The sequence below is a fragment of the Streptomyces sp. NPDC040622 genome, from assembly GCF_055593965.1.
This window is the reverse complement of sequence record NZ_JBVIXD010000002.1, coordinates 607,698-665,368: the sequence shown is the minus strand read 5'-3', so window position 1 is coordinate 665,368 and position 57,671 is coordinate 607,698. Positions and strand designations below refer to the sequence as shown.

The 57,671-nt window shown below is 71.0% G+C and carries 44 protein-coding genes and 2 pseudogenes (2 of these 46 cut by a window edge); 19 read left to right on the top strand and 27 right to left on the bottom strand.

Annotation, left to right across the window (positions count from 1 at the left end; all coding sequences use genetic code 11):
- A protein-coding gene (locus tag ACZ592_RS07440) for an ATP-grasp domain-containing protein (protein WP_471580534.1) crosses the window boundary here: on the bottom strand, positions 1-1,218 show its 5' portion. Its footprint begins 162 nt before the window's first position; only the first 1,218 of its 1,380 coding nucleotides appear in the window; it begins with the start codon at positions 1,216-1,218; its stop codon lies beyond the left edge, outside the window.
- A 194-nt stretch (positions 1,219-1,412) separates the two neighbouring features.
- A complete protein-coding gene (locus ACZ592_RS07435; protein WP_471580533.1) occupies positions 1,413-2,756 on the bottom strand; it encodes a hypothetical protein in 1,344 nt (447 codons plus the stop codon).
- Between the two features lie 787 nt (positions 2,757-3,543).
- Between ACZ592_RS07435 and ACZ592_RS07430 the strand changes: the two genes are divergently transcribed.
- Positions 3,544-4,122 (top strand): GNAT family N-acetyltransferase, encoded by a 579-nt coding sequence (locus ACZ592_RS07430; RefSeq protein ID WP_471580532.1) that lies wholly within the window; start codon positions 3,544-3,546, stop codon positions 4,120-4,122.
- A 35-nt stretch (positions 4,123-4,157) separates the two neighbouring features.
- Here ACZ592_RS07430 and ACZ592_RS07425 read toward each other — a convergent pair whose 3' ends face one another.
- The 8 genes from ACZ592_RS07425 to ACZ592_RS07390 form a co-directional block, all read right to left on the bottom strand.
- Entirely contained in the window at positions 4,158-4,706 is a 549-nt protein-coding gene (locus tag ACZ592_RS07425) for a GNAT family N-acetyltransferase (RefSeq protein ID WP_471580531.1), read from the bottom strand.
- Between the two features lie 110 nt (positions 4,707-4,816).
- Positions 4,817-5,974: an ABC transporter ATP-binding protein gene (locus ACZ592_RS07420; protein WP_471580530.1), complete on the bottom strand. Its 1,158-nt coding sequence runs from the start codon at positions 5,972-5,974 to the stop codon at positions 4,817-4,819.
- The gene (locus ACZ592_RS07415; RefSeq protein WP_471580529.1) at positions 5,967-7,025 is read right to left on the bottom strand and encodes an ABC transporter ATP-binding protein; all 1,059 of its coding nucleotides are present in this window, start codon (positions 7,023-7,025) and stop codon (positions 5,967-5,969) included. The genes ACZ592_RS07420 and ACZ592_RS07415 overlap by 8 nt, the downstream gene beginning before the upstream one ends.
- Positions 7,026-7,036: 11 nt before the next feature.
- Entirely contained in the window at positions 7,037-7,999 is a 963-nt protein-coding gene (locus tag ACZ592_RS07410) for an ABC transporter permease (RefSeq protein ID WP_471580528.1), read from the bottom strand.
- Positions 7,992-8,921, bottom strand: coding sequence for an ABC transporter permease (locus ACZ592_RS07405; protein WP_471580527.1), 930 nt, complete (start codon positions 8,919-8,921; stop codon positions 7,992-7,994). Before ACZ592_RS07405 ends, ACZ592_RS07410 begins: the two co-directional genes overlap by 8 nt.
- 87 nt (positions 8,922-9,008) lie before the next feature.
- A complete protein-coding gene (locus tag ACZ592_RS07400; protein WP_471580526.1) occupies positions 9,009-10,634 on the bottom strand; it encodes a peptide ABC transporter substrate-binding protein in 1,626 nt (541 codons plus the stop codon).
- A gap of 479 nt (positions 10,635-11,113) precedes the next feature.
- The gene (typA, locus tag ACZ592_RS07395) at positions 11,114-13,021 is read right to left on the bottom strand and encodes a translational GTPase TypA (RefSeq protein ID WP_471580525.1); all 1,908 of its coding nucleotides are present in this window, start codon (positions 13,019-13,021) and stop codon (positions 11,114-11,116) included.
- A gap of 251 nt (positions 13,022-13,272) precedes the next feature.
- The gene (locus ACZ592_RS07390; RefSeq protein WP_471580524.1) at positions 13,273-15,600 is read right to left on the bottom strand and encodes an ABC transporter family substrate-binding protein; all 2,328 of its coding nucleotides are present in this window, start codon (positions 15,598-15,600) and stop codon (positions 13,273-13,275) included.
- Between the two features lie 473 nt (positions 15,601-16,073).
- On the opposite strand from ACZ592_RS07390, the gene ACZ592_RS07385 reads away from it, so the two are divergent.
- The 5 genes from ACZ592_RS07385 (at position 16,074) to ACZ592_RS07365 (ending at position 21,193) form a co-directional block, all read left to right on the top strand.
- On the top strand, positions 16,074-16,388 hold the full coding sequence (locus tag ACZ592_RS07385) for a hypothetical protein (protein WP_471580523.1): 315 nt from the start codon (positions 16,074-16,076) through the stop codon (positions 16,386-16,388).
- Between the two features lie 87 nt (positions 16,389-16,475).
- The gene (locus tag ACZ592_RS07380) at positions 16,476-17,312 is read left to right on the top strand and encodes a hypothetical protein (RefSeq protein ID WP_471580522.1); all 837 of its coding nucleotides are present in this window, start codon (positions 16,476-16,478) and stop codon (positions 17,310-17,312) included.
- Positions 17,313-17,328: 16 nt separating this feature from the next.
- Positions 17,329-19,278: a fumarate reductase/succinate dehydrogenase flavoprotein subunit gene (locus tag ACZ592_RS07375; RefSeq protein WP_471580521.1), complete on the top strand. Its 1,950-nt coding sequence runs from the start codon at positions 17,329-17,331 to the stop codon at positions 19,276-19,278.
- A complete protein-coding gene (locus ACZ592_RS07370; RefSeq protein WP_471580520.1) occupies positions 19,275-20,045 on the top strand; it encodes a succinate dehydrogenase/fumarate reductase iron-sulfur subunit in 771 nt (256 codons plus the stop codon). Before ACZ592_RS07375 ends, ACZ592_RS07370 begins: the two co-directional genes overlap by 4 nt.
- Before the next feature lie 224 nt (positions 20,046-20,269).
- The gene (locus ACZ592_RS07365) at positions 20,270-21,193 is read left to right on the top strand and encodes a hypothetical protein (RefSeq protein WP_471580519.1); all 924 of its coding nucleotides are present in this window, start codon (positions 20,270-20,272) and stop codon (positions 21,191-21,193) included.
- A gap of 69 nt (positions 21,194-21,262) precedes the next feature.
- Here the strand turns inward: ACZ592_RS07365 and ACZ592_RS07360 are convergent, their stop codons facing one another.
- Positions 21,263-21,976, bottom strand: coding sequence for an SMI1/KNR4 family protein (locus ACZ592_RS07360; protein ID WP_471580518.1), 714 nt, complete (start codon positions 21,974-21,976; stop codon positions 21,263-21,265).
- Positions 21,977-22,185: 209 nt separating this feature from the next.
- Here ACZ592_RS07360 and ACZ592_RS07355 point away from each other — a divergent pair.
- A pseudogene (locus ACZ592_RS07355) lies at positions 22,186-23,298 on the top strand (LacI family DNA-binding transcriptional regulator); the annotation flags it as partial.
- 209 nt (positions 23,299-23,507) lie between these two features.
- Here the strand turns inward: ACZ592_RS07355 and ACZ592_RS07350 are convergent.
- A complete protein-coding gene (locus tag ACZ592_RS07350) occupies positions 23,508-24,539 on the bottom strand; it encodes an acetylxylan esterase (protein WP_471580517.1) in 1,032 nt (343 codons plus the stop codon).
- A gap of 1,219 nt (positions 24,540-25,758) precedes the next feature.
- On the opposite strand from ACZ592_RS07350, the gene ACZ592_RS07345 reads away from it, so the two are divergent.
- The 7 genes from ACZ592_RS07345 to ACZ592_RS07315 all read left to right on the top strand — a co-directional run bounded on the left by ACZ592_RS07345 (position 25,759) and on the right by ACZ592_RS07315 (position 34,709).
- Positions 25,759-27,003 carry a sugar ABC transporter substrate-binding protein gene (locus tag ACZ592_RS07345; RefSeq protein ID WP_471580516.1) on the top strand — a complete coding sequence of 415 codons (1,245 nt, stop codon included), beginning with the start codon at positions 25,759-25,761 and terminating at the stop codon, positions 27,001-27,003.
- A gap of 9 nt (positions 27,004-27,012) precedes the next feature.
- The gene (locus ACZ592_RS07340; protein ID WP_471580515.1) at positions 27,013-27,996 is read left to right on the top strand and encodes a carbohydrate ABC transporter permease; all 984 of its coding nucleotides are present in this window, start codon (positions 27,013-27,015) and stop codon (positions 27,994-27,996) included.
- Positions 27,993-28,829: a carbohydrate ABC transporter permease gene (locus ACZ592_RS07335; protein ID WP_471580514.1), complete on the top strand. Its 837-nt coding sequence runs from the start codon at positions 27,993-27,995 to the stop codon at positions 28,827-28,829. The genes ACZ592_RS07340 and ACZ592_RS07335 overlap by 4 nt, the downstream gene beginning before the upstream one ends.
- Before the next feature lie 45 nt (positions 28,830-28,874).
- Positions 28,875-30,098 carry a glycoside hydrolase family 1 protein gene (locus tag ACZ592_RS07330; protein WP_471580513.1) on the top strand — a complete coding sequence of 408 codons (1,224 nt, stop codon included), beginning with the start codon at positions 28,875-28,877 and terminating at the stop codon, positions 30,096-30,098.
- Between the two features lie 93 nt (positions 30,099-30,191).
- Positions 30,192-31,610, top strand: a complete 1,419-nt coding sequence (locus ACZ592_RS07325) for a glucoamylase family protein (RefSeq protein WP_471580512.1) — start codon at positions 30,192-30,194, stop codon at positions 31,608-31,610.
- A gap of 141 nt (positions 31,611-31,751) precedes the next feature.
- On the top strand, positions 31,752-33,839 hold the full coding sequence (locus ACZ592_RS07320; RefSeq protein WP_471580737.1) for a TPM domain-containing protein: 2,088 nt from the start codon (positions 31,752-31,754) through the stop codon (positions 33,837-33,839).
- Positions 33,840-33,995: 156 nt separating this feature from the next.
- The gene (locus ACZ592_RS07315) at positions 33,996-34,709 is read left to right on the top strand and encodes a PspA/IM30 family protein (RefSeq protein WP_471580511.1); all 714 of its coding nucleotides are present in this window, start codon (positions 33,996-33,998) and stop codon (positions 34,707-34,709) included.
- A 121-nt stretch (positions 34,710-34,830) separates the two neighbouring features.
- Here the strand turns inward: ACZ592_RS07315 and ACZ592_RS07310 are convergent, their stop codons facing one another.
- From ACZ592_RS07310 to ACZ592_RS07275, 8 genes are all read right to left on the bottom strand, one after another.
- On the bottom strand, positions 34,831-37,578 hold the full coding sequence (locus ACZ592_RS07310; protein ID WP_471580510.1) for a SpoIIE family protein phosphatase: 2,748 nt from the start codon (positions 37,576-37,578) through the stop codon (positions 34,831-34,833).
- Between the two features lie 173 nt (positions 37,579-37,751).
- Positions 37,752-38,168 (bottom strand): ATP-binding protein, encoded by a 417-nt coding sequence (locus ACZ592_RS07305; protein ID WP_471580509.1) that lies wholly within the window; start codon positions 38,166-38,168, stop codon positions 37,752-37,754.
- Between the two features lie 116 nt (positions 38,169-38,284).
- Positions 38,285-38,716 (bottom strand): (deoxy)nucleoside triphosphate pyrophosphohydrolase, encoded by a 432-nt coding sequence (locus ACZ592_RS07300; RefSeq protein ID WP_471580508.1) that lies wholly within the window; start codon positions 38,714-38,716, stop codon positions 38,285-38,287.
- A gap of 44 nt (positions 38,717-38,760) precedes the next feature.
- Complete coding sequence (locus tag ACZ592_RS07295) at positions 38,761-38,946, bottom strand: SPOR domain-containing protein (protein WP_471580507.1); 186 nt, start codon at positions 38,944-38,946, stop codon at positions 38,761-38,763.
- 229 nt (positions 38,947-39,175) lie between these two features.
- Complete coding sequence (locus tag ACZ592_RS07290; protein WP_471580736.1) at positions 39,176-40,879, bottom strand: purine-cytosine permease family protein; 1,704 nt, start codon at positions 40,877-40,879, stop codon at positions 39,176-39,178.
- Between the two features lie 192 nt (positions 40,880-41,071).
- Entirely contained in the window at positions 41,072-41,827 is a 756-nt protein-coding gene (locus ACZ592_RS07285) for a GntR family transcriptional regulator (RefSeq protein ID WP_471580506.1), read from the bottom strand.
- 112 nt (positions 41,828-41,939) lie between these two features.
- Positions 41,940-43,166: an alpha/beta hydrolase fold domain-containing protein gene (locus tag ACZ592_RS07280; protein WP_471580505.1), complete on the bottom strand. Its 1,227-nt coding sequence runs from the start codon at positions 43,164-43,166 to the stop codon at positions 41,940-41,942.
- A gap of 95 nt (positions 43,167-43,261) precedes the next feature.
- On the bottom strand, positions 43,262-44,326 hold the full coding sequence (locus tag ACZ592_RS07275; protein ID WP_471580504.1) for a DUF4190 domain-containing protein: 1,065 nt from the start codon (positions 44,324-44,326) through the stop codon (positions 43,262-43,264).
- A gap of 286 nt (positions 44,327-44,612) precedes the next feature.
- Between ACZ592_RS07275 and ACZ592_RS07270 the strand changes: the two genes are divergently transcribed.
- The gene (locus tag ACZ592_RS07270; protein ID WP_471580503.1) at positions 44,613-45,860 is read left to right on the top strand and encodes a serpin family protein; all 1,248 of its coding nucleotides are present in this window, start codon (positions 44,613-44,615) and stop codon (positions 45,858-45,860) included.
- 96 nt (positions 45,861-45,956) lie between these two features.
- Here ACZ592_RS07270 and ACZ592_RS07265 read toward each other — a convergent pair whose 3' ends face one another.
- A complete protein-coding gene (locus ACZ592_RS07265) occupies positions 45,957-47,531 on the bottom strand; it encodes a S8 family peptidase (protein ID WP_471580502.1) in 1,575 nt (524 codons plus the stop codon).
- A gap of 269 nt (positions 47,532-47,800) precedes the next feature.
- On the opposite strand from ACZ592_RS07265, the gene ACZ592_RS07260 reads away from it, so the two are divergent.
- The gene (locus ACZ592_RS07260; RefSeq protein ID WP_471580501.1) at positions 47,801-48,928 is read left to right on the top strand and encodes a threonine synthase; all 1,128 of its coding nucleotides are present in this window, start codon (positions 47,801-47,803) and stop codon (positions 48,926-48,928) included.
- A 60-nt stretch (positions 48,929-48,988) separates the two neighbouring features.
- Here ACZ592_RS07260 and ACZ592_RS07255 read toward each other — a convergent pair whose 3' ends face one another.
- Entirely contained in the window at positions 48,989-49,714 is a 726-nt protein-coding gene (locus ACZ592_RS07255) for a GbsR/MarR family transcriptional regulator (RefSeq protein ID WP_471580500.1), read from the bottom strand.
- 301 nt (positions 49,715-50,015) lie between these two features.
- Between ACZ592_RS07255 and ACZ592_RS07250 the strand changes: the two genes are divergently transcribed.
- Positions 50,016-50,687 carry a DUF4097 family beta strand repeat-containing protein gene (locus ACZ592_RS07250; RefSeq protein ID WP_471580499.1) on the top strand — a complete coding sequence of 224 codons (672 nt, stop codon included), beginning with the start codon at positions 50,016-50,018 and terminating at the stop codon, positions 50,685-50,687.
- A gap of 91 nt (positions 50,688-50,778) precedes the next feature.
- Here the strand turns inward: ACZ592_RS07250 and ACZ592_RS07245 are convergent, their stop codons facing one another.
- The 3 genes and pseudogenes from ACZ592_RS07245 to ychF form a co-directional block, all read right to left on the bottom strand.
- Entirely contained in the window at positions 50,779-52,236 is a 1,458-nt protein-coding gene (locus tag ACZ592_RS07245) for an amidase (RefSeq protein WP_471580498.1), read from the bottom strand.
- A 64-nt stretch (positions 52,237-52,300) separates the two neighbouring features.
- Positions 52,301-52,622 (bottom strand): annotated as a pseudogene (locus ACZ592_RS07240) (alpha-hydroxy-acid oxidizing protein).
- Between the two features lie 46 nt (positions 52,623-52,668).
- A complete protein-coding gene (gene ychF / locus ACZ592_RS07235; RefSeq protein ID WP_471580497.1) occupies positions 52,669-53,757 on the bottom strand; it encodes a redox-regulated ATPase YchF in 1,089 nt (362 codons plus the stop codon).
- A 197-nt stretch (positions 53,758-53,954) separates the two neighbouring features.
- Between ychF and ACZ592_RS07230 the strand changes: the two genes are divergently transcribed.
- Positions 53,955-54,626, top strand: a complete 672-nt coding sequence (locus tag ACZ592_RS07230) for a DUF6542 domain-containing protein (protein ID WP_471580496.1) — start codon at positions 53,955-53,957, stop codon at positions 54,624-54,626.
- A gap of 22 nt (positions 54,627-54,648) precedes the next feature.
- On the opposite strand, the gene ppgK is transcribed toward ACZ592_RS07230, so the two are convergent.
- Together ppgK and ACZ592_RS07220 are read right to left on the bottom strand one after the other, a co-directional pair.
- Positions 54,649-55,389 (bottom strand): polyphosphate--glucose phosphotransferase, encoded by a 741-nt coding sequence (ppgK, locus tag ACZ592_RS07225; RefSeq protein ID WP_471580495.1) that lies wholly within the window; start codon positions 55,387-55,389, stop codon positions 54,649-54,651.
- 21 nt (positions 55,390-55,410) lie between these two features.
- Complete coding sequence (locus ACZ592_RS07220) at positions 55,411-56,394, bottom strand: 4-hydroxy-3-methylbut-2-enyl diphosphate reductase (protein ID WP_471580494.1); 984 nt, start codon at positions 56,392-56,394, stop codon at positions 55,411-55,413.
- A gap of 85 nt (positions 56,395-56,479) precedes the next feature.
- Between ACZ592_RS07220 and ACZ592_RS07215 the strand changes: the two genes are divergently transcribed.
- Positions 56,480-57,671 carry the 5' portion of an APC family permease gene (locus ACZ592_RS07215; protein ID WP_471580493.1) on the top strand. The gene runs 200 nt beyond the window's last position, so only the first 1,192 of its 1,392 coding nucleotides appear in the window; the start codon lies at positions 56,480-56,482; the stop codon falls past the right edge of the window.

Below are 57,671 nucleotides of genomic sequence, written 5' to 3'. Positions count from 1 at the left end.
CCGGAAGCGGAACCGCCCGCCGACGTGCTCGTAGTAGGCGTCGGCCTCCGGCAGGATGCCGCCGGGGCTGAGCACGACTTCGGCGTACGGGCCCGGGGTCAGGCCGGTCATCGAGGTGACGTCGGTGATCAGGCAGGGCCGGGCGGCCGGGGCGGGGATCAGCAGCCAGCCGCCGACCTCGCCGGTGGGCGGGGTGCCCGCGTCGGCCGGGGTGCGGCCGAGCTGGATGTCGAAGGCGGCCCGCATCAGGTCGTAGCCGTGCAGATCGCGCCAGATGAACGGGATCTCAGCGCCGCCCACCCGGGCGCCGACCTCGAGGAAGGCGCAGCGGGGGCCTTCGGGGCCGGGGCCCACGAACAGTTCCAGGTGGAAGGGGGTGGGGGCGTCGGTGAGCGCCGCGAGGTACGCGGTCGCCGCGGCCTCCACCGCCCGCACCACCGCCGCGTCGTCCACCTCGACGGAGCCGAGGAACGTGCCCTCGTCACGGAAGCCCAGGCAGGTGTTGAGGTAGCGGGAGACGCGAAGCCGTGTGGTGCGGGTGCCGTCGAAGATCCCGTCGACGTGGTGGATGGGGCGCGCGTCGAAGCTCTGCGCGAGCATCGGCTCGGCGAACTCGCCCTCCCCGTCCAGGTCCTGGGGCCTGTCGAGGACCCGGACGCCGGCGCTGGAGCTGCCGACGCGGGGCTTGAGCACGACCGGCCAGCCCTCGCGGCGGGCGAAGGCACGCACGTCGTCGGGGCCGTCGGCCGCGGCGAAGGCGGGCACCGGCAGTCCGGCCGCGGCGACCGCGCGGCACATCAGGTACTTGTCGCGAAACCTCAGCAGGTCCTCGGGGCGCGGTCCCGGCAGATTCCAGTCGACGCGCAGGTGGGCGCCGACCAGCAGGTCGTCCTCCTTGAGCGCGACGAGGGTGCGCGGGGCGCCGTGCCGCTCGGCGAGCCGGGCGACGGCGGCCCGGACGGCCGGCAGGTCGTCGGTCGCCTCGACCAGTTCGACCCCGGCCGCCTCGGCCGGTACCGAACCGAGGCCCACGTCGGTCGAGACGTAGGTGACGCGGTGGGTGGTGTGGTCGAGGTAGGCGGCGTAGTCGGCGTAGTGCTCCCGCCATCGGTTGATGACGACGGTGTGGGGTCGATCGTCCCCGGGGTCGGTGTCGGTGTGGGGGCGGTCTTCCCCTATGTGGGGGCGGTCTTCCCCGTCGGCGGCGTACTCGGGCATCAGCGGTCCCTTCACGGCGGCCCGCCCGCGCCTGCGGGGGCGCGGACCGGGCGGCTGGGTGCGTGAGGAAGCAGGGCGTTGCCGCCCTGGGGTGCGAATGAACAGGAAGTGAGCAGGCAGAGCGAACGGAAGAACGGGCGGGCTGAGCTGGCGTCAGGAGCGGGCGGAGTGGGTGGCGGGAGTCTTTGCCCGGGTCAGCCTGCGGTGAAGACGCAGCTGCTGCGCGTCCCCGGGTTGGAGAAGGAGATGACCGCGCCCTGGGCCGGCCGCAGTGCGCGGACGAAGCCACCGGCGTAGCCGTCACCGTCGACGAAGACGCCCCAGTTGGCGGCCCAGTCCTCGGTGCGCCCGGTGGCGGCGTCCACCACCGGCTCGGGGGCGGGGCGGACCCGCCGCTGCACGACGGTGTCCTGTCCTGCCGCCTCCAGCGCCTCGGCCCAGGCCGCGTCGTCCGCCTCGTGGCCGACCACGGTGCCGACGCCGCCGTAGCCGACGCCCGGCTTGACGACCAGTTCCTCTCGTTCCTCACGACAGCGCTCCAGGAGGTCGGCGCGGTCCCCCGCGTACTGCCGGCCTCGGTCGAGGAGCCTGGTCCAGGGCACGGCCCGGTCGACGGCGGCGCGCTCCGCCTCGGTCAACTCGGCCCGCACTGCGGGGTCGTGGAGCAGGGCGAGGCTGCCCTTGCTGGCGTAGATGCCGCTGTCCAGCGGCAGGAAGAGCGCGGTCCGCCGTTCGCGGTCGGCGCGGATGAGCGTGTCCAGGACGTCCTGGCCCGCGGGGTCCTCGAGCAGTTCGCCGGCGACGAAGTAGCGGAGGATGACGTCCAGCGGGGTGCCCCGGAGGGTGATCTTGCCGTTGCGGTCGGCGAGTTCGTGGATCTCGCCGAGGAGCAGGTTGATGCCCTGGTCGGCCATCGCCTCGCGGACCGCGGTGAACACGTGCTCGTGGGCGGCGAGTCCGCCGGTGCTCTCGATGAGTGCGACGACCGGTTCGCCGTCCGTGACGGGCTCGGCGGCGCGGCGCAGCGCGGCGGCCACCCGGGGCACGGTGTCGAGGTGCCGCAGGCCCTGCTCCTCGGCGAAGGCCGCGAACTCGGGCACGCGGAGCCAGGCGCGGTTCTGCTGGGCGGTGTCGGTGCCGCCCAGTTCGCTGCCGACGTTGAGTTCGAGGAGCTGGAAGCGGGTGCCGTCGTGGTAGGCGTCGGCCCGGGCGTGCAGTACGGGGCGCGGTGCGGCGCCCCGGCACATGAGCTCGGCGAGCCGGTCGTCCATGCCGATGGCGGTGCAGTAGGCGCGCAGGTCACCGCCGTACAGGCGCTCGGGGAGCGAGGTCATGATGCCGAAGAGGGACCGGAGGTCGTCGGCGAATCCCTCGATCTCGACCCGGTCGGCGATGAGCGGTCGGTCCAGGAGCACCTGGCCGAACGACTGGGCGTACACGGCGGGGAGTTCGAGTTTTCGCGCGGCATTCCGCAGCGGCGAATCCGCTTCGGCGCATCTGTCGGCATACAGCCTGGTGACGGTGTTGATCACGAGCATCCCCCTGAGCACGCTGCGACTTGCCGCCCACGGGGGTTCCCCGAGTGGCGTGCAGGTCCTTTGCACAAATCACCGTTCCGGAGCGGGTGTCTTTAGCAGGCCGCCCTGAACCACCCGGAAGCTATAGCGCACCTCAGCCAAGCGTCAACTCCGCATATGCCCGGTGAAACAACCCGAGCAAGGGCGGGGTGCACCACATCCACGCAGGTCAGAGGCTTGCCGTCGACAGAAGGCGGAGTGGCGTGAATGTATTCCGGCTATGGCCGTTTTCGAGTTCGGCACAGTTTTCAGCCGTCCCGGCCGTGACGGTCTGCGATCCTTCACGGCCCGGCGAATGATCGATACGGAGCGAAGATTCCGCATTTGCCGAGGTCAGTGCGCGCACACGAATGGAATGGATCATTCCCTTAACGTCACTCCCGGGAGTGTCAACGCTCGTCAACCGGTCAGTCTGAGCGGGTTCGGTTGCGCAACCGGTCAAGCAAGGGTCTACACCCGCTCTTTGATCATCAAAGTACGCAATGTCGGCATGCGGCGGGGAGCCTCGAAACGGCCGCAAGAATGGCGTGTTGTCGACGCTGCGGTCCGGCATCCTGCCAGCAGGCGGGGCTGTCCGCACGGCACGGGACGGGATGTTCCGGACAGACCGGAGGCACCGGGAACCGGGCGGACGCTGCCGGCTGCCTCACCCTGTCGGTGGATCCGCCCCTCGACGAGAGGTCCGGTCGCCCTCCGTGAGCGTCCAGCGGTCCTCGTGGAACGGGCAGACCTGGCGCATCATGCGGGGATGAGCACACACATCACGGCCGGCCCGCCGAGCGCGGTCCGCCTCACCACGTACACGCAGGACGACGTGCGGGAGATCCTGGGCGACGGCGACGACCCCTTCGGCGTCGCGGACACGCGTCTGTCCTGGCTGCCCAAGGAAGAGCACTTCGGCATACGGCTCGACGGCCGTCTCGTCGCCCACGCCGGGCTCCGCCGCCTGCCCGTGTCGACGGACGGGTCCGGCACCGGATCCGACGACGGGTCCGCCGAGGTCTCCCCCACGGACGTCGTCGGAGTCGGCGGCGTGGCGGTCGCCCCTGACGTACGCGGGCAGGGCCTGGCCCGCCGCGTCCTGGCCGCCGCCCTGGACCACGCCCGCACGCTGGGCCCGCGCCACGCGCTCCTGTTCTGCCGCCCGCCCCTTCTGCCCCTGTACGAGCGGCTCGGCTGGCACGCGCTCGCCCCCGACACCCCGGTCCTGGTCGAACAGCCCGGCGACCGCGTGGTCACCATGCCGCTGCGGACGATGGTGACGCCGCTGCGCGAGGGCGCCCCGTGGCCTCCCGGAGCGGTACGGGTGCGGTCGCTTCCCATGTGAGGTGCGACGGCTGAGGCGTGACGGCCGCACGGGTGTCACACGGCGTCGGTCGCCAGCCGGGCGTGGAGTTCGACGTCGTGGCGGACCCTGTCGTACGACAGCTTCTGCCGCTGCAGCCCCTCCACCGCGAAGCCGGCCGCGCGGGCCACCCGGCACGAGGCGGGGTTGTTGGTGCGGTGGCCCAACTCCAGGCGGAAGAGGCCCAGTTCGCCGAAGGCCCAGCGGGCCAGGGCCGCGCACGCGTACGAGGCGACGCCCTTGCCGCGCGCGCCGGGCGTCGTCCAGTACGACACCCAGCCGGTGCGGTGGACGTGGTTCACCGCACCCACCGAGGCGTTGCCGAGCGGCACGCCGTCCCCGTCCACCACGGCGAACGCGTACGCGGAACCGGCCGCGCGCTCCGCCGCGCGCCGGGTGACCCACCGGACGGCACCCGCCCCGTCGGTGACCTCCTGGTCCGCCTGGCGGCCCATCTCCGGCGCGGCGAAGGCGGCGAGGACCGCGGAGGCGTCCGTCTCGCGCCAGGGGCGCAGGGACAGTCCAGCGCCGTTCTCGTCGACCGTGCCGCCGTCCCGCAGGGACACTCCGCACCACACCCTTCCGACAGAACCCCGCTCGCACGCCCTCCTCAGGTCCGGCATGCCTGTGCCCCGCCGTACGACGCGTACGGCGGGGCACAGGCACACTCAGGAGGTCACGCGACGCCGACGACGTCCTTCTCCTCGGCGAAGTGGCACGCCGACTCGTGCGCGGCCGGGGTGTCCTGGCCCTTGAAGCGCTCGGGGATCGCGAGCAGCGGGATCTCCTTGGAGCACTTCTCCTCCGCCTTCCAGCACCGGGTGCGGAAGCGGCAGCCCGAGGGCGGGTTGGCGGGCGAGGGCACGTCACCGGTGAGGATGATGCGCTCGCGGCCCTCGCGGGCCTCCGGGTCGGGCACCGGCACCGCGGAGAGCAGTGCCTGCGTGTACGGGTGCGTCGGGTGCTCGTAGATCTGCTCGTCCGAGCCGATCTCCGCCATCTTCCCGAGGTACATGACGCCCACGCGGTCCGAGATGTGCCGGACGATCGACAGGTCGTGCGCGATGAAGAGGTAGGAGAGGTTGAACTCGTCCTGCAGCTTCTCCATCAGGTTGATGACCTGGGCCTGGACGGAGACGTCCAGGGCCGAGACCGGCTCGTCGCAGATGATGATCTCGGGGTTGAGGGCCAGACCGCGCGCGATGCCGATGCGCTGACGCTGGCCGCCCGAGAACTGGTGCGGGTAGCGGTTGATGTACTCCGGGTTCAGGCCCACCACGTCCAGGAGCTCCTGGACCTTCTGCCGGCGCGAGCCCTTGGGAGCCACCTCGGGGTGGATCTCGAAGGGCTCCCCGATGATGTCGCCCACCGTCATACGGGGGTTGAGCGACGTGTACGGGTCCTGGAACACCATCTGGATGTTGCGGCGCACCGCCTTCAGCGCGCGGCCGGTCAGCTTGGTGATGTCCTGGCCCTTGTAGAAGACCTCGCCCGCGGTGGCGCGCTCCAGGGTCATCAGGAGCTTGGCGACCGTGGACTTGCCGCAGCCGGACTCCCCCACGATGCCCAGGGTCTCGCCCTGGTAGAGGTCGAAGGAGATGCCGTCGACCGCCTTGACCGCACCGATCTGCTTCTTGATCAGGATTCCCTGGGTGAGAGGGAAGTGCTTGACCAGGTTGCGGACCTGGAGGATCGGCTCGCCGCGCTCGGCCGGCGCCTCGATCGCCGCGACGGCCTCCTCGGGCGTCGCCACGTCCACGGTCTCCACCTCGGAGACGTTCGGCGTCGCGTCCTGCGGCTCGTCGGCCTTCGAAGCCTTCGTCGGCTCAGCCATGGATCGTCTCCTTCCAGAAGTGGCACGCGCTGCCGCGGCCCGGCAGCTCCGCGCCGTCCTGCTCGGTGACCTGCACCAGCGGCGGGACCTCCGTGCGGCAGATGTCCTGCGCCTTGGGGCAGCGCGGGTTGAACGCACAACCGCTGGGGATCTTGAGCAGGTTGGGCGGCAGACCCTTGATCGCGTAGAGCTCCTGGCCCTTCTGGTCCAGGCGCGGGATCGAGTCCAGCAGGCCGCGGGTGTACGGGTGGGCCGGGCGCTTGTACAGCTCGTGCACCGGCGCGGTCTCCACGATCCGGCCCGCGTACATGACCGCGATCTTGTCCGCGACGTCGGCGACGACGCCGAGGTCGTGGGTGATCAGGATCAGGCCCATGTTGTACTCGCGCTGCAGCTCCGCGAGGAGATCCATGACCTGGGCCTGGACCGTCACGTCGAGCGCCGTGGTGGGCTCGTCCGCGATGATCAGGTCCGGCTCCAGGGCGAGCGCCATCGCGATCATGATGCGCTGGCGCATACCGCCGGAGAACTGGTGCGGGTAGTCGTTCACCCGCTCCCTGGCGGCCGGGATCTTGACCTTCTCCATCAGTTCGATGGCCTTGGCCTTGGCTTCCTTGCGGCTCACGCCGTCGTGCACCCGGAACATCTCGCCGAGCTGGTAGCCCACCGAGAGAACGGGGTTGAGCGAGGACAGCGCGTCCTGGAAGATCATCGCGATCTTGCGGCCGCGGATCTTCCTGCGCTCCTCGTTGGACATCTTGAGCATGTCCTGGCCGCGGAAGACGATCTCGCCCTGCGGGATCTTTCCCGGCGGCATGTCGAGGATGCCCATGATGGCCTGCGCCGTGACGGACTTGCCGGAGCCCGACTCACCGAGCACGGCGAGCGTCTCGCCCGCGTCCACGCTGTAGTTGACGCCGTTGACGGCCTTGACCACGCCGTCCCGGGTGTGGAACTCGACGTGCAGGTCCTTCACGTCCAGGAGCCTGCCGCCCGTTTCCCCGCCCGAGCGGGGTGCGGGGAAGGTGTCTGACTTGATGTCGATGCTCATGTACGCCTCCCTCAGCGCAGCTTCGGGTCGAGGGCTTCGCGTACGGCGTCACCCATCATGATGAACGCCAGCACCGTGAGACTCAGCATGCCTGCCGGGAAGATCAGCGTGTGCGGGTTGTTCCGGATGTCGCTCAGGGCGTCGGAGATGTCGCCGCCCCAGGAGAGCGTGTCCCCGCCGAAGCCCAGGCCCAGGAAGGACAGCGTCGACTCGGCGACGATGTACGTGCCCAGGGAGATGGACGCGATGACGATGACCGGAGCGATGGCGTTCGGCAGGATGTGCCGGAACAGGATCCGCTTGGTGCCCGCGCCCAGTGCCTTCGCCGCCACGACGTAGTCCGCGTGCCGGGTGGTGATCACCGCGCCGCGCATGACACGGGCGATCTGCGTCCAGCCCAGGAAGGCGAGGGCGCCGGTGATGACCCAGACGTTCTTCTCGGAGAAGGCGTTCAGGACGACCATCGCACCGAGCAGGAACGGGATGCCGAAGAACACGTCGGTGAGGCGCGACAGCAGGCTGTCCCAGAAGCCACCGAAGTAGCCCGCCAGCATGCCGACCAGGCTGCCGAAGACGGTGACGAGGATCGTCACGCCGAAGCCGACCATGATCGAGTTGCGGGCGCCGAACACGACACGCGCGTAGATGCTGCGGCCCTGCCGGTCGTACCCGAACCAGTCGGCCTGGAAGAAGTGACCGAGGTTCGGCTTCTCCAGGAAGTGGTTGGTCAGGTCGCCGGTCTGCGGGTCGGCGTTCGTGAACATGCCCGGGAAGGCCGCGACGAGCAGCACCACGAGGATGAGCAGCGCGGAGATCACGAACAGCGGCCGGCGGCGCAGGTCGCGCCAGGCGTCGCCCCACAGGCTGCGCGGCTTGCCCGTGGCCTCGACGGCGTCCACGGCATGGGCGTCGGCGTCGGCGATCGCCACGGCGTGCGCCTCGTCGGTGGCCGGGGTCTTGGTGAGGTCAGGCATAACGGATCCTCGGGTCCAGAACGGCGTAGAGGAGGTCGACGACCAGGCTCGCGAGGAGATACACGAGCACCAGGACCGTGACGATGCCGACGATGACGGCGCCCTCTCGGTTGCTCAGCGCGTCGAACAGCAGGTTGCCGACACCGGTCACGTTGAAGATGCCCTCGGTGATGACGGCGCCGCCCATGAGGGTGCCGATGTCCGTTCCGAGGTAGGTGACCACCGGGATCAGGGAGTTGCGCAGCAGGTGCCGGGTGATGATCCGGTGCCGCGGCAGGCCCTTGGCGACGGCGGTGCGCATGTAGTCCGCCTGCCGGTTCTCCGCGATGGAGGTCCGGCTCAGACGGGCCACGTAGGCGAGGCCGACGAGGCCGAGGACGAGGGCCGGCAGGATCAGCTGCTGGAAGTTCTCCGAGTCCTGGACCGTGGGTGTCACCCAGCCGAGTTCGTTGCCGAAGATCAGCTGGAGGAACAGGCCGAACACGAAGATCGGGACGGAGATCACGAGGAGCGTGAAGAGCGTCACGGTGTTGTCGACGATCCGGCTGCGCTTCACGCCCGCCAGGACGCCCAGGGCGATTCCGACGACGAGCTCGAAGGACCACGCCATGGCGGCGAGTCTCATCGAAACCGGGAAAGCCTGCTTGATCTCGTCAAGAATGGGCCTGTTGCCTGCGATGGTCTTGCCGAAGTCGCCCTGCAGCAGTCCGCCCATGTAGTGCAGGTACTGCTGCCAGAGCGGCAGGTCGAGCCCTCGGTCGTGCCTGATCTGCGCGACCTGTGCCGGGTCCGGCGGCTTGTCTCCCCAGAGCGCCCGTACGGGGTCGCCGGGGAGCACATTGACCATCAGGAAGATCAGCAGGGTTGTCCCGATGAAGACCGGGATCATCTGGAGCAGTCGCCTCGCGACGTAGCGCCCCATTGGTGCCTCCGTCCATTGCGGAGCCGCCCGAAAGCGACGCCCGGGATCACCGGGCGTCGCTGCACGGGAGCGGTACTCCGACGACTACTACTTCTCGAAGACCTCGACCTCGGAGAGGATCGGGTCACCGGCCTGGTCGAACACGACGTTCTTCACGTTGTTCGAGTACGCGGAGAGCGTCTTGTTGTACCAGAGCGGGATGCCCGGGAAGCTGTTCTGCAGTTCCTTCTCGGCCTGCTGGTACAGCTTCGCCGACTCCTCGATGGTCTTCGCCTCGTCGGCCTTCTTGGTCAGCCCGTCGAACTTCTTGTCCGAGAAGCCGCCCTTGTTGCCGTCGACGCCGGTGCCGTAGAGGTCGGCGAGGAAGTTGCCGTTGAACGGGTAGTCGAGCACCCAGCCGGAGCGGTACATCGACTTGACCTTCTTCTGGTCACGGATCTCCGTGTCGGCCGCGAAGTCGGTCACCGGGTCGCCGACGCACTTGACGCCGGTCGCCTTGGTGATGCTGTTGCAGACCGCGACGACCCAGTCCTTGTGCGGCTGGTCGGCGTTGTACTGGATGGAGATCTTGTTGCCGGGAACGCCGCCGCCGTCCGTGATGGACTGCTTGGCCTTCTTCGGGTCGAACTTGCAGTACTCGCCGCAGGCGTCCTTCTGGTAGCCCTTGACGCCCTTGGCGACCCAGCCGGTGGCGGACTCACGCGTGCCGTGGAACACGGTCTTGGCGATGGTGTCGCGGTCGATCGCCATCGACAGGCCCTGGAGGACCTTGACGTCGATGTCCTTCCACTGCTTGGTGTAGAAGGCGAAGTTGACCGTGTTGATCGCCGAGAAGTCCATGTCGATCGCGCGGTCGCCGAAGTCCTGCTTGAAGTTGGCGATCTCACTGTTCGGCACGAGCGGCATCGTGTCGACGTTGTCCGACTTCAGGTCGGCGTAGGCGGCCGTGTCCTTGGAGTAGGCCTTGAAGTTGATGCCGCCGTTCTTGGGCTTGTCCTCGCCCTTGTAGCCGGACCAGGCGGTGACCTGGATCGACTTCTTGTGGTCCCAGCTCTTGAACTTGTAGGGACCGTTGCCGACCGGGGCCTCGCCGTACTTCTTCGGGTCCTTCAGCGCGGCCGAGGGCAGCGGGAAGAAGGGCTTGTAGACCAGCTTGTACTGGTAGTACGGGACGCCACCCTTGAGCGTGATGGTGAAGGTGTTGTCGTCGACGACCTTCAGACCGGACATGGCCTTCTTCTTGGCCTTGCCCTTGGCCGGGTGCACGTCGTCGTAGCCGACGATGTCGCGGTACCAGGCGCTGTTCTGCTGACCGTTGGCCGGGTCGGCCGCCCAGTTCCAGGCGTCGACGTACGACTTCGCGGTGACGGCCTCGCCGTTGTGGAACTTCCAGCCCGGCTTCAGCTTGACCGTCCACACCTTGGAGTCCTTGTCGGGCGTGACCGACTCGGCGTTCTCGTAGGTGATGTTGCCCTGCTTGTCGTAGTGGACAAGCCCGGTGAAGAGCGCGTCGATGACGACGCTGCCGTACGCCTCCATGGTGTTGGACGGCTGCAGGGCGTTCTGCGGCTCACCGTTGGCGTAGCTGACGATCCCCTTGGGGTCGACCTTGCCGCTGCCCTTGCTGTCACTGTCGCCGCCGCCACAAGCGGTGGCCGTCAGCGCCACAACACCGGCTATCGCGACCCACTTGGCGCTCTTGGCACCACGCATGGGGTTCCTCCTCATGAGTCCACTTGTTCACTACAAGAGGGGGTACGTGCAACCGCGCCGACACCCCTGACGGCGAAGATCGAGTACCCCAGTGTGCTCGTGAGTCGGCGCTCCCCACAGCGCGTGACCCATTGACCCGAGCTATACGCGGTCAACTATTAGCCATGAGGTACCGGTCGACCACACCCTTTTGGTCTCGGTTCAATCACACCTGCCCCGTACAACTTCCAAAATCCGGACAAACCGATCCGAGATAGATGGTTGCGAAACGGACGTGTTACACATCTAACGGTCAGTGACGTCCGAATACCGGACAGTCTGTGGTCGAAAACCACTTGCCGGGAGCCCCGCGCGCGACAGTGGCCACACCGTACTCGCCTGGGGAAACACAAGAGGCCGACTTCCGTCCAACTCCCTCGGGAGCGACGGAAATCGGCCTCATGAGCGGCTGTGTGCCGCCCATCGCCTACGTCAGCGGGTCAGCTGTGCTTGGCGCGGGACGCGGAGCGGCCGCGCTCCTTCTGGTCCAGGACGACCTTGCGGATGCGCACGGCCTCCGGGGTCACCTCGACGCACTCGTCGTCGCGGCAGAACTCCAGGGACTGCTCCAGGGACAGCTTGCGCGGCGGGACGATCGCCTCGAAGGAGTCGGCGGAGGCGGAGCGCATGTTGGTGAGCTTCTTCTCCTTGGTGATGTTCACGTCCATGTCGTCGGCGCGCGAGTTCTCGCCGACGATCATGCCCTCGTACACCTCGGTGCCGGGGTCGGTGAACAGCACGCCGCGCTCCTGCAGGTTCGTCATCGCGAACCCGGTGACGGCGCCGGCGCGGTCCGCGACGAGCGAGCCGTTGTTCCGGGTCGTCAGCGTGCCGAACCAGGGCTCGTGGCCCTCGTGGATGGAGTGGGCGATGCCCGTGCCGCGGGTGTTCGTCAGGAACTCCGTACGGAAGCCGATCAGGCCGCGGGAGGGCACCACGAACTCCATGCGGACCCAGCCGGAGCCGTGGTTCGACATGTTGTCCATGCGGCCCTTGCGGATGCCCATGAGCTGCGTGACCGCGCCCATGTGCTCCTCGGGGACGTCGACCGTGAGGCGCTCGACCGGCTCGTGGGTCTTGCCGTCGACCTGCTTGGTGACCACCTGCGGCTTGCCGATGGTCAGCTCGAAGCCCTCGCGGCGCATCTGCTCGACCAGGATCGCCAGCGCCAGCTCACCGCGGCCCTGCACCTCCCAGGCGTCGGGGCGCTCGGTGTCCAGGACGCGGAGCGAGACGTTGCCGACGAGCTCCTTGTCGAGACGGTCCTTGACCTGGCGGGCGGTGACCTTGCGGTCCTTGACGGCGGACTTCGCGGCCGCGCCCTTGCCCGTGCCACCGCGGCCGACGAGCGGCGAGGTGTTCGTGCCGATGGTCATGGAGATCGCCGGCTGGTCGACCGTGATCAGCGGCAGCGCGATCGGGTTCTCCGGGTCGGCGAGGGTCTCGCCGATCATGATGTCGGGGATACCGGCGACCGCGCAGATGTCGCCCGGGCCCGCCTTCTCGGCGGGCTTGCGGGTGAGCGCCTCGGTCATCATCAGCTCGGTGATGCGGACGTTCGCGATGGTGCCGTCACGCTTGATCCACGCGACGGTCTGGCCCTTGGCCAGCTCGCCCTGCTCGACGCGGAGCAGCGCGATGCGGCCGAGGAAGTTGTCCGCGTCGAGGTTGGTGACGTGGGCCTGGAGCGGGGCCGACTCGTCGTACGTCGGGGCCGGGACGCTCTCCAGGATGGTGGAGAAGAACGGCTCCAGGTTGGTGGAGTCCGCGGGGACCGTGCCGTCGGCCGGCTTGGTCAGCGAGGCGATGCCGTCACGGCCGCACGCGTAGACGATCGGGAACTCGATCTGGTCCTCGTCGGCGTCCAGGTCGAGGAAGAGGTCGTACGTCTCGTTGACGACCTCGTCGATCCGCGAGTCGGGGCGGTCCGTCTTGTTGATGCACAGGATGACGGGCAGCCGCTGCTGGAGCGCCTTGCGCAGCACGAAGCGGGTCTGCGGGAGCGGGCCCTCGGAGGCGTCGACCAGCAGCACGACCGCGTCCACCATCGACAGACCGCGCTCGACCTCGCCACCGAAGTCGGCGTGGCCGGGGGTGTCGATGATGTTGATCGTGATCGGATCCCCGCCGTCCTTGGGGTGATACTTCACCGCCGTGTTCTTGGCGAGGATCGTGATGCCCTTCTCACGCTCCAGGTCGTTCGAGTCCATCATGCGGTCGTCGAGGGACTCGGCGGCGTGCGCGGCGAAGGAACCGGCCTGCTTGAGCATGGCATCGACGATGGTCGTCTTGCCGTGGTCGACGTGAGCGACGATGGCGACGTTACGGATGTCGTGGCGCGTGGCCATAGTGCGGCGTACTCCTGGAGTGAGTGGATGGTCGCACGCACCTCTGAAGTACGCGAACCCTGCCGGGCTGGACACGCCACGGCCTCACCCCAGTCTACGGGCCTTCTACGGAGGCAGCCTCCGCGGGGGCTTCACAGGGGTGCGCAAAGCCTCGGGAACTTTGGGGAAACAGCAGGTCAATGGGTGGATACGAGCTTGCCCGCCGGGGTGGCCGACGGGCAAGAGAGTTGAGCGGAATCTGAGCCGGGCCGCTACTTGGCCGACGGCTCGCCCGCGGGCTTGGCGCCCGGCTTCAGGAAGCCGATGTCCTCGTAGTCCGGGGCCTGGAAACCGAACGCCCCGGCGTTCGCCAGGTTCGGGCGGGACGCCATCAGCTGGGGGCGCTGGTAGAGGGGGATGGAGCCCGCCTCGGCCCAGATGCGGGCGTCCGCCTTCCTGACCAGGGCGCGCGACGCCTCCTCGTCCAGCTCGCCGACCGCCTGCTCGAAGAGCTGGTCGATGTGGTCCGTGCCGACGCGCGTGTAGTTCTGCTCGACGTTGAGCGACCCGTCGGCGGCCGGCACCGGCTTGGCGAAGATCGGGCGGGCGTCGGTGGCGGGGAAGGCGGAGGCGGGCCAGGAGTACAGGGCCAGGTCGTACTGGCCGGACGCGATGTGGTCCTTGAAGTAGCTGTCGTCGGCGACCTTCGCCGTCTCCGTGCGGACGCCGATCTTCTCCAGCATCCGCGAGATCCGGTCGGCCACCGCGCGCAGCGACTCCGAGCCCTCCCCCGAGGGCAGCACGAAGCGCAGGGTGAGGGGCTTGCCGTCCTTGGCGAGCGGGCCCGCCGCGGGCGCGGCCGCTCCCTTGGGCGCGGCGGTCCCCTTCGGGGCGTACGCGCCGGGCGCGCCGCCCTTGGCCTGGTCCCGGGCGCCCGCGTGGGCCTTGGACGGGCGCTCGGCGTGGTTCCTCGCGTGGTCGCCGGGCTCCTTCTTCTTCTCCTTGTCCGCCTCGCGGAGCAGCCCCAGGGCGTCGGCCTGGCGGTTCAGGGCGGCCCGCTGGTAGGCGGCGGCCGGCGCGGGGGCGAGCACCGAGGTGCCGCTGTCGCCGGGCTTGCCGTCGTCCTCACCGACGATGTAGGTGCCGTCGTCCGAGGAGTCCTCCCCGGACCCGGAGTCCGCCTTGGCCTCCTTCGCGTCGGACTCGCCGCCGGCCGACTTCTCCTTCTCCGCGGCGTCCCTTCCCTTCTCCCTCAGCGGGGAGCCGGGCGTCCAGCCCGCGTCCGCGAGCAGCGCCCGCGCCTCGGCGGTGTCCTGCTCGCCGAGGGCCCCGCTGTTGTCCGCGTACGCCTGCTGCCCGGCGAGGGCGAGGTGGCTGCCGACCGGCTCGGCGGGCAGGCCGAGCGGCTTGAGCACGGTCTTCGCGAGTTCCGCGCGGTTCAGGGCGCGGGCCACGGCCCGGCGCACCCGGTCGTCGGCGAGCGGGCCCTCGGAGCCGTTCAGGGCGAGCTGGGTGTAGGCGGGCTCCAGGGACTTGCGCACCACGTAGCCGCGCAGGCCCGCCTGTTCGGTCGCGTACTTCCTGACCGCCTTGCGGGTCTTGGCGCGGGCCGCGAGCTCCGTGTCGGCCGCCTCCTCGTCGGAACCGTGGGCGATCGCCCAGGAGCGCAGCGCCCTGCCGGGGGTGAGCCCGGCGCCGGGGCCGTGGGCCAGCGGGCCCTGGGCGCCCTTGTCCCGGGCGGCCAGGGCGATCCGGTCCGCCTGTGCCGAGTCGATCGCGGCGAGGTCGACCGAGCCCTTGGCGATGGCCCCGGCCCGCTCGGCCGGCGCCACCTCGCGCAGCACGAGCTTGTCGAGCTTGGCGGGACGGCCCCACCAGCGCGGGTTGCGCACCAGCGTGACGTCACCGGCCTTGCGATCGACGCCCGAGAGCGCGAAGGGGCCCGCGGACACCTTCAGCTTGCGGCGCGCGCCGTCGTTGAAGGAGTCGGGGGCGCCCATGACCTGCTTGGGGTACAGCGGGGAGAAGAGGGAACGCCAGTCCGCGTACGGCTTGGCGAAGGTGACCCGCACCTCCAGGTTGTTCGCGCCGCGCTCGATCTTCTGGATGCGGTCGTAGCCGGCGTTCCGTGCCGTCCAGTACGCGGTGTCCTTCCCGGACAGGGCGCGCCACTGGGCGGCGAAGTCGTCGGCGCCGATCTCCCGGCCGTCGCTCCAGACCGCCTGCTGGTTGAGCTTGTAGAGGACGACCTGCTGGGGCTCGTTCTCGACGACCTTCGCGGACTCCAGGAAGTCGGCGTTGCGCTGTGCCCTGCCCTGCGCGTCGAGGCGGAACAGGGACGGCAGCACGGCGCCCGCGACGCGTGCGGTGCCCTCGTCGGCGTCCGACTGGAAGGAGTTGAACGTCTGGGGCAGCGCGTCGACCGCCCAGTTCATGGTCCCCCCGTCGGCGACCATGCCCCGGGCGGCGGGAGCGACGTCCTGGCCCGCGGTCGGCCGGCCGGCCTCGTCGTTCGAGCTGCATCCGGCGAGGGCGGGCAGAGCCAGCACCCCCGTCGCGAGGAACACGACAGATCTGACTCTGGCGCGGTCGTGGGACATGGCTGGTACCTCCGGGGTCCGGGGCTCGCCCGGCCGCCCGCTACCAGGACCGGGCCGGGTTTGATCACGTATGGCGGTATATGGAGCTGATCACATCTATCGCTCCACTGAAGGCGACGGATCCCGCCCCGCGAGGGAGGCACGACGCGGCGGCGCCCATATCCCACTCGTGCGGCCCAATACGGGGCCTGCGGCCCCGTGTGGGGCGCGCGGCCTCAGGCGGAGGGGCGCGGGGCCTCATCCGGCGGGCTGCGGGCTGTTGCGGGCTGCGGTGGGCTGCGGTGGGCTGCGGGACCGGATCGGCCGACGAACCGTCACCGTCGGTCGAGGTCGGCGCGATCAGCGCGTGATCCGGCGCATTCACCGCTCCTGATCCGGCAATCGGCGCAGATCTCTTCACAAGCCGGGATGTGACGCGCGACACTCGCAGGCGCATGAGCGTTGCCACCGCACCCCCTAAGTGAGGGCAAGTCATGGCTCTGCACGACGAATTGACGGCCGTACAGCGATGCGTGGACGACCTGGTCCGCACCGTCGGCAGGCTGGAGCAGCAGGCCGGCGACGAACTGACCGGCGTCGACGTACGCCGGGTCCGCACCGACACCGACCACCTGCGCGAGAGCGTGGCCCTGCTGCGCGCCGCGGCCCCGCCGACGGCGGTCCGCCCCGAACCGCGCAGGCCCGACCTCGTGACCATCCCCGACACGCCGTACGACAGCTCGCTGTGGACGAACAGCGGCGACCTCGACGACGAGGGCCTGGGCGGCAGCGACCGCCGCGCCCCCTGACCGGCCCGCACCACCACCCCCGCACCGCCCGCACTGCCCGCACCGCAGAGCCTCTCCCCGATCCCAGGACGAAGGAGTGGAGCCTCGTTGGCCACCGGCACGGAACCCCAACCGAAGAGCGGACCGGCCCCGGGCGGCGGCGTGCGCGACGGCACGCGCGCCGCCATCACGGCTGCCCATCTGCGTACGGACCGCTGGTGGCTGGCGCCGGCGGCGACCACCGCAGGGCTGCTCGCCTTCATCGTCTACTCGACGTGGCGGGCCTTCGCGAACGCGGACTACTACGCGGCGCCCTACGTCTCGCCGTTCTACTCGCCGTGCGTGGCCGAGAACTGCGAGCCCATGCGCTCGGGCCCCAACTGGGAGATCTTCGGCAGCTGGTGGGGCCTGTCCCCCTCCATTCTCATCCTGATCTTCCCGCTCGGCTTCCGGCTGACCTGCTACTACTACCGCAAGGCCTACTACCGCGGGTTCTGGGCGTCACCGCCCGCCTGCGCGGTCGCCGAGCCGCACAAGAAGTACACGGGCGAGACCCGCTTCCCGCTGATCCTGCAGAACATCCACCGCTACTTCTTCTACGCGGCCGTGCCGGTGGCGGGCATCCTCACCTACGACGCCGTCCTCGGCTTCCGCGACGAGCACTACGAGTGGGGCCACATGGGGCTCGGCACGCTCGTGCTCCTGGTCAACGTCGTTCTGATCTGGATCTACACGCTCTCCTGCCACTCCTGCCGGCACGTCATCGGCGGCAAGCTCAAACACTTCTCCCGGCACCCGGTGCGCTACCGCATGTGGCAGTGGACCGGGAAACTGACCGCACGTCACATGCTGCTCGCCTGGACGTCGTTGGCGAGCGTGGCGCTCGCCGACCTCTACGTCTACCTGGTCGCGAGCGGCGCCTTCGACGATCCGCGCTTCTTCTAGTGGACAGGACCTTCTGATGTCTCAAGTGGAGCGACAGCAGTGGGACGTCGTCGTGGTGGGGGCCGGGGGCGCGGGCCTGCGGGCCGCGATCGAGGCGCGCGAGCAGGGCGCCCGTACCGCCGTGATCTGCAAGTCACTGTTCGGCAAGGCCCACACGGTGATGGCCGAGGGCGGCATCGCCGCCTCCATGGGCAACGTGAACTCCGGCGACAACTGGCAGGTCCACTTCCGTGACACCCTGCGCGGCGGGAAGTTCCTCAACCAGTGGCGGATGGCCGAGCTGCACGCCCGCGAGGCCCCGGACCGGGTGTGGGAGCTGGAGACCTGGGGCGCCCTGTTCGACCGCACCCCGGACGGACGGATCTCGCAGCGCAACTTCGGCGGCCACGAGTACCCGCGCCTCGCGCACGTCGGCGACCGCACCGGCCTGGAACTGATCCGCACCCTCCAGCAGAAGATCGTCTCGCTGCAGCAGGAGGACCACAAGGAGTTCGGGGACTACGAAGCACGCCTGAAGGTCTTTCAGGAATGCACCGTCACACGGGTGTTGAAGGAGGAGGACGACAGCTTCGGCGAGGGCGGCCGGGTCAGCGGGACCTTCTGCTACGACCGGGAGTCGGGCCGCTTCTTCGTGCTGGAGGCGCCCAGCGTGGTCCTGGCCACCGGCGGCATCGGCAAGTCCTTCAAGGTGACGTCGAACTCGTGGGAGTACACCGGCGACGGGCACGCGCTCGCGCTGCTCGCCGGGGCCCCGCTCCTCAACATGGAGTTCGTGCAGTTCCACCCGACGGGCATGGTCTGGCCGCCGTCGGTGAAGGGCATCCTCGTCACCGAGTCGGTGCGCGGCGACGGCGGGGTGCTCAGGAACTCCGAGGGCAAGCGGTTCATGTTCGACTACGTCCCCGACGTCTTCAAGGAGAAGTACGCGCAGTCGGAGGAGGAGGGCGACCGCTGGTACGAGGACCCGGACCACAACCGCCGCCCGCCCGAGCTGCTGCCCCGCGACGAGGTCGCGCGCGCCATCAACGCCGAGGTCAAGGCGGGCCGCGGCTCACCGCACGGCGGGGTCTTCCTCGACGTGTCGACGCGCATGCCCGCCGAGGTCATCAAGCGCCGGCTCCCTTCCATGTACCACCAGTTCAAGGAGCTCGCCGACGTCGACATCACCGCGGAGGCGATGGAGGTCGGGCCGACCTGCCACTACGTGATGGGCGGCATCGCCGTCGAATCGGACTCCGCGGCCGCCCGCCGCGTGACGGGGCTCTACGCCGCCGGTGAGGTCGCGGGCGGCATGCACGGCTCCAACCGGCTCGGCGGCAACTCGCTCTCCGACCTGCTGGTCTTCGGGCGGCGCGCGGGCCTGCACGCGGCCCGGTACGCGGCGGGTCTCGCCGCCCGCCCCCCGGTGGACGAGGCACAGGTCGACGCGGCGTCCGCCGAGGCGCTGCGGCCGTTCAGCGCCGAGGGCCCTGAGGACGGGGCGACGCCGGAGAATCCGTACACCCTGCACCAGGAACTGCAGCAGACCATGAACGACCTGGTCGGCATCATCCGCCGCGAGGCGGAGATGGAGCAGGCCCTGGAGAAGCTCGCCGAGCTGCGGGTACGGGCACGGCGGGCGGGCGTCGAGGGCCACCGCCAGTTCAACCCGGGCTGGCACCTCGCCCTCGACCTGCGGAACATGCTCCTGGTCAGCGAGTGCATCGCGCGGGCCGCCCTGGAGCGCACGGAGAGCCGCGGCGGCCACACCCGCGAGGACCACCCGGCAATGAACCGCGAGTGGCGCCGCGCCAATCTGCTCTGCCAACTCGCCGACCCCAGCGAAGGGTTGGCCGCCACCGATCCCGTACGCGGCCAGATCGACCTCGTCCGGGTGCCGACCGAACCCATCCGCTCGGACCTGCTCGCCCTCTTCGAGAAAGAGGAGCTGGTCAAGTACCTGGCTGAAGAGGAGCTGTACGAGTGAGTTCGTACGACGCGCAATTCAAGGTCTGGCGCGGGGATGTCGGCGGCGGTGACCTGGCGGACTTCGAGGTCGAGGTCAACGAGGGCGAAGTCGTGCTCGACATCATCCACCGGCTCCAGGCCACCCAGGCCCCCGACCTCGCCGTGCGCTGGAACTGCAAGGCGGGCAAGTGCGGTTCGTGCTCCGCGGAGATCAACGGCAGGCCGCGGCTGATGTGCATGACGCGCATGTCGGTCTTCGAGCCGGAGGAGGTCATCACGGTCACGCCGCTGCGCGCCTTCCCCGTCGTGCGCGACCTCGTGACGGACGTCGGCTTCAACTACACCAAGGCGCGCGAGGTCCCGGCGTTCGTGCCGCCCGCGGACCTCGGCCCCGGCGAATACCGCATGCAGCAGGAGGACGTGGACCGCCCGCAGGAGTTCCGCAAGTGCATCGAGTGCTTCCTGTGCCAGGACACCTGCCATGTGGTGCGCGACCACGAGGAGAACAAGAACGCCTTCGCCGGACCGCGGTTCCTGATGCGGGTCGCCGAGCTGGACATGCACCCGCTGGACGCGGCGGCGGACTCCGGCCTCGACCGCAAACGCACCGCGCAGGAGGAGCACGGACTCGGCTACTGCAACATCACCAAGTGCTGCACCGAGGTGTGCCCCGAGGGCATCAAGATCACGGACAACGCCCTGATTCCCCTCAAGGAACGGGCCGTGGACCGGAAATACGACCCGCTGGTGTGGCTGGGCAACAAGATCCGGCGGCGGACGGAGTAGCGGCGGGGTGGCGGGGCGGGACTGCTGCGGCCGAGCTGGGCTGCTGAGGCTGGGCTGGGCTGCTGCGGCTGGGGGGGGCTGCTGAGGCTGGGGGGGCTGCTGAGGCTGGGCGGGCACATGAGCTGGGGGGGCAGGCACGCTGTGGCGAGCACGGTGTGGCGGGCACGGGATGACATTCGCACTCCCCGGCTGCGCGGCGGGCCCGCTGTGCCACACTGCCGCGCATGCGCATACCCCGCCGCTCCCGCGTCCTGCCGGCCCTGTTGCTCACGGTCGCCCTGACGGTGGGCGCGGGTGGCTGCTCCCTGCCCGGCGGCAGCGACGACGAGGGCGACGGCACCGGGCTCGAGCGAGCGCTGGACGCGGTGCCGGCCTCGGCGGCCGACCAGGCGGTGACGTTCCGGGACGTGCGGACCGCGCGGCGGCTCGTCGCCGAGAACCCCTCGCTCTACCGAGGACTCGACGGCTTCGGGATCCTCGAAGTCGCCCAGCACGGCTACACGGGCGGGAGCGTCCGCAAGGACTGGGGGTTCGACGCGAAGGACGTGCGGACCTCCGTCCAGGTCGGCGAAAGCTCGCTCCTCACCGGGGAGTTCGACACGGAAGCGGTCGAGCGCGCGATGAAGAAGCAGGGCTACCGGGCGACCCGCACCGACGAGGGCACCCGGTACAGGAAGGACGGTGAGTCGGGGACGTACGAGGTCTCCGGCTCGGCCCGCGCCGCCAAGCGGTCGGACGTGGCGCTCGGCCTCTCCGCACCCGGCACGTCCCTGCGCGACGACGCGGTGTACGAGGCGGTCGCCGACTGCCTGGGCGACGTGTACGAGGCGACGTACTACGCGAAGCGCGAGGACGCGGACGCCGTGCTCTTCGCGATCGGCGGACGGCTCGGCAAGGACGGCACGTCGTCCTCGGAGACGCTCTGCGTGCGGACCGCGTCGAAGAAGGCGGCCGACGCCACCGCCGCCAAGCTCCGCGGCAAGACCGCCCCCGGCGAGCGCTACGCGGGCTCGAAGGTGACCGTCGACGAGAGCGCCACCCCGATCGTGTCGATGACCTGGAAGAACAGCGCCAAGTCCGGCCTGCGCCCCGGCGACAACGACCGGACGGCGGAACTGCCGGGGCTGTTGGTGTGGGGGCGCGAGTGAGCCGTGGCCCGGGGCGGGGCGGCCCGGTGAGACGGCTCGCCGGTTGACGGCCCCGAGGGACCTCACCGGCTAAGGATGTCTCTTCCCGGCGGCCGGGGAGCTCTCCGGCTCCCGCCACGCCACTCGTTCCGCGTGGTCAAGCCAGTGGGTGTACCACTGGGCGAACGTGACCCGCTCCGTGCTGCCGAGGAACTCGAACGGGACCACGCCTTCGGCCGCCGCACGGACGTCCTGCCACATCGTGCCGCGTTCGGGTCCGGTCAGGGCCAGCAGCGTGTAGTAGGCGCAGCCCTGCTCGCTCACGTGGAGCGCGCCTTCGGTCAGCGTCTCCAGGAGCTCGTCGTCGCGCCGGTCCCAGGCCGCCCAGTCGTCGCGGTACCGCTCCCCTGCCTCCGCCGTGTCTTCGTACGCCGACCGCCGCGGCTCCGCGGACTGGTGCTCCTCCCACTCGGCGGTGCGCTCGGGACGGAACACGCCCGGGGTGGCGTCCGGTTGCGGGGCCACGCGTTCAGGGGTGGGACCCCTCGTGTCCGGGGCGTCCGCCGCGTTCTCGGGGGCGACCGGCTCCACCGGGAACAGGCCGTAGTCCGGGCCCGCCCCGCCCGCCCCCACCTCCAGCAGGAAGCTACGGTACTCCGCAGGGAACGTGACTCCTTGCCGCTGCTCGACCGCCGCGAGCTGGGCCTCGGTCAGGACCGGGCGCAGCTCGAACCGGTGGCCGTGCACAAGGGACCCCGCACCGAACACCGCCGTGCGGTTCGGCGCCCCGCGGAGCGCGAGCACGCGCTCCCTGACACCCGACCAGACCCCGCCCACCTGCGTTCCTCCCCGTTCCGGCCGACCCGTCCAGAAGAGCCGGCCTTGCTCACGGTCACGGTACGCGCCTACTGTGAATGCGCTTTCAGAACGGGACGGCCGGGACGAGAGACCGGAGCCGGAACCGGAACCGGAAAGAGAAACAGGCGGGCGGTCGGGTGAGCACAACTCCCACGGTGTACGACGTCGCCGAGCGGTCGGGCGTCTCCATCGCGACGGTGTCACGGGTCTACCGCAACCCGGACTCGGTCCGGGCGACGACCCGCGAGCGGGTCCTCGCCGCGGCCCGCGAGCTCGGCTACGTGCCCAGCGGCAACGCCCGCGGGCTCGCAAGCCGCTCCACCGGAGTCCTCGGACTCTGCTTCCCCGACCTCTCGGACCCGGACACCGAGACCGAGGCCGCCGCGGCCGACGCCGACGACGACCACGCCTTCATGCTCTACTCCGACCAGATCATCCGCGGCATGGAGCGGGCGGCCCGCCGGCACGGGTACGCCCTGCTGATCGCCGCCTCGCTCAAGGGCGGCCCGGAGAGTCTGGTCGCCAAGGTCGCCGGACGCGTCGACGGGTTCGCCGTGCTCGCCAGGACCGTGCCGACCGAGGACCTCGACGTCATCTCGCGGCGGCTGCCGGTCGTGATGCTCGCCGGGCCCCGCGAGAACGACGAGCTGGACCACCTCGACCACATCGAGGTCGCCAACGCCGACGGCCAGCGCGAGCTGACCCGGCATCTCATCGAGGACCACGGGCTGCGGCGGCTCGCCTTCGTCGGCGGCGAGGAGCGTTCGCCGGACGCGCAGGCGCGGTTCCGCGGGTACCAGGAGGCGTGCCGGGACGCGGGGCTTCCCGTACGCGAAGAGCCCGATCTGCGGACCGGGATGATGACGCAGGCGGAGGGGGCGCGGGCCGCCGACGCGCTGCTCGACCGGGCGGGGACGGGTGGAGACACGGGTCTCGACGCAGGTGAGGGCGGCGGGACGTCCGGCCGTGGTCACGCGCCGCCCGAGGCCATGCTCTTCGCCAACGACCAGATGGCCATCGGCGCGCTGCACGCGCTGGAGCGGCGCGGGGTGCGGGTGCCGGACGACGTGGCCGTCACCGGCTTCGACGGGATCCCCCTCAGCCGCCTGGTGCGGCCCGCGCTGACCACCGTGCGGCAGCCGATGCGACAGCTGGGCGAGGAGGCGGTCGAACTGCTCGTGCGCCGGCTCGGCGAGGAGCGGGACCGCGAACCCGTCGATCTGATGCTTCCGGTGCGTGTGGTGCGGCGGGCCAGTTGCGGGTGCGGGGCGCCCGTGGGGCAGGGGCAGGGCGTGGGGCAGGAGCAGGGCGTGGGGCAGGGGCAGGGGCAGGGGCAAGGCGTGGGGCAGGGGCAGGGGCAGGGGCAAGGCGTGGGGCAGGGGCAGGGGCAGGGGCAAGGCGTGGGGCAGGGGCAGGGGCAGGGGCAGGGGCAAGGCGTGGGGCAGGGGCAGGGGCAGGGGCAAGGCGTGGGGCAGGCTTAGAGCGTTGCTCTGAAGAAGGTGCGGCGAGCCCTCGCCAGGGCTTCCGTCTGTGCCTGCGTGCCCTCGTGCTCGAAGTGCCCCGCCTCCAGGACGTGGAGTTCGCGCGGGCCCGCGAGCGCGTTGTGCACCGCGAACTGGCCCGGCGGCGGGACCGCCGGGTCGAAGAGCGCGGGGGCGGTCAGGGTCGGGATGCGCAGGTACGTCGCCGCCGTCGCCGCGTCGAAGTAGCGCAGGACGTCGGTGACTTCGGGGTGCTCCCGGTGGTACGCGCGCACCGACTCGCCGCTGCCGGTGCAGGGGAGCGTCAGGCGCAGGGGATGGTTGCCGAAGGTGGGGACGGTGAGGTGCGCCGCGGCGAAGCGGTTGTCCCAGGGGAGGGCGAGGGCGCCGAGTCCGCCGCCGAAGCTCTCGCCCAGGTAGCCGAGGCGGGGCGCGCCTTGGTCCTGGGGTCCGTTCTCGCCGTCGCCCAGCTCCGGGACCAGTTCGAGGAGCGCTGAGGCCGCGCACCAGAGGTCGGCCGCGCAGTCCGCGATCACGTAGGTGTCGCGGGAGGCGATGCCGTGCAGGACGTGGGCGGCGGCGTTCGCGGGGATGCGGGGGTCGGGGATGCGGGGGTCGGGGCTGCGGAGGTGGCGGCCTCGGGTGCGCATGCCGCGTACACAGGGGAGCAGGGCGGCGGAGCGGGGCAGCGGGAGGGGGAGGTCGGGGCCGGGGGCGTCGCGGCCGCCGTAGCCGTGGGCCACGACGAAGCCGTGCTCCGCGGGGCCCTCGGCGGGCAGCGCCAGCCAGCCGCCGAGGCGGACGCCGCCGACGGAGGTGTACGTGACGCCGTACACGCGGAGCCCGTCGCGCTCTTCCTCCAGGGGGCCGAGGACGGGGGCGGTCGCGGTGGCGCGGGCGGCGCGGTGCCGGGCCTGCCAGAAGCAGGCGAAGTCGTCCGGGGCGGGGGGTGCGGGCACCGCCAGGAGGTCGTCGAGGGTGTAGCCGTGGGCCGGATCGAACGGGAAGTCGTGCGCGAACGCGGGCATGCGGTGACCCTAGGACGGTGCGTCTTGGGTCCGGCTGTGGGGGGTCTGGCGGGGGCGCCTGGGGCTCGTGCCGCCTTGGGTCCGTCTTGTGGGGCGGGGTCGCGGGGGTATGTACGTACTCGCTATCCCTGCGCCACGCTGCACGGACAAAGACGGCACAGTGTGCTCGGTGCTCCGTGCGCACATACCCCCGCGCCCCCTCCGGCGCGTACGCGGGTGCGACCCGGTGGGGCTTCTTCGGGCAAGCCCCGCAGGGCCGGTGCCTCCCGGGGGGGGTCTCGGGTGTGGCCTCGGGTGGGGCGGTGCCTCAGGCGGGTCTCGGGCGGGTCGGCGCCTCGGGGGCGCGGCGGCCTGCTGCTTTTAGGGGTACGGGCGCGGCGGGCTGCTGCTTTCAGGGATACGGGGGCGGCGAGCTGTTGCTTTTAGGGGCGCGGGGAACTGCGCGACCAGCCACAACGAACCCGCACCCGCCCACGCAGCACGGCCCCCAACGGCGGGTGGGCTTTTAAGGGGCGCGGGGAACTGCGCGAACGGCCACGACGCACCCGCAGTCGCACACGCAGAGCGCCAGCAACGGCGAGTGGTCCTTTAGGGGCGCGAGGAACGGCGCGATCAGCCACAACACACCCGCACCCGCCCGCGCAGGGAGGAACCCACCCACCCCGCACCGTCCAAGGCCCAGGGGCCAGCCCACGCGGGGAACTGCGCGAACGGCCACGACGCACCCGCAGCCGCACACGCAGAGCGCCAGCAACGGCGAGCGGTCCTTTAGGGGCGCGAGGAACTGCGCGACCAGCCACAACACACCCGCACCCGCCCACGCAGGGAGGAACCCACCCACCCCGCACCGTCCAAGGCCCAGGGGCCAGCCCACGCGGGGAACTGCGCGAACGGCCACAGCGGACCCGCACCCGTCCGCGCAGGGCGACCCCCACCCAGAACCGCCCAAGGCCCAGGGGCCAGGGACCAGCCAACATGGGGGAACGCGCGATGAGGACCCCGACACATTCCCTTCCCGGAATCAAGCATTCCGCTTACTTTGCTCACAACGGGCACTCCACGCACGCCTCCCCATGTCACCCCCGTTACGGGAGTGTGACCAAGACCCCCTTGCGGTCATCCGGGGCGCTGCAACAGAGTGATGTATGCGCTTACAGGCAGCGCATACATCCGGTGCCGCAAGGCGCCGGAACCCCGGGAGCTCAAGGAGGAGCCGTCCATGCACCGCGCCGCCAGAACCGCTTCGGCCGCCATCGCACTCGCGACGGCGTTCGCCGTCACCGCGTGCGGCAGCTCCGCCGGTGACGAGGTCGCCGCCGACAAGAAGCAGACGCTCACCGTCTGGGCCATGGGTGCCGAGGGCGAGAAGCTCGCGGAGGTCGCCGAGGAGTACCGGAAGGCGAACCCGAACATCACCGTCAAGGTCACCCCCGTCGGCTGGGACGTCGCCCACCAGAAGCTGGTCTCCGCGGCCGCCGCGGGCAAGCTGCCCGACGTGGCGCAGATGGGCGGCAGCTACATGGGCGAGTTCGCCGAACTGGGTGTCCTCGAACCGGTCGACACCAAGACCTTCGACCAGAAGGACTTCTTCCCGGCCGGCTGGCAGCAGGGCGAGGTGGACGGCACCGCGTACGGCGTGCCCTGGTACGTGGACACCCGCGTCCTCTACTACCGCACCGACCTCGCGAAGAAGGCAGGCGTCAGCAAGGCGCCGGCCGACTGGAAGGGGCTGCGCGCCATGGCCTCCGCGCTGAAGGAGAAGGCGGGGAGCAAGTGGGGCATCTATCTGCAGCCGCGCGGGCTCGACACCGTCCAGTCCTTCTACCCCTTCCTGTACTCGGCCGGCGGCGAGGTCGTCGACAAGGACGGCAAGGCCGTCATCGACAGCCCCGCCGCGGTGAAGGCCTTCAAGGAGTACGGCGCGTACGTCAAGGACGGGCTCAGCACCAAGAGCGCCCAGCCCGGCTACGACCCGTTGAAGGACTTCAACACCGGTGACGTGCCGATGTTCTTCTCCGGCCCCTGGATCGCCACGCTGATCAAGGACCAGTACCCGGACCTGAAGGGCAAGTGGGGCGTCGCGCCCGTGCCCGCCGACACGACCTCCACCTCGATGGCGGGCGGGTCCAGCCTCGCGATCTCCAAGGACAGCTCGCACAAGGCGGCCGCCAAGAAGTTCATCTCGTACCTGACGGGCGCCGAGGGGCAGGCCGACTGGTACGAGCGGACCAGCGACCTGCCTGCCAACACCAAGGCGTGGGAGAGCGGCGAGCTGGCCGAGAACGCCGGTCTTCAGGTCTTCAAGAAGCAGATGGAGACCGCCAAGACCTCGCCCGCGCTGGCCAACTGGACCGAAGTGACCTCCAAGGTCGACGCGGCCATCGAGTCGGTGACCCAGGGCAAGGCCTCCGCCGAGGACGCCGCCGGCAAGGCGCAGTCCGAGATCGAGAACCTCGTGAAGTAGGCAGCCATCATGAGCACCACCACCGGAAAGGCCGAAGGGGCGCCGATCGAAGGGGCGTTGCCGCCCGGCAAGGAGGCCGGCGGCGCGGCCGTGAAAGGGCGCCGTCGGGGTTCCCTGGGCGTGCAGAATGCCGCCGGGTGGCTCTTCTCCACCCCCTTCCTCGTTCTGTTCACCGTCTTCATGGCGTTCCCGATCGTCGCCACGCTGGCGATGAGCTTCACCGACTTCGGGCTGCGCAACGTCACCCGGCCCTGGGAAGCGAACTTCATCGGCTTCGAGAACTACTCGAACCTGTTCGGGGACGAGAAGTTCCTCAAGTCGCTGTTCAATACCGGGTACTTCGTGGTGGTCGGGGTTCCGCTCACCATCTTTCTCGGGCTTGTCGTGGCCGTGCTTCTGAACAACGGGATCGATCGGGCGCGGACCTTCTTCCGGGTCGGGTTCTACGCTCCCGTCGTCACCTCCATCGTCGCCGTGGCCGTCGTGTGGCGGTTCGTGCTCGATCCGAGCGACGGCCTGATCGCCGGCCTCTGTTCCGAACTCGGGCTCACCGCACCGGACTTCCTGGGCAGCGAGACGCTTGCCATGCCGTCCCTCATCGCGATGGCGGTGTGGCGGAATCTCGGGACCGTGATGGTGTTGTTCATCGCCGGGCTGCAGGCCATTCCCACCGAGGTGCGGGAGGCCGCCAAGCTCGACGGTGCCGGCGGGTGGCAGGAGTTCCGCCGCATCACGGTTCCCCTGCTGAGGCCCACGCTGCTGTACGCCACGGTGATCACCACGATCGGCTATCTCAATGTGTTCGAGGAGCCTTTCGTGATGACGCAGGGAGGTCCTTCCGACTCCACGCTCACCGTGTCGCTGAACATGTACCGCGAGGGCTTCAACTTCTTCCACATGGGCTATGCCAGTGCCATGGCGTACGTCCTCTTCGTGGTGATCATGGGCATCACGGTGCTCCAGCTCCGACTGCTGAAGGACAACACCAAATGAGCGCCAAGTCCGCGGTGATGCGGAAGCCGCTTGTCTATGTGCTGCTTTCCGTCGCGTTGTTCGTCATGGCCGCGCCCTTTCTGTGGATGGCGCTCTCCGCCTTCAAGACCTCGACGGACCTGACCGCCAGTCCGCCCGTGTGGATTCCCTCCGAGTGGACCCTCGACAGCTTCCACCGGCTGCTCGACAAGCTCGATCTGCCGCTGTACTTCATGAATTCGGTGATCGTGGCGGTGCTGGTCACCGTCGCGAACCTCGTCTTCTGCTCGATGCTCGGCTACGCCCTGGCCAAGCTGAACTTCGTCGGCCGGAACAAGGTCTTCGGCCTGGTGCTCGGTGCGCTGATGGTGCCCGGCAACCTGATGCTGCTCCCGCTCTTCGTGCTGATGAGCAAGTTGCAGCTGATCGACTCCTACGCCGCGCTCGTCCTGCCGTTCGCCGCCGGGGCCTTCGGGGTCTTCCTCATGCGGCAGTTCATGCAGTCGATCCCCGACGAACTGCTCGAGGCGGCGCGGATGGACGGCGCCAGTGAGTGGTACATCTTCTGGCGCATCGTGATGCCGCTGGTCAAACCCGCCCTCGCGACGCTGTCGATCTTCACGTTCCTGGGCTCGTGGAACAACTTCGTGTGGCCGCTGATCGCCACCAACGATCCCGACAAGTACACCCTCCCGGTCGCGCTGGCCACCTTCGCGACCGACCCCAACAAGTCGTCCGGCTCCAACGGGATGCTGATGGCCGGGGCGTTCCTGATCGTGCTGCCGGTACTGATCGTCTTCGCCGTGCTGCAGCGGTACTTCACCCAGGGCATCGCCACCGCCGGCATGAAGTAGCCCCGCCGGCCACTCCCCCACTCTGTAAGAGAAAGACATCTTGCGATGACGCACACCCCGATCCCGTTCCCCGAAGGCTTTCTGTGGGGGGCCTCCACCGCCGCCCACCAGATCGAGGGCAACAACACCGCCAGCGACTGGTGGGTGAAGGAGCACACCGCGGGCACCCACATCCAGGAGCCCAGCCTGGACGCCTGCGACAGCTACCACCGCTGGCCCGAGGACATGGACCTGCTGGCCGAACTCGGCTTCACCGACTACCGGTTCAGCATCGAGTGGGCGCGCATCGAGCCGGTCGAGGGGCAGTTCTCCCGGGCGGAGCTCGCGCACTACCGGCGGATGGTCGAGGGCGCTATCGCGCGCGGTCTGCGGCCGATGGTGACCCTGCACCACTTCACCGTGCCCCAGTGGTTCGAGGCGCGGGGCGGGTGGACGGCCGACGGCGCCGTCGAGCTCTTCGCGCGGTACGTCGCGGCCTGTGCGCCCGTCATCGCCGAGGGGGTGCCGTACGTATGCACCATCAACGAGCCGAACATGATCGCCGTCATGGCCGGTCAGGCCAAGCGCGGCGACATCGGGTTCCCGCCCGCCGGTCTGCCGACGCCGGACGACGAGACCACGCACGCCGTGATCGCCGCCCACCACGCCGCCGTCAAGGAGGTCCGGGCGGTCAACCCCGCGATCCGTGCGGGCTGGACCATCGCCAACCAAGTCTACCAGGCACTGCCCGGCGCCGAGGACGTCACCGCCGCCTACCGTCATCCGCGCGAGGACATCTTCATCGAGGCCGCGCGCGGTGACGACTGGATCGGCGTGCAGTCCTACACCCGCACCAAGATCGGACCCGAGGGCCCGGTCCCCGCACCCGAGGACGCCGAGCGCACGCTGACGCAGTGGGAGTACTACCCGGCGGCCGTCGGGCACGCGCTGCGGCACACCGCCGAGGTTCTCGGCGACGCGGACATCCCGCTGATCGTCACCGAGAACGGCATCGCCACCGACCACGACGAGCGACGCGTCGACTACTACAAAGGCGCACTGCACGAGGTCGCCGCCTGCATCGAGGACGGTCTCACCATCGGCGGCTACCTCGCCTGGAGCGCCCTGGACAACTACGAATGGGGCTCCTACAAGCCGACGTTCGGCCTGATCGCCTGGGACCGCGAGACGTTCGCCCGCACGCCCAAGCCCTCCGCCCACTGGCTGGGTGCGCTCGGCCGCACCCGCGAACTGCCGCGGACGGCCGGGCAGTCGAGCCTCGCCGGATAGTCCGGCACCACCTCCAGAGCCCGGGGGCCGGCCGCACCTGACAGCGGTCGGCCCTCGCACATCCGCACTGCCGTCAAGGGGAGTTGGACCGTCATGGATCGTCGTACCTTCCTGGCCTCCGCCGGAGCCGGGGCCGCCGCCCTGTCCCTCGGGGCCGCCCCTGCCATCGCCGCTCCGCATGCCCATCCGCTTCGTCCTCATACCTTTGATACACCGCTGCTGCGGAAGTGGTTCCGTGCCACCCATCACTCGATCGAGTCAATGACGACCGAGCTCGGACTCACCGCCGACAAGATCGACGTCAGCGGGCCCGGTTCGCCCGTTCCCTCGCGCCAGACCTCGCCGACCAACATCGGCTGCGGACTCTGGTCCACCGTGGCCGCCCGCGGCCTCGGCGTGCTCGGCGACGACGCCATGCGCCACCGCCTGGCCCGCACCGTCGCCGCCGTCGAGAAGCTGGAGCGGCACCATGGCTTCTGGCTCAACTGGTACGACGCGCACGACGGTTCGGTCCTGACGAGCTGGCCGGGCACCGGCGACCCGGTGCGCCCGTTCCTCTCGTCCGTCGACAACGCCTGGCTGGTCACCGGCCTGCGCATCGCCGCCCACGCCGACCCGGCCCTGCGCCCCCGCGTCGCACGGCTGCTGGCCGCCGCCGACTGGTCGTACTTCTACACGCCCTACGACCCGGCCGACCCGGCCGCCCGCCCCGGCCAGCTGCGCGGCGGCTTCTGGACCGACACGGGCGAGCCCACCGCGCACCACTACGGCGCCCTCAACACCGAGCCCCGCATGGCCAGTTACCTGGGCATCGCAGACGGCACGATCCCCTCCGACCACTACTGGCACCTGCTGCGCACCATGCTCCCCGAGCACGAGCAGGAGCAGCGGCCGCACGGGTCGTACGCCACCGTCGACGGCGTCCGCGTGTGGCGGGGGCACTACACCTACCGGGGCCGCAAGCTCGTGCCCACGTGGGGCGGCTCGATGTTCGAGGCGCTGATGGTGCCGCTCTTCGTGCCGGAGTCCGAGTGGTCCCCGCGCGCGTGGGGCACCACGCACGACCGCTATGTGCGCAGCCAGATCGAGCACGGGCTGGTGGAGGAGAAGTACGGCTACTGGGGGTTCTCGCCCGCCGGCATCCCCGAGGGCGGGTACCGCGAGTACGGCGTCGACGCGATCGGCATGCAGGCCGACGGCTACCACTCCCTCGGCGTCGTGACACCGCACGCCTCCTTCCTGGCACTGCCCCACGCGCGCGGAGCCGCCATCGACAACCTGAAGGCCCTGGAGCGCGACTTCGGGGCCTACGACGAGACGTACGGATTCCGGGACTCGGTGGACGTGCGCAGCGGACGGGTCAGCGACTTCGTGCTCGCGCTCGACCAGGGCATGATCGCGGCGGCGCTCGCGCAGGAGCTGCGGCCGGGACTGTTGCAAGCACCGTTCCGCACGGGTGGCTTCGCCTCGCGCGTGCGGCCGCTGCTCACCAAGGAGCGCTTCGGCATCTGACGGGTGGCGGGCCCAAAAGGGGTACCGGGGCGCCCACCTGGCCCCCGGGACGCCCGACGGCCCCGGGGCACCGCCCGCTTTCCCGGGTCGCGGCACCCCGGATACCGCCATACGCTCCCACATGTGACGCCGCCCCCGCGCATGGCCACCGTGCGGGCAGCAGCGGCCGCGGTGGCCGTGCTGCTCGTCTGGTTCTCGCTGCTGAGTCCGCCCGCGGCCGCCGACGACCCGGTCACGCTCTCCCGCACCGGCCAGATCACCGACAGGCCGGACGCGCTCGGGGACCGCGAGGGCGAGGTCGCCAAGGCCCTGGACCGGCTCTACGACGACCGTGGCGTGCAGCTCTTCGTCGTCTACGTACGCGACTTCTCCGGCCGCTCAGCGCAGAGCTGGGCCGACGCCACCGCCGAGCGCAACAGCCTCGGGCTCGACGACGTGCTCCTGGCCGTGGCCACCCACGACCGCCAGTTCGCCTACTCCGTGGACGACGGTTCTCGCCTCACCGACGCCCAGCTGCAGGACGTGGCCACCACCGCGATCAGGCCCGCCCTGCGCGAGAACGACTGGGCCGGGGCGGCCGTCGGCGCCGCGGACGGCTACCGCGCGGTACTCGCCGGGCGGCCCGTCCCCACCCCGTCGATCACGCCGGGCCCCGCCGACCCCGGCGGTGGCGACGACTCCGCGGCCGGTGACCTGGTGCTCCCCGTGGCGGCCGCGTGTGCGGCCGGTCTCGCCGCGACGGTCGCGTACAAGCGGCGCAGGAAGCGCGCCACCACCCGTACGACACCCGGCGGCGGCTGGGGACAGGGGGCGGCGGGCAAGGCCCTCACACCGCTCCCCGAGCTCGACGAGAAGGCGCGGCTCCTCCTGGTGGAGACCGACGACGCGGTCCGCACCAGCACGGAGGAGCTCGGCTTCGCCACCGCCCAGTTCGGCGAGGACGCGGTCAAGCCCTTCGGGGACGCCCTCGCGTACGCGCAGGCCGAGCTGACGGCGGCGTTCCGGCTGCGCCAGCAGCTCGACGACGCCTTCCCCGAGGACGACCCGACCCGACGCCGCATGCTGGACGAGATCGTCGCGCGCTGCACGGAGGCGGGCCGCCGGCTCGACGCGGAGACCGCGGGCTTCGACGAGCTCCGCGCCCTGGAGAAGAACGCCGCGCAGGCCCTGGAGCACGCCGAGACGGTGTTCCGGCAGGTCGCGGGGCGTACCGGAGCCGCCGACGACACCCTGTCCGGCCTCCGTACGACGTACGCCCCGACCGCTTCCGCCGCGGTGCTCGGCCATGTCGAGCAGGCCAAGGACCGGCTGGTCTTCGCCACCACCCACCTCAACCAGGCCCGGCAGAACATCGACACGGGCGAGAGCGGCAAGGCCGCCGTCCACCTGCGCGCCGCCGAGGGCGCCGTCGACCAGGCAGGCACGTTCGTGGACGCCGTCGACCGCCTGGCCGACGAGCTCGCGCGAGCCGCCGGGAAGCTGCCCGGCGCGCTCACCGAGGCCGAGACCGACCTCGCCGACGCGCGCGGGCTCCTCGAAGGCACCGCGCAAGGGGTCTCCACGGCCGATCTGCGGGGCCGTGTGGCCCGCGCGGAGTCGGTCGTCGCCGAGGTGCGCGGCCAGGCGTCCGCGGGCCCCTACGACCCCCTCGACGCCCTGCGCCGCGTCGAGGAGGCCGACGCCGCGCTCGACGAGGCGCTCGCGGGGGCCCGCGAGCGCGAGGTCACCGACCGCCGCTCCCGGACCCTGCTCTCCCAGGCGCTGCTCACCGCGCGCAGCGCCGTCGGGGCGGCCTCGGACTACGTCACCACGCACCGCGGGGCCGTCGGCAGCGAGGCGAGGACCCGCCTGGCGGAGGCCCAGCGCCACCTGGCGCAGGCCGAGGGCGCCCAGGACGACGACGCCACCGCCGCGCTCGCCGAGGCCCAGCAGGCGGACTCCCTGGCCCGGCAGGCGCAGCAGCTCGCCGAGCGCGATGTGCGGGGCTTCGGCAATCCCCACGGAGGTCTCGGCGGAGGTGGCGGCCGGGGCGGCGGCACGGGCGGCGCGGTCCTCGGCGGAATCATCCTGGGCGAGCTCTTCGGAGGCGGCGGTCGCCGAGGCGGTGGCTACGGAGGGGGCGGTTTCGGAGGTGGTGGCTACGGAGGAGGCGGTTTCGGAGGCGGCGGACCCGGCAGCTTCGGCGGCGGGGGCACGCGGGGGCGCCGGGGCGGAGGCGGCAGGTTCTGAGTCCCGCACCTCCAGGGCGTACTCCACGGACCCTCTGGGCGTACCCCACCGGCCCTCTCGGACATACCCCCTGGACTCGCGTACGCCCCCTACGAAGACGACGTCCCTGACGCACGTCCCCTATGCAGACGAACCTCGTACAAGGAGATCCAGGCCATGACGAAGCAGACCATCCTCGGCCGCGTCGCCCAGCTCGCCAAGGCGAACATCAACGCGCTCATCGATCAGGCCGAGGATCCTCAGAAGATGCTCGACCAGCTGATCCGTGACTACTCCGACAACATCCGCGAGGCCGAGGAGGCGGTGGCGACCACCATCGGCAATCTGCGGATGCTGGAGGACGACCACCAGCAGGACCAGCACGCGGCCGCCGAGTGGGGCGGCAAGGCGCTCGCGTCGAGCAAGAAGGCGGACGAGCTGCGCGCGGACGGGAACGACACGGAGGCCGACAAGTTCGACCGGCTCGCCAAGGTCGCGCTCGGCCGCCAGCTGCAGTCCGAGAAGGAGGCCAAGGACGCCGAGCCGACGATCGCCTCGCAGACCGAGGTCGTGGACAAACTCAAGTCCGGACTCGACCGGATGAAGACGAAGCTGACCGAGCTGCAGTCGAGACGTGATCAGTTGGTGGCCCGTGCCAAGACGGCCGAGGCGCAGAACCGGATGATGGACGCGGCCCAGAACATCGACGTCCTGGACCCCACGAGCGAGTTGAGCCGCTTCGAGGAGAAGGTGCGGCGCGAGGAGGCACGGGCGCTGGGCAAGCAGGAGCTTGCCGCGTCCTCGCTCGACGCGCAGTTCGAGGAGCTGGACCAGCTGGGCGACGAGGCGGAGATCACCGCCCGCCTCGCCGCCCTCAAGGCGACCACCTAGACCGCCTGGACCACCTGGACCGCCTGGACCGCCTGGCCCCCCCGGACTCTCCGGAGCGCCCGGACCGACCGGACCGACCGGACCGCCCCAACCGACCGTGGGGCCGAGGCGGCCGGCGCCGTCAGAACAGGCTGAGCAGCGCCTCCGCCGGATCCATCGGCTCCGTCTCACCGTCCGGCAACGCCAGTTCGAACCACACCGTCTTGCCGTGCGGTGTCCTGCGCGAGCCCCACCCGGCGCTCAGCAGCCCGACCAGCTGGAGCCCGCGGCCGCCCTCGTCGGTGTCCCGTGCCCGGCGGCGGCGCGGCTGGACGAAGCCCGCGTCCCACACCTCGCACACCAGCGTGCGGTCGAGCAGCAGGCGCAGTCTGATGTCGCCCTCGCCGTACCGCAGGGCGTTGGTGACGAGCTCGCTGACCAGGAGTTCGGCCGTGTCGCAGAGCCGTTCCAGGTCCCAGGAGCGCAGCTGCGCGCAGGCCAGTTCGCGGGCACGGCCGACCGACTTGGGGTCGCGCGGCAGCGTCCAGTCACCGACGTGTTCGGCGGGCAGGCCCTCGACGCGCGCCATCAGGAGCGCGATGTCGTCCTCGCCGTGGTGGGTGTCCAAGGTGGTCAGGACGTGGTCGCAGACGTCCTCCAGGGCCGGCGGCGCGTCGTTGAGGGCGCTCACGAACGCGTTGAGGCCCTCGTCCAGCGAGTGGTCACGGGATTCCACGAGACCGTCGGTGTAGAGCGCGAGCAGGGCGCCCTCGGGAAGTTCGACCTGGACGTCCTCGAAGGGTTCGCCGCCGACGCCGAGCGGCAGGCCCGGCGGTACGTCGAGCATGAGCGCGGACTCGCCGGGCTCCACGAGCACGGGCGGCAGGTGCCCGGCGTTGGCGAAGGTGCAGCGGCGCGTGACGGCGTCGTAGACCGCGTACACGCAGGTGGCGAGGTAGACCTCGCTGAGGTCCGCGTCCCGCGACTTGCGTGCCGCGCGGGTGGATTGCTGGGGTCCCGCGGGGTTGCCGAGGCCGCGGGCGATCTCGTCGAGGGCGGAGAGCACCTCGGCGGGTTCCAGGTCCAGGAGCGCCAGGGTCCGCACGGCGGTGCGCAGCTCGCCCATGGCGACGGCGGCCCGCAGCCCGCGGCCCATGACGTCGCCGACGACCAGGGCGGTGCGGTGGCCGGGCAGTTCGATGACGTCGAACCAGTCGCCGCCGACCTCCGTCGCCGCGTTGCCCGGCAGGTAACGGCAGGCGATGTCGAGTCCGGACGCCTCGGGGTCGCCGGGCGGCAGCAGGGAGCGTTGCAGTATCAGCGCGCGCTCGTGCTCGCGGCGGTAGAGGCGGGCGTTGTCGATACAGACCGCGGCGCGCGCGGCCAGTTCGACGGCGAGCGCCCGGTCTCGTTCGCCGAACGGTTCGCTGCCCTTGGTACGGGAGAACTGGGCGAGGCCGACCACGGTGTCGTGGGCGACCATCGGCACGGCGAGCGTCGACTGCACGAGGCCGCCGGTGCGCCGGCTCGCGGAGTCGTCGTCGTCCGCGGTGACCAGCCGGGGGCGGGCGCCGCGCAGGGCGTCGGCGCAGGGCGAGGTGAACGCGAAACGGTGCACGGAGCCGACGTCGATGGGTGCGGTGCCGTCAGGAAACGGAGCGTCGGCGACGGCGCTCGCGAAGGCCACGCGGCGCAGTTCGGCGCTGCCGTCGGCGAGCCCCGGCGGTGTCTCGTCGCCGGCGAGGAGCCCTTGGTACAGGTCGACCGAGGCGAGGTCGCAGAAGCCCGGCACGGCGACGTCGAGCAGCTCTCTGGCGGTGGTCTCCAGGTCGAGGGAGTTGCCGATGCGGGCTCCCGCCTCGTTCAGGAGGGCCAGATTGCGCCGTGCGTGGGCGGCCTCGCGGGCGGCGGCGTGCCGTCGGGTGACGTCGGTGCCGAGGCCCGCGACGCCGATGGGCAGGCCCGAACCGTTGTGCACGCGGTAGAGGTTGATCGACCAGTGCCTGCGGTCGCTGTTGCCCGGCGAGGGTCCCACTATCTGCATGTCCGTCACGGAATCGCCGGTTTCCAGGACTCGCTTCAGGGCGGCGGCCATGCGGTCCGCCTCGTGGCGCGGCAGATAGTCGTGGACGGTGCGGCCGCGGTGGTCGTCGACGCCGCCGCCGAAGACGTCGGCGAACCGGCGGTTGGCGCGCTGCACCTTCAGATCCTTGTCGAACAGCAGGAAGCCGAAGGGAGATTGGCCGAAAATGGCCTGCGACGCGGCGAGGTCCGTCTCGATCTGCCGGAGCACGCGGACGTCGACGACGATGCAGACCGCGGCCCGCTCGCCGTCCTCCGTCTCGGTCGGCATGACATAGACCTCGGCGAGGCCTTCCAGGCCGCCGGCGCCGCGCCCGCCGCCCTGACCGCCGCCGCTGGCACCGGGCACCGGGGCGTCCTCGGGGAGGCGGAAGGGGACGACGCCCGTCCACTCCCGTCCGTCGAGGATCTCCGCCATCTTGCGGTACCCGCCCGCGCGCAGCTCCGGCGGCACGAAGGCCTCGATGGGATCCTTGCCCACGGCGTCCCGCGCGGCCACGCCGAACAGCCGCTCGGCGCGCACGCTCCACTGGTCGACCAGGCCGTCGGCCCCGATCGAGAACGAGGCGACCTTGATGTAGTCGTAGATCGAACCGGGTGGGTTCCGCTGCCACGTCTCGTCGACGGGCACGTCGCCGAACCCGCCACCGGCCCCGCCCGCCCCGTCGGCCGGGCCGTCGCCGGCCCCTCCGTCGCTCTTCGCGTCGCCAGGGGCCGCGTCGCCCGTCGCGTCGTTCGCGGCCCCGTGGGCCATCGCGTCGCCCGACGGACCGTCGAACTCCGTCGCCTTCGCCGGTATCTCGCTCACGCGAACCGTCCCCTCCAGCTCACCGCGTCCGGCATCGGTCACCGCATACGGCTGCCCGCAGTATCCAGCACTACGGTGCAGCGCCACACGGCGTTCACGATCACGGCACGCACTCGACGCTTTTTGGCCCGCGCCGCCCTTGTGCCGGACGCCTCTCGCACACTGCCAGTCTTCTAACCCGGCAACGCCAGCTCGAACCACACCGTCTTCCCCGTCCTGCCCGTTCGACCCGGCCGTGTGCCCCAGCGCCTCGATGAGCGGGACACCAGCTGGAGGCCGCGCCCGCCCTCGTCATCAGGTGCGGCGGCGCGCTCCAGGGGCGGGTCGGGGAGCGGATCGGACACCTCCACGAGCAGGGTGCCCGCGGGGTCCGCGGGGCGTACGAGACGTACGCCGATGGGCCCGGAGGCATGCCGCAGAGAGTTGGTCACCAACTCGCTCACGAGCAACACGGTGACGTCGCCGAGGGCCGCGAGGCCCCAGTCGGCGAGCTGCTTGCGGACGACGGTGCGAGCGGTGCGGACCGCGCCGGGGTCCGCGGGGAACGTCCACTCGGCGCAGTCGCCTTCGGTGTCGATCACGCCGATCACTTCCAGACCAGTAGCTGAACCTGTCCGGTTTCATGGGGTTAATGGGCACATACCCGATATCCAGGTGGGTTTACCGCGTAACGGGGCGCACTGTGGCACGAACGGCGTAGGCGGGGTCAGTGCGTGGCGTGCGGCAGGCCGGGCGCCGCCGTCTCCGTGACGGCCGTGACGGCCGGGACGTCCGCCGTCAGCCAGTCGACCGACCAGATCCGTTCGGGGGCGAGCCAGCGCAGCTCGTCGTGGTCCTCCAGGGGCTCGGGGGCACCCGAGACGAGGCGGGCCGTCCACACCCGCAGGACGTACCCCTTGGCGAGCGGCCACTCCCCCGGCACACGGCCGGTCAGTTCGGCCTCCACGCCCAGTTCCTCGCGGAGCTCGCGCACCAGCGCGTCCTCGCACCGCTCACCGGGCTCGACCTTGCCGCCGGGCAGCTCCCAGCCGCCCGCGAGTTCGGGGGGTGCGCTGCGCCGCGCGGCGAGCAGGCGTCCGGCGTCGTACAGGGCAGCGCCCACCACGATGCGTTCGGCCGCCACGGTGTGTTCGTTCATGCCGGGAGCCTAGGCGTTACGCCGGGCGGGCTCCCGGGGGGCGGTCAGTGGCCGCCGCCGTTCGGGCTCATCCGCTCGACGCAGTAGAGCTGCCGGTGTCCGCGGTCGTCGAGGCTGTCCGCGATCTTCTGGGCCTCTGCCTTCGTCGCGTACCTGCCCACGCGATAGCGGTTGCCGTTGTCGTCCTGGCGTATGACGAACCAGGGAAGCACGACCGTGCTGTCATTCATTGCGCCCCTCCGTTCGCCACCCCCGGCGCGCCCCACGCCTCGATCAGTAAGGAAACCGCAATCCGCATATGCCCGAGCCTACGCCCGACCTTTACGCAGCGGATACGAGTTTGCACAAAGAGGTACGCGGGAGGGTCCCTATCGGCCAACGCCCGGGAAAGGGCAGGGGGCGCATCCGTAGGGATGCGCCCCCTCGCCGTACGCCCCCGACCGGGCGCCCCCTCGCCGGTCAGTCGGCGCGCACCGTGGGCATCGGCATCAGGACCGGCTCGCCCGACGGCGACGTACGGCAGACGTCCCCGCACTCGGCGTCCAGCGAGCAGCACAGTGAGCAGATCGGGCCCGCGAGGACGGGGCAGTCCGCGATGTCGGGCAGTTCGTAGGCCGTCGCGCAGACGCCGCAGGTGTGGGTGGCGGTGATGTCGGCGGCCGCCGGGCCCTGCGCGTGCGGGCCGTTGACCGTGTTGGGGCGCGCCAGGTAGTACTTGCCCCGGGTCGCCCAGGCGATCAACGGGCAGAGGGTGAGGGCGAGTCCGGCCGCGATGAAGGTCGAGAAGGCCTCCGCGTACCGGCCGAACAGGCCCGCGAACGCGAGGATGGAGACCGTCGAGGCGATCACCATCGCGCCGAATCCGGCGGGGTTCACCGCGTACAGGTACGCCCGCTTGAACTCGATGTACGGAGGGCTCCAGCCGGCCCGCTTGTTGATGACCAGGTCGGCGGCGACCGCCGTGATCCAGGCGATGCCCACGTTCGAGTAGAAGCCGAGGAGGGTGTTCAGGGCCGCGAACATGTTCATCTCCATCAGCGTCAGCGCGATGGCGAGGTTGAGGAAGATGTACCAGACGCGGCCCGGGTGCCGGTGCGTGACGCGGGAGAAGAAGTTCGACCAGGAGAGCGAGCCGCTGTAGGCGTTGGTCACGTTGATCTTGACCTGCGAGACGATCACGAACAGGGCGGCGGCCGGCAGCGCGACGGAACCGAGCCAGGGCCTCAGCGCCTCGATCTGCGGGGCGATGGGCTCCAGGGCGTGCGTCGTGCCGACGGCCTCCAGGGCGACGAACGCCAGGAAGGCGCCGCCCAGTTGTTTGGCCGCGCCGATGACGACCCAGCCGGGTCCGGCCGCGAGGACGGCGAGGTTCCAGCGCCGCTTGTTCCGCTCGGTCCTGGCGGGCATGAAGCGCAGGTAGTCCGCCTGCTCGCCGATCTGCGCGATGAGGGAGAGGGCGACGCCTGTGCCGAGGCCGAAGCCGATCCAGGAGAAGCCGCTGCCCGCGCCCTCCGTGCCGCCGAAGGAGGAGAACGCGCCCCACGCGTCGGGCGCCTCGAAGGCGAGCACCACGAACGGAAGGATCATGCCGATGATCCAGACCGGCTGCGTCCAGGCCTGCACCTTGGCCAGGGCCCCCATGCCGCGGAAGACGATCGGGATGACGATCAGCGTCGTCGCCAGGTAGCCGATCTCCACGGGGAGCCCGACGGCCTGGTGCATGGCCTGCGCCATGATCGAGCCTTCGAGGGCGAAGAAGATGAAGGTGAACGAGGCGTAGATGAGGGACGTGAGGGTCGACCCGAAATAGCCGAAACCCGCCCCCCGCGTCACCAGGTCCATGTCCAGGCCGTAGGTGGCACAGGCCCGCGCGATCGGGATGCCGGTCACGAAGATGACCGTGGCCGCGCACAGGATCGAGGCGAGCCCGCTGGTGAAGCCGTACGTGAAGACGATGGACGCGCCGATCGCGAAGTCCGCGAGGTAGGCGATGCCGCCGAGCGCGGTGGAGGCCACCATCGTCGGCGACCACCGCCGGAAGGAGTGCGGGGCGTACCGCAGCGAGTAGTCCTCGCGGCTCTCGTCGGCCGCCATCCTGGCGTAACTGCGCCGGGGCGGTCCTTCGTCGCGGCTGCCCGGCTCGCGGGTGACCGTCGTCTCCATCATGTGGCTTCCTGTCGTCCGGCCGGATTGCGGGTAGGACGGGGAAGGTAGGAGCCGCGCGTGACGGGGTGGGTCGGCAGGCCGTTGCCCCGGGGTTACGGAACCGGGCGGGGCGTTAACTCGTGATCACGAGGGGCGGACGGGCCCCTCCGGAATCCGGGCAGCCACCTGCCGGGAGGCGGCCCGCAGGCCTCACTTCACGGGCAGGTGGTACGCGATCCGGTAGCGGTCGGCCGGCACCACGACGTCGGCCGTCTCGACCGCGCGGCCCGAGGCGTAGTACGTCCGGTGGACGACGAGGACGACGTGGCCGGGGACGCCGCCGAGCGCGGTCAGCTCCTCGGCCAGGCCGGGGCGGGCGCCGACCTCCTCCGCGACGTTGTCCACGACGACGTCGATGGCGGCCATCCGCTCGACCACCCCGCAGCCGCCCAGCGGGCCCTCCTCCGGGAGCATCACGGGGGTGCGCCCGGTGATGGCCAGGGGCTCCCAGGAGGTGGAGAGCATCATGGCCTCCCCCGCGTCCCGGAAGACGTACTTGGTGCACATCACGCGCTCGCCCGGCTTGATGTCGAGCCGCTCGGCGACCGCCGCGCTCGCCTCGGTCTGCTCGCTGCGCGACTCCCAGGTGCCGCGCACGCCGTCGGCGGCCTGCTCCTGGCGGAACGGGGTCGAACCGCCGTTCACCGCGCGGTAGCCGGTGCGGGCGATCTTGCGCGGGACGGGGAGCTCGCGCACATACGTGCCGGATCCCGAACGGCCCTCGACCAGGCCCTCGGCCATCAGGACCTTGCGCGCCTCCAGGGCGACCGTGTCCGACACCCCGTACTCCTCGCGGATTCTCGCCTGCGAGGGAAGTCGGGTGTGCGGCGGCAGCGAACCGTCGACGATCTTCTTGCGGAGATCACCCGCTACGCGCAGATACGCCGGCTGTTCACCGAAAGTCACTGGCCACTCCCATCAGGTTGACAGACAGCAACAGCCTGGCAACCGTGGGTTGTTGGCCGCAACCCAAGGCCAAGGAATCACCCGAAGTGATGATTTCTCCCGGGTCAGGTCTTTACGCAGGGCCTTTCCCCGGATATAGCGAACGCTCAAGCCTGGTGAGGAAACGTTCAGTCGCGGCCCGTGCGATCTGACTACCCCAACTTCCCCAGTTCACGTCGAAACAGTGATCGGCCCACGGCAGTTCGACGTACTTCGCCGGGGCGCCGACCCCCTTCAGCCGCCGGGCCAGCTCACGCGCCTGCGCCACCGGCACGGCCCGGTCCGCGCTCCCGTGCAGCAGCAGCGTGGGCGGTACGTCGCCCCGGACGAGACGGGCGGGCGACCCGAGGCGGTAGCGGGCGGGGGCGGTGGCCGCCGAACCGCCCATCAGGCGCGGGATCATGGGGTCGCGGCGCAGCGCGGTCCCTGCGATGAGGCGCCCCATGTCGGTGGGCCCGTAGAGCGAGACGACGCCGGCGACGGAACTGTCCCGCACGGAACAGGACGCGGGAACGCGGCCGTCGTCCTCCGTGTACGCGGCGGCGAGCGCGAGGTTGCCGCCCGCCGAACTGCCCGCAAGGAGAAGGCGGTCGGGATCGATGCCGTACACGCGCGCGTGCCGCCGCACCCAGCCGACCGCACACTTCACGTCGCCGATCTGGTCGAGCTGGGTGGCCAGCGGCGCGAGGCGGTAGTCGATGTCGAAGACCGACCACCCGCGCGCGTTGAACCAGCGGTTCCATTCGGGGGTCTGACTGCGGTGCCCCTTGTTCCAGCCCCCGCCGTGCACCCAGACCACGGCGGGCCGCCGCACCGCGGCCCGCTTGGGCAGCGCCCACAGGTCGAGGCGCAGCTTCTGCGCCTTCTTGCGGTACGCCCCGTGCCCGCCGGGACTCGCGCCCACGCGCGCGTACGTGAGGGTGCGTGCGCCGTCGGGCACCTTGGCGTAGTTGATGCCTTCGAAGTACCGGGAGGGCGCGAGCCGTTGCCCCTGGCGCTCCGCGGTGCCGTAGGCGGCCGCGTACGGCATCACTCCGTAGACGAGGGCGGCGAAGGAGGCGAGGGCGGCGAGCCCCGCGCACCAGGGGTGGCGTCCGCCCGCGGACACGGCTGCCACGAGCCCGAGCAGCCCCGGCAGCAGCAGCACGAGCCCCCAGGAGGTGATCGCGGCCGCGACGAGCACCAAGAGCGGGACGCGGGGCAGCGGGGCGGCGACGAGGACGGCGAGGCCCGCGTTCAGGAGGCCGGTGGTGAGGAGCAGGACCCGGGCCACGGCGGGCGGCGGCACGACGGACGTCACACCGAAGAACTATCACAGAAGCGGACAAAAACCCCTCAGGGTGTTCTTAGGATGCCTCAGGGTGCCTGCGTGACGGGACCGGACGCCCGCGCCCCTCACACCGCCGCGTCGCCCCCGTGCTCCTCGTCGAGCCCCGACTCCGGGCCGTCCCCCGGTGTCGCGTCGCGCGGCGAAGTCGTCGCCAGGCCGAGGGACTTGCGGGCCACCGCGGCCTTCTTGTCGCCGATCCCCCGCAGGCCCGCCACCTGGTGGTCGTAGTACCTGTCGGCGTCGGTGGCCCCGGCCGCCTTCGCCCACTCCTTGCGCCCCTCGTCGATCTCGGCGGCCAGCGCCTCGACGTGCCTCCGCGACGCCGCGGGCCAGTCGTGCGCGCGCAGCAGCCGCGCCTGCTCGGCGAGGCCCTTGTCGACGCGAGCCGCCCACTTCTTGTGCCCTTCGAGGTCGTCCTCGATCAGCTCCTGGGCGGGCGCCGTCCCGTACGCCTTCTCAAAAGCCCGGTCCGCCTTCACGTAGGCGAGCTGGTGGGCGTCGAGCGTCGTGGCGTCGCGGCGCAGGGGGCCCTTCAGCGGGTGGGCCGGGTCCGAGGCGCCGAAGAGGCAGGTGACGTGGCGGTCGCCCTGGCGCCAGGTGGTCCGGTCGGGCATGAAGTAGTAGATCTCGGCGTCGCCCGGGTCCACCCAGCTGTCCATGACGTACGCGAACTGGAGGTCCGCGCACCTGCTCTCGGCGAGCTCGACGAGCTCGTCGTCCCCCGGATAACGGGCGTGGTCCACGCGGAACGACGCGAAGACCTCGCCGTCGTGACGCCCGGCGCACGGCACCTCGTCGACCTGGAAGGCGTACGTCATGGAGTCGAGCTTCCCGTCGGGCGCGTCGAAGCAGCCGCCCTTGTCGACGGGGAAGGCGCCTGCGTTCTGCCGGGAGTCGCGCGCCGCGTCCCGGAACCCCTCGGCGAAGTCGCGGGCGCCGCCCGTCACGACGGCGAGGACGAGCAGCAGGAGGCCGACGACGGAGACGACGCTTCCCGCGACCGCCAGGCCCTTGCCGCGCTCCCCCTTCCTCTTGATCTGCGCGAGCGCGACGAGGCCGAGGATCAGGCCGACGGCGGGCAGGAAGCAGAGGATCCCGAGGACGAGAGAGGCGATCGCGAAGCCGTTCACCGGCGGCCGGGAGTACGGGGAGTACGGGCCGGGCCACGTTTGGTACGGGGGGTGTCCGGGCGGCGGGTGTCCGGGCGGGGGCCACGGCGCACCCGGCTGCCCCTGTTGTCCCTGGTTCTCCTGCTGGCCCTGGTTCCCCTGCTGGCCCTGCTGCTCCTGTCGCCCCGGAGGAGGCGCGTACGGACCCTGCGGCGGCGGTATGTCCACGGGTAGCGTGCTCCTGGATTCTGGGCGGGCGGTGCGGAGGGCTTGACGCATCGTAATCGGGGGCAGGAGCGAAAAGGCAATGCCGCAGCAAACCTCTACAAGACGGGCAGTCGTCCAGGCCGTCAACGGCCTGACCTCGCGATGGGCGGCGACCGCCTCCGCCGACCGCGGCACGGTCTTCTCGGCACCCGGCGTCTGGCCCCTGCTCGCCTTCCTCGCGGACGGTGCGGACGGCGCCGCCCGCTCCGAACTCGCGGACGCGCTGGGCCTGCCGGCGAACGAGGCGGCGGGCGCGGCACGCGAGTTGCTCGCCGCGCTGGACGCGGTGCGGGGCGTGGACGCGGCGGTGGGCCTGTGGACGAAGCGGACCCTGACGTTGCGGGACGCCTGGCTGGCGGGCCTCCCCGCCGAGGCCGTCGGGGTGCTCACCGGGGACCTCGCGGCGGACGCGGCGACGCTGGACGCGTGGGCGTCCGCGCGGACGGACGGCCGGATCGAACGGATGCCCGCATCGCTCACGCCGGACACCGCGCTGGTCCTGGCGAGCGCACTCGCCCTGCGCACGGACTGGGAGGTGCCCTTCGAGCGGGGCCTGACGGAGCCGGACGCCGGCCCGTGGCGGGGGCGTCGGCTCACGGGGATCCGACGGTCGGCGCCTGGCCCGGACAGCGTACGGATCGGCCGGTGCGCGTCCGGTCCCGTCACCGAGGTGACCGTGCGCGGCACCGCTGACCTGGATGTACTCCTGCTGCTCGGCGGCACGGACACAAACCCCGGCGAGGTGCTCGCGACGGGCGTCGGGATGCTCACCGGCGACATCCCCGCGACACCGGGCAGCGAGCTGGCCGAGCGGGGTGAGCTGGGGGAGCTGTCCCGGGGGGTCGCGGGACCGGGCGTGCTCGTGCGCGAGACCCGCACCGACGAGCGGGACGCTCCCCCGTGCGTATCGCTGGACATGGTGGAGTTCGCGCTCACCGCGGATCACGACCTCATGGAGCCGCCCGGCCTCTTCGGCCTGGAGACCGCGAGCGACTCGGCCGCCGGCTCCTTCCCCGGCATCACCGACGGGCCTCTCGGCGTGGAGTCGGCGCGGCAGGCGGCGACCGCGACGTTCGGCGCGACGGGCTTCCGTGCCGCCGCGGTCACGGCGGTGGCCATGGACTGGATGGGCCTGCCCCGGCACAAGGCCACGGAGCTGTCGGTCACGCTGGACCGCCCCTTCGGCTTCCTCGCCGTCCACCGCACCTCGCGCCTCGTCCTCGCGGCGGGCTGGGTCACCGACCCGGAGCCCTTCCGCGAGGACGAGGACGCGCACGTACCGGAGTAGCCCCGCTCAGGCCTACGGCCCGGGGCCTGGAACCGGACTACGGCCCGGCCGGACTACGGCCCAGAGCCGGTCGGAGGCCCCGAACCGGTCGGCGACCTAGAACTGGAGACCCCACGAGTCGATCTTCCCGGTGTCCTGCGCCGCGTTGTCGCTGACCCGGAGCTTCCACGTGCCGTCGGCCGTCTCCGAGGAGGCGTTCACGGTGTACGTGGTGTTGATGTTGTCCGTGCTGCCGCCCGTGCCGTAGCCCTTGAGCGTGTACGCCGTACCGTCCGGCGCGATCAGCTGGACCTGGAGGTCGCCGATGTACGTGTGCTGGATGACGACGGGGACGGACAGGGACGCGGGCGCGTTGCCCGTGACGCCGGTGACGGCGATCGGCGACTCGGCCGTGGCGTTGTCGTTGATCGCGTAGTCGGTGGTGTTGCTGAACGACTTGCCGGGCGGGTTGGTCGTGCCGCCGGTGACGTTCAGGAGGCGGTTGGGCGAGCCCGTGCCGGGACTGCCGACGACGCCGGTGGAGGAGGCGCTGACCAGGGCCGCGGACACCTGTGCCGGGGTCGACGCGGGGTTCTGGCCCAGGTAGATCGCGGCCGCGCCCGCCACGTGCGGGGAGGCCATCGACGTACCGGAGATGGTGTTGGTCGCGCTGTCGCTGGTGTTCCACGTCGAGGTGATCGAGGAGCCCGGGGCGAAGATGTCCAGGATGCTGCCGTAGTTCGAGTAGGTGGCCCGCGCGTCGGTGTTGGTCGTGGCACCGACGGTGATGGCCTCCGCCACGCGCGCGGGCGACTTGGTCGACGCGTCGGTCGACTCGTTGCCCGCCGCCACGGCGTAGGTGATGCCGGCCGCGACGGAGTTGCGGACGGCCGTGTCGAGCGCGCTGTCGGCGCCGCCGCCGAGCGACATGTTGGCGACCGCGGGCTTGACCGCGTTCTTGGTCACCCAGTCGATGCCGGCGACGACCTGCGCGGTGGTGCCCGAGCCCTGGTTGTTCAGGACGCGGACGCCGACGATCTTGGCCTTCTTGGCGACGCCGTGCAGCGTGCCCGCGACGGTGCCGGCGACGTGCGTGCCGTGGCCGTGGCCGTCCTGCGCGGTGTTGTCGTTGTCGATGGCGTCGTAGCCGTAGGAGGCACGGCCGCCGAAGTCGCTGTGGGTGATGCGGACGCCGGTGTCGATGACGTACGCGGTGACGCCCTCGCCCGCGGAGTCCGGGTAGGTGTACTTCTGGTCGAGCGGCAGGTTCTTCTGGTCGATGCGGTCCAGGCCCCAGGACGGCGGGTTGTTCTGGGTGGCGGTGGCGGTGAACGTCCGGTTCTGGACGACCGCGTCGACCGCCGGGTCGGCGGCGAACTTCTTCGCCTCGGCCTCGGAGAGCGCGACCGCGTAGCCGTTGAGCGCCTTGTCGTAGGTCCGCTCGATCTTCGCGCCGTACTCCTTGGCGAGGGCCTTGCCCGCGGCGGAACGGGCCTTGGGGCCGTCCTTGTCGAGGCTCACGATGTAGCTGTTCTTGATCACGCCGGGGGCGCCGGCGTTCTCGATCGCGCCTGCCGCGCGGTCCGGCTGGGCGGTGGCCGGGAGGGCGGAGACGACGCCGAGGGCGAGGGCCGCGACCGCTGTCGCGCTGATCCCGGCCAGTCTTCGGCGGTTCTGACGCATCACTGCCATCTGAGGGGTCCTCCTCAATAGGTGGTGCGCTGGTGGGGGAATGGTGCCGTGGTGCCCACACTCACGGGGACATAAGACAGGGTCATGTCAAGCGAACATGCCCACTCTTGCCTCCGTCGGGACGAAAGATTGGCGGATCCATAGGAATCCCACAAGGGTCAGGACCGGACGTAACACGACCGCCACGGACCCGTCATGACGCACCATCACCAAACGCCACAGATCTCTCACGTCCCCCCTTCAACAACCGCCCCAACTAGCCTGCGCGCATGACCTCTGCGACCGGCACGACCGCCCTGCCCGACCGCTTCTGCCCGATCGACGGGACGCGCGTGGCCGCGCACTCCCTCGCCTGGTCGTGCCCGGCCTGCCGCGGCCCCCTCGACCTGGACTTCTCCCCCACCCCGGCGCCCCGCGACAAGCTGTCGGGGCGGGTCAATTCCCTGTGGCGGTACGCGGAGTGCCTGCCCCTGCCGGCCCCCGCGATCTCGCTCGGCGAGGGCCGCACACCGCTCGTGGAGCTGGAGGGGCGGATCTCGGCCAAGCTGGACTTCCTGATGCCGACGCTCTCCTTCAAGGACCGGGGCGCGGTCATGCTCGCCGCGCTCGCGCAGCGCCTCGGCCCCGACCGGGTGATCGCCGACAGCAGCGGCAACGCGGGCACCGCGGTCGCCGCGTACTGCGCGCGGGCCGGGCTCCCCTGCACGGTGTACGTCCCCGCCGGGACGTCGCCGAAGAAGCTGGAGCAGATCGGCGCGCACGGGGCGCACCTCGAAGTCGTCGACGGCGACCGCGAGTCGACGGCCCGCGCGGCCCGCGCCGCCGCCGACGAACCGGGCACGTTCTACGCCTCGCACGTCCACAACCCCTACTTCCTGCACGGCACGAAGACGTACGTCCACGAGCTCTGGGAGGACCTCGGCGGCCGACTGCCCGACGTCCTGGTCGTGCCCGTCGGCAACGGCACGCTGCTGCTCGGCGCGGCGCTCGCGGTCCGTGAGCTGCACGCGGCCGGTCTCATCGCACGGCAGCCCGCGCTGTACGCGGTGCAGTCGGCGACGGTCGCCCCGCTGGCCGGGGCGTGGCGGGCCGGGGCGGACGACCTGGTCGGCGAGACCCCGATGGCGCCCACGTTCGCGGAGGGCATCGCCATCCCCCGCCCACTGCGTGCGCGGCAGGTCCTGCGGGCGGTACGGGCTTCCGGCGGCGCCTTCTTTACGGTGACGGAGGATCAGATCACGTCAGCACAGGGGGACTTGGCGACACGCGGTCTCTACGTGGAGTCGACGGGCGTGGCCTGCTGGGCGGCGGTGCGCGACGGCGCACTCGGCGAACGGACAGCGGTGGTCCCGCTGTGCGGCGCGGGGGCGAAGACGGGGCTTGCGGGCGGCGCGTGAAAGTGCGGGGGCAGTCCCGCGGGACGGTTGGGCCCCCGCTCCCCCCTCCCCCCCTGAACCTCAGGTCGCCCCCGGCTTGGTGTGGAGGATCTCGCGGGCCTGGTCCGCGGCGCGGGCGATGCTCTCGGAGACGAAGTCGAGGAAGCGGGCGACGTTCTCCAGACGGGCCGCCGCCGGGGTCCCGGGGCCGAGGACGCCGACGCCCTCCCTTGCGGTGTCTACGAGTTGGGCGGTGGACCGTGCGCTCGCCATCATCGACTGGTACCAGATGTCGTCGTCGACGACGTACCGCTCGCGGCGCCGCTCGTCGCGTTCGCGGCGGACCAGGCCCTGACCGTCGAGGAACGCGATCGCCTTGGAGACGGACGCCGGGCTGACCTGGAGGCGCTGGACCAGTTCGGCCGCGGTGAGGCTGCCGCTGTCGGTGAGGGTCAGGCAGGCCATCACCCGGGACATCATCTTGGGCATGCCCGACTGCATGAGGACGAGCGTGAACGTCTCCTCGTACGCACGTACCGCTTCGGTGACACGCCCGTGGGCCTGCGCGGGCGCCGCCCGTCGCCCCGGAGCCGGGGCCGGGGACCGCCGCCGGTGGGCGCGGTGTTCGGTGGCACGGTGGGCGAGGTCGGCACGGTAGGCGGTGGGGCCGCCGTTGCGCAGGACCTCGCGCGTGACCGTCGATGTGGGTCGGTCCAGGCGCCTGGCGATCTCCGCGTAGGCGAGGCCGTCGGCCAGCCCCAGTGAGATCTGCTGGCGCTCCTGCTGGGTGAGCCTGCCTCCCGGCATCGCGGTCCTCTCCGGTTCCTCTTCGTGGCGCGTGGCGCGTGGCGCGTGCCACGCGACGTGTGACGTGTGACGTGTGACGTGTGACGGTCAACGTAGCGTTCGCTTCCATCTCATTGCAATGAGACGAGCGCGTGTTGTTGCGTTAGCCGATAGGCCATTGCAACGATATTAGCCCTATGACCTGCAATACCTCGACTACGACGCAACATATTCATTGCCGGATCCATGAACGCAACGTAGCGTTTCTGTCATAAGAAACAGCGGGCCGACGGAGCGCACGCTGCAGACGAAGGAGCACACGATGCAGAAGTTCGACACTCCCGCCCCCGTCTCGGCCGTCCTCGACATCCCCGCGGGCCGCATCCAGTTCATCGCCGCCGACCGGGCCGACACCACCGTCGAGGTCCGGCCCGCGGACGCCTCCAAGGGCAGCGACGTGAAGGCCGCCGAGCAGGTCGAGGTCGCCTACGCGGACGGCGTCCTGCGGGTCGCGGCGCCGGCGGCGAAGAGCCGGATCCTCGGCACCGGCGGATCCGTCGAGATCACCGTGCAGCTGCCCGCGGGATCCGGCGTCCGGGCCAAGGCCGCCATGGCCGAACTCCGCGGCGTCGGACGCCTCGGCGACGTCACCTTCGAGGGCGCGCAGGCCACGGTCAAGCTCGACGAGACCGCCGAGACCCGTCTCACCCTCCAGGCCGGCGACGTCACCCTCGGCCGGGTGGGCGGGTCCGCGGAGATCAGCACCCAGAAGGGTGATCTCCGCATCGCCGAGGCCGTGCGCGGCACGGTCACCCTGCGCACCCAGCACGGCGAGATCGAGGTCGGCGCGGCCCGCGGTGTCTCCGCGTCCCTGGACGCGGGCACCACCTACGGCCGTATCAGCAACTCGCTCCGGAACACCGGGGACGACGCCGCCGAACTCGCCATCAGCGCGACCACCGCGTACGGCGACATCACCGCTCGCAGCCTGTGACGCGGGCGCGTGACGTGCGGTGTGTGACGTTCGGTGTATGACGTGCGATGCGTGATCGGCGGCTCGGCCGGATCCGGTCCGGGGCGGCCCCTCAGGCCACCCCGGGCCCCCCGGACCCCCCGGTCAGCCCGGTCAGCCCGGTCAGCCCGGGTGCCCGCCGCCCGTGCCCCGTCGCCGCCTCGAACGCCGCCCCCACCTCCAGCACCACCCGCTCCGCCCGTGGCGGTCCCACGATCTGCAGGCCGACCGGCAGCCCCTCGGGAGTGAAGCCCGCGGGCACGGAGAGCGCGGGCGCGCCGAGCACGGACAGCAGGTACGCGGACCGCATCCAGTCGATGTACGAGTGCTGCGGCTGCCCGTCGACGACCTCCGGGTACTCCCACTCCACGGGGAACGGCGCGACCTGGCTGACCGGCGCGAGCAGCACGTCGTACCGTTCGAAGAAGCGGACGGCGGCGAGGTGGATGCGGGTGCGTTCGGCGGCCGCGCGAGCGAGGTCGGCACCGGTCAGCTTCCGACCCTCCTCGATGTTTCCCACGATGCTGGGCCGCAGCGCGTCGCGTGCCGCGTCGAGGTGCGGTCCGAGCGCCTGCTCGAAGGTCTGGGCGCGCAGGACGCGGAAGACGTCGTCGGCCCCGTCGAGGTCGGGGCACGCCTCCTCGACATGACATCCCAACTGCGCGAAGACTGCAGGCTGTTCGGCGAGTACGGCACGTACGTCCGCGTCGACCGGCACGCGCCCGCCCAGGTCGGGCGCCCAGGCGACCCGCAGCCCGCGCAGATCCCGTTCCAGAGGCGCACGGAACGTATCGCCACCCCCTTCGAGGGAGAGCGGGCAGCGCACGTCGGGCCCGGCCATGACGGAGAGCAGCAGCGCGGCGTCGGCGACGGTGCGGCCCATCGGGCCCGCGACGGAGAGGCTGCCCCACGCGTCGAGGGCCGGGACCAGAGGGACGCGGCCCGGTGTCGTACGCAGCCCCACGACGTTGCAGAAGGAGGCCGGGTTGCGCAGCGAACCGCCCATGTCGCTGCCGTCGGCGAGGGGTTGGAGCCCGGCGGCGAGGGCCGCGGCCGCTCCCCCGCTGCTGCCGCCCGCGCTGCGGCCGAGGTCGTAGGGGTTGCGCGTCGCCCCGAAGACGGTGTTGAAGGTGTGCGAACCGGCCGCGAATTCGGGGACGTTGGTCTTGCCGATGCGGATCGCGCCCGCCGACTGGATGCGCCGGACGAGGAGTTCGTCCTCGTCGGGCACGAAGCCGGCGAAGAGCGGGGAGCCGTGGGTGGTGCGCATCCCGCGCGTGAGATGGGTGTCCTTGAAGGCGATCGGCAGCCCGTGCAGCGGGCCCGGTTCCGCGGCACCGCGCGCGAGGCGTTCGTCGGCGTCCGCGGCGGCGGCGAGCGCGCCGTCCGCGTCGAGCGTGACGACCGCGTTGACGGCGGGGTTGATCCGCTCGATCCGCTCCAGATGCGCCGTGACCACCTCGCGGGCGGAGAGCGCACGGCGGCGGACCAGGCGGGCGAGCTCGGTGGCGTCCAGCCGGCAGATGTCCATGCGGGCAGTCTGCCCACGGGGGCTCGGCCCAGCTGCGGGCGACGTGGATACGTATACGCACGACTCAGATACGCACGACGTGCAGTTCGCGTGCCACGGCGAGGCCGGGACAGCCCGACAGCAGGAGGACCTCCGTCAACTCGGTGTGCAGCAGGCGCAGTACGTGCCGCACGCCCGCCTCGCCGTCCACGGCGAGCCCCCACAGCACGGGCCGCCCGCACAGCGCGCCGTCCGCCCCCCAGGGCAAGGGCGCGCAGGATGTCCGTGCCGGTGCGCACCCCGCTGTCGAGGAGGACCGCGCAGCGTCCGGCGACCGCGTCGAGCACCGGGACCAGCGCCGTGACCGGGAAAGACCAAGGGCCCGACCCCGAAGAGCCGGACCCCATCTGATCTGCACGTCTGGCAGATCAGCGACGCGTGGAGACGTCCCCGCTACACGTTGAAGCGGAACTCCACCACATCCCCGTCCTGCATCACATACTCCTTGCCCTCCATGCGCGCCTTGCCCTTCGCGCGGGCCTCCGCCACCGAGCCCGTCTCCACCAGGTCGTCGAAGGAGATGACCTCCGCCTTGATGAAGCCCTTCTGGAAGTCCGTGTGGATGACGCCGGCCGCCTCGGGGGCCGTCGCGCCCTGCTTGATGGTCCAGGCGCGGGACTCCTTGGGGCCTGCCGTGAGGTAGGTCTGGAGGCCGAGCGTGCGGAAGCCGACGTGGGCGAGGGTGGCGAGGCCGGGCTCTTCCTGGCCGACGGACTGGAGGAGTTCGAGGGCCTCGTCCTCGTCCAGCTCGGCGAGGTCCGACTCCAGCTTCGCGTTGAGGAAGATCGCCTCCGCGGGGGCGACCAGCGCGCTCTGTTCCGCCTTGAACGCGTCGTCCGTCAGCTCGTCCTCGTCGACGTTGAAGACGTAGAGGAAGGGCTTGGTCGTCAGGAGGTGGAGGTCGTGGAGGAGCTCCTCCTTGCCGGAGCCCTGGACGATGCCCGCCGAGAAGAGCGTGTCGCCCTTCTCCAGGATCTCCTTGGCCGCCTCGACCGCCGCCACCTTCGGGGCGATGTCCTTCTTGATGCGCGACTCCTTCTGGAGGCGCGGCAGGACCTTCTCGATGGTCTGGAGGTCGGCGAGGATCAGCTCGGTGTTGATCGTCTCGATGTCGTCCTTGGGCGAGACCTTGCCGTCGACGTGCACGACGTTCTCGTCCTTGAAGGCGCGGATGACCTGGCAGATCGCGTCCGACTCACGGATGTTCGCGAGGAACTTGTTGCCCAGGCCCTCGCCCTCGCTCGCGCCGCGCACGATGCCCGCGATGTCGACGAAGTCGACCGTCGCCGGGAGGACCTTCTGCGAGGAGAAGATCTCGGCCAGCTTCGTCAGGCGTGTGTCGGGGACACCGACCACGCCGACGTTCGGCTCGATCGTGGCGAACGGGTAGTTGGCCGCCAGCACGTCGTTCTTGGTCAGGGCGTTGAACAGGGTCGACTTGCCGACATTGGGCAGACCGACGATTCCGATCGTGAGCGACACGTTGCGACTTCCCGTACGTGAGGGCAGTGGGTGGACGGCCCGGAGGGCCGGAGCGACCGTGGGGCGATCCCCCAGTCTACGGCGTGCCCGCGCCGCCCCCGCCTGCCCGTCGGCCGCACCTCGAACGCGTGGCCAAGGTCGGCCCAAAGGCGTGTCCCGTGACGGCTTCGGCGCGGTGCCGCGCCTAGGTTGGTCCAGTGGAGCAACACAGGACGCGTCCCCCTCAGTCCGCCGCCCCCAAGGCCGCCTCGCCGGCCCGGCCCCGCAGGCCCGCCCCGCTGCCCCCGCAGGGCCGGCCCGTCGAGCCGGGCACCGTGTACCGGGCCGAGCCGCGCCGGCGCCGCCCCGTGCCCCCGTTCGTCCGCGCCCTGCGCAGGACACCGCTCTACCGCACGCTGCGCCGCGGCCCCCTCGGCCAGGGGATCCGCGCCCTGCGTCAGATGCCGAATCCCCGCCTGACGGGGCTCGGCAGCGGGCTCTTCTGCACGGCGGTGATGTTCCTGCTCGCCTGCGTGATCCGCCTGATCGGAGGCGGTTCCGTCGTCGCGTACGGCGTCCTGTTCGTGCTCGTGGCCGCGCTGACCGCCCTGTGGGTGCGCCCGGCCGACCTGGTCACCGCCCCGGTCGGCGTGCCGATCGCCTTCGCGGCCGGGGTGCTGCCCGTCTCCGGGGGCTCCGGCGGGTTCGGCGGCCAGTTCATGGGGCTCGTGACGACGTTGGCGCTGCACGCGGGCTGGCTGTACGGCGGGACGCTCGTCGCCGGGCTCATCGTGACCGTACGCAAGATCCGGCTGATGCTGAAGCGGCGGCAGGCCCGGGCGGCGGCGCCACGACCCGCGGCCCGCGGGAAGCGCCTGCCGACCGCCTGACCCTCCGACGGCCCGCGAGGGCCTACGCCTCCGCCGCCGCCATCGCCGCTCCCACGATGCCCGCGTTGTTCTGCAGCTGCGCCGGGACGATCTCCGCCGAGATGCCCTCGATGAGCGGCAGGAACTTGTGCGCCTTGCGGCTGACGCCGCCGCCGATGATGAACAGCTCGGGCGAGAACAGCATCTCCACGTGCGCCAGGTACTTCTGGACGCGGCGCGCCCAGTGCTCCCAGGTCAGGCCCTCGTCCTCGCGGGCCTTGGACGAGGCCTTCTTCTCCGCGTCGTGGCCGCGCAGCTCCAGGTGGCCGAGCTCGCTGTTCGGGACGAGCCTGCCGCCGGTGAAGAGGGCGCTGCCGATGCCCGTGCCGAGGGTGAGCAGGATGACCGTGCCGGTACGCCCCTGGCCGGCGCCGAAGTGCATCTCGGCGACGCCCGCCGCGTCCGCGTCGTTCAGGACGGTGACGGGAGCGCCGTCGAGCCGGTCGGAGACCAGCTTGCGGATGTCCGTGCCGATCCAGCTCTTGTCGACGTTGGCGGCCGTGCGCGCCGTGCCGTCCGTGATCACGCCGGGGAAGGTGGCGCCGACGGGGCCGGTCCAGCCGAAGTGCTCGATGACCTCGCGCACGCCCTCGACCACCGCGTCCGGCGTCGCCGGGTGCGGGGTCAGTACCTTGTGCCGTTCTTGTGCCAGGTCTCCACGGTCCAGGTCCACGGGAGCGCCCTTGATCCCTGATCCGCCGATGTCCACACCGAAGATCTGCATGGACCCAACGGTACGGGGCGATCAGCCCTGTGACAGCTCGGCGGCCTCGGCGCGCAGGTCGCGGCGGAGCTCCTTGGGCAGCGAGAAGGTGATGGACTCCTCGGCCGTCTTGACGGTCTCCACGTCGGCGTAACCCCGCTCGGCGAGCCACTCGATGACGCCGTCGACCAGCACGTCCGGCACGGAGGCGCCCGAGGTCAGGCCGACCGTGGTCACGCCCTCCAGCCACGCCTCGTCGATCTCGTCGGCCTTGTCGACGAGGTGCGAGGCGGCGGCGCCCGCGTCCAGGGCGACCTCGACCATGCGGATGGAGTTCGAGGAGTTCTTGGAGCCGACGACGATGACCAGCTCGGCGTCCTCGGCGAGCTTCTTCACCGCGGTCTGGCGGTTCTGCGTGGCGTAGCAGATGTCGTCGCTGGGCGGCGAGAGGAGGTTGGGGAACTTGCCCTTGAGGGCGTCGACCGTCTCCATCGTCTCGTCCACGGACAGCGTGGTCTGGGAAAGCCAGACGACCTTGTCCGGGTCGCGGACCTCGACGTTCGCGACGTCGTCGGGGCCGTCGACCAGCGTGATGTGGTCGGGCGCCTCGCCGGAGGTCCCGATGACCTCCTCGTGGCCCTCGTGGCCGATCAGGAGGATGTCGTAGTCGTCCTTGGCGAACCGGACCGCTTCCTTGTGGACCTTCGTGACCAGCGGGCACGTCGCGTCGATGGTGGCGAGCTTGCGCTCGGCGGCCTCCGCGTGGACGGTCGGGGCCACGCCGTGCGCGGAGAACATCACGATGGAGCCTTCGGGGACCTCCGTCGTCTGGTCGACGAAGATCGCACCCTTCTTCTCCAGGGTCTGCACGACGTACTTGTTGTGGACGATCTCGTGGCGTACGTAGATCGGGGCCCCGTACTGCTCCAGGGCCTTCTCGACGGCGATCACGGCACGGTCCACGCCCGCGCAGTAGCCACGGGGAGCGGCGAGCAGGACACGGCGGGAGCCAGGCGTTGCAGTCATGCCCACCATCGTAAGGCCGCGTCCAGCGCGTCAAAGATCGCCCGGTTGGAGAGACTGGGGGCCTGCGTTGATCTACGGAGGCACGATGTCCGGACAGTCCGCCAGTACGGGAGCCCATGCCGCGGGGGCCGAGCCCGCCGAGGGTGAGGGCCTGCGGCGAAGTCTCGGCTTCCGGGACCTCGTGGTCTACGGTCTCCTCTTCATCGCCCCCATGGCGCCGGTCGGCATCTACGGGACGCTCGACGCGAAGTCCCACGGCGCGGTCGCCCTCGTCTACCTGATCGCCACGGTCGCGATGGCGTTCACCGCTTTCAGCTACGCGCAGATGGTGCGGGTGGCCCCCCACGCGGGCTCCGTCTTCGCCTACGCGCGCGTGGGGCTCGGCAAGGGCCCGGGGTTCATCGCCGGGTGGATGGCGATGCTCGACTATCTGCTCATCCCGGCGGTCGCGTACCTCTTCTCCGGGATCGCCATGAACTCGCTGGTGCCTTCGGTGTCCCGGTGGGTGTGGACGGCGATCGCGGTGCTCATCACGACCGCGCTGAACCTGTGGGGCGTGCGGGCGGCGGCCCGGGTGGGCTTCGCGGTGCTCGCCATGGAGATCGTGGTCCTGCTCGTCTTCGTCGGCTCGGCCGTGGTCGTCCTGATCAGGGACGGCGCGCAGCGCGGCTGGCTCTCGCCGCTGACCGGCGACGGCTCGCAGGGCGCGTTCGCGCTGTCGGCGGTGGTGGGCGCGGTGTCGATCGCGGTCCTTTCGTACCTGGGCTTCGACGCCATCGCGACGTTCGCCGAGGAGGTGACGGGCGGCTCGGCGAAGGTCGCGCGGGCGGTGCTGTTCTGTCTGGCACTCACGGGCGTGCTCTTCGTCGCCCAGACGTATCTGGTGGCGCTCCTGGAGCCGATGTCCTCGGCGGAGCTCGCGGCGGACCCCGGCAAGCAGGGCACGGCGTTCTACGACACGTCGCAGGCGGCGGCCGGGGAGTGGCTGTCGAAGCTGGTGGCCGTCAGCAAGGCGATCGGCGCGGCCTTCGCTGCGCTCGCCGGGCAGGCCGCCGCGGGCCGGCTCCTCTTCGCGATGGCCCGCGACCGGCGCCTGCCGAAGGCCCTGTCCAGGACGGACTCCGGGACGCCGCGGGTGGCGCTGCTGTGCGCGGCCGTGGTGACGATGGTGGCCGCGGTGTGGGCGGCCCGCAGGGACGACGGCATGGACCACCTGGTGTCGGTGGTCGACATCGGCGCGCTGACGGCGTTCCTGCTGCTGCACGCGAGCGTGGTGG

Coding starts and splice junctions, on each gene's coding strand:
- ACZ592_RS07435 (WP_471580533.1), bottom strand. CDS start 2,756: ATGCTCGTGATCAACACCGTCACCAGGCTGTATGCCGACAGATGCGCC.
- ACZ592_RS07430 (WP_471580532.1), top strand. CDS start 3,544: ATGAGCACACACATCACGGCCGGCCCGCCGAGCGCGGTCCGCCTCACC.
- ACZ592_RS07420 (WP_471580530.1), bottom strand. CDS start 5,974: ATGGCTGAGCCGACGAAGGCTTCGAAGGCCGACGAGCCGCAGGACGCG.
- ACZ592_RS07415 (WP_471580529.1), bottom strand. CDS start 7,025: ATGAGCATCGACATCAAGTCAGACACCTTCCCCGCACCCCGCTCGGGC.
- ACZ592_RS07410 (WP_471580528.1), bottom strand. CDS start 7,999: ATGCCTGACCTCACCAAGACCCCGGCCACCGACGAGGCGCACGCCGTG.
- ACZ592_RS07405 (WP_471580527.1), bottom strand. CDS start 8,921: ATGGGGCGCTACGTCGCGAGGCGACTGCTCCAGATGATCCCGGTCTTC.
- ACZ592_RS07400 (WP_471580526.1), bottom strand. CDS start 10,634: ATGCGTGGTGCCAAGAGCGCCAAGTGGGTCGCGATAGCCGGTGTTGTG.
- typA (WP_471580525.1), bottom strand. CDS start 13,021: ATGGCCACGCGCCACGACATCCGTAACGTCGCCATCGTCGCTCACGTC.
- ACZ592_RS07390 (WP_471580524.1), bottom strand. CDS start 15,600: ATGTCCCACGACCGCGCCAGAGTCAGATCTGTCGTGTTCCTCGCGACG.
- ACZ592_RS07385 (WP_471580523.1), top strand. CDS start 16,074: ATGGCTCTGCACGACGAATTGACGGCCGTACAGCGATGCGTGGACGAC.
- ACZ592_RS07375 (WP_471580521.1), top strand. CDS start 17,329: ATGTCTCAAGTGGAGCGACAGCAGTGGGACGTCGTCGTGGTGGGGGCC.
- ACZ592_RS07365 (WP_471580519.1), top strand. CDS start 20,270: ATGCGCATACCCCGCCGCTCCCGCGTCCTGCCGGCCCTGTTGCTCACG.
- ACZ592_RS07350 (WP_471580517.1), bottom strand. CDS start 24,539: ATGCCCGCGTTCGCGCACGACTTCCCGTTCGATCCGGCCCACGGCTAC.
- ACZ592_RS07345 (WP_471580516.1), top strand. CDS start 25,759: ATGCACCGCGCCGCCAGAACCGCTTCGGCCGCCATCGCACTCGCGACG.
- ACZ592_RS07340 (WP_471580515.1), top strand. CDS start 27,013: ATGAGCACCACCACCGGAAAGGCCGAAGGGGCGCCGATCGAAGGGGCG.
- ACZ592_RS07335 (WP_471580514.1), top strand. CDS start 27,993: ATGAGCGCCAAGTCCGCGGTGATGCGGAAGCCGCTTGTCTATGTGCTG.
- ACZ592_RS07330 (WP_471580513.1), top strand. CDS start 28,875: ATGACGCACACCCCGATCCCGTTCCCCGAAGGCTTTCTGTGGGGGGCC.
- ACZ592_RS07325 (WP_471580512.1), top strand. CDS start 30,192: ATGGATCGTCGTACCTTCCTGGCCTCCGCCGGAGCCGGGGCCGCCGCC.
- ACZ592_RS07320 (WP_471580737.1), top strand. CDS start 31,752: ATGGCCACCGTGCGGGCAGCAGCGGCCGCGGTGGCCGTGCTGCTCGTC.
- ACZ592_RS07315 (WP_471580511.1), top strand. CDS start 33,996: ATGACGAAGCAGACCATCCTCGGCCGCGTCGCCCAGCTCGCCAAGGCG.
- ACZ592_RS07300 (WP_471580508.1), bottom strand. CDS start 38,716: ATGAACGAACACACCGTGGCGGCCGAACGCATCGTGGTGGGCGCTGCC.
- ACZ592_RS07295 (WP_471580507.1), bottom strand. CDS start 38,946: ATGAATGACAGCACGGTCGTGCTTCCCTGGTTCGTCATACGCCAGGAC.
- ACZ592_RS07290 (WP_471580736.1), bottom strand. CDS start 40,879: ATGGAGACGACGGTCACCCGCGAGCCGGGCAGCCGCGACGAAGGACCG.
- ACZ592_RS07270 (WP_471580503.1), top strand. CDS start 44,613: ATGCCGCAGCAAACCTCTACAAGACGGGCAGTCGTCCAGGCCGTCAAC.
- ACZ592_RS07265 (WP_471580502.1), bottom strand. CDS start 47,531: ATGGCAGTGATGCGTCAGAACCGCCGAAGACTGGCCGGGATCAGCGCG.
- ACZ592_RS07260 (WP_471580501.1), top strand. CDS start 47,801: ATGACCTCTGCGACCGGCACGACCGCCCTGCCCGACCGCTTCTGCCCG.
- ACZ592_RS07255 (WP_471580500.1), bottom strand. CDS start 49,714: ATGCCGGGAGGCAGGCTCACCCAGCAGGAGCGCCAGCAGATCTCACTG.
- ACZ592_RS07250 (WP_471580499.1), top strand. CDS start 50,016: ATGCAGAAGTTCGACACTCCCGCCCCCGTCTCGGCCGTCCTCGACATC.
- ACZ592_RS07245 (WP_471580498.1), bottom strand. CDS start 52,236: ATGGACATCTGCCGGCTGGACGCCACCGAGCTCGCCCGCCTGGTCCGC.
- ppgK (WP_471580495.1), bottom strand. CDS start 55,389: ATGCAGATCTTCGGTGTGGACATCGGCGGATCAGGGATCAAGGGCGCT.
- ACZ592_RS07220 (WP_471580494.1), bottom strand. CDS start 56,394: ATGACTGCAACGCCTGGCTCCCGCCGTGTCCTGCTCGCCGCTCCCCGT.